This window comes from Idiomarina seosinensis (genome assembly GCF_003987275.1).
In the GTDB taxonomy this organism is placed as follows: domain Bacteria; phylum Pseudomonadota; class Gammaproteobacteria; order Enterobacterales; family Alteromonadaceae; genus Idiomarina; species Idiomarina seosinensis.
In genome coordinates this window covers 1-57,671 of record NZ_PIQF01000003.1, presented here as the reverse complement: position 1 = coordinate 57,671, position 57,671 = coordinate 1, and the positions used below count along the sequence as shown (strand labels likewise).

51 protein-coding genes and 2 rRNA genes (1 of these 53 running past the window's edge) are annotated in these 57,671 nt (G+C 47.5%); 28 read left to right on the top strand and 25 right to left on the bottom strand.

Annotated elements, in window-relative coordinates:
- Window positions 1-755: the 5' portion of a PhoH family protein gene (locus tag CWI81_RS09425; RefSeq protein WP_126785076.1), read on the bottom strand. 649 nt of this gene lie to the left of the window's left edge; 755 of the gene's 1,404 nt are visible here — the first part of the coding sequence; the start codon lies at window positions 753-755; its stop codon lies beyond the left edge, outside the window.
- 134 nt (window positions 756-889) lie between these two features.
- Here CWI81_RS09425 and rapA point away from each other — a divergent pair, with 134 nt between their 5' ends.
- From rapA to CWI81_RS09410, 3 genes are read left to right on the top strand one after another with little or no spacing between them, the layout of a single operon-like run.
- The gene (gene rapA, locus CWI81_RS09420) at window positions 890-3,547 is read left to right on the top strand and encodes an RNA polymerase-associated protein RapA (protein WP_126785075.1); all 2,658 of its coding nucleotides are present in this window, start codon (window positions 890-892) and stop codon (window positions 3,545-3,547) included.
- The gene (locus CWI81_RS09415; RefSeq protein ID WP_126785074.1) at window positions 3,548-4,204 is read left to right on the top strand and encodes a pseudouridine synthase; all 657 of its coding nucleotides are present in this window, start codon (window positions 3,548-3,550) and stop codon (window positions 4,202-4,204) included. It begins immediately after the preceding gene.
- A 39-nt stretch (window positions 4,205-4,243) separates the two neighbouring features.
- Window positions 4,244-5,044, top strand: a complete 801-nt coding sequence (locus CWI81_RS09410; protein WP_126785073.1) for a DUF3530 family protein — start codon at window positions 4,244-4,246, stop codon at window positions 5,042-5,044.
- Here CWI81_RS09410 and djlA read toward each other — a convergent pair.
- Genes djlA through CWI81_RS09395 form a run of 3 tightly spaced genes read right to left on the bottom strand, consistent with a single transcriptional unit; the run spans window position 5,041 to window position 7,554 of the window.
- On the bottom strand, window positions 5,041-5,877 hold the full coding sequence (djlA, locus tag CWI81_RS09405) for a co-chaperone DjlA (protein WP_126785072.1): 837 nt from the start codon (window positions 5,875-5,877) through the stop codon (window positions 5,041-5,043). The genes CWI81_RS09410 and djlA overlap by 4 nt on opposite strands.
- On the bottom strand, window positions 5,864-6,556 hold the full coding sequence (gene murU / locus CWI81_RS09400; protein ID WP_126785071.1) for an N-acetylmuramate alpha-1-phosphate uridylyltransferase MurU: 693 nt from the start codon (window positions 6,554-6,556) through the stop codon (window positions 5,864-5,866). The genes djlA and murU overlap by 14 nt, the downstream gene beginning before the upstream one ends.
- Complete coding sequence (locus CWI81_RS09395; RefSeq protein ID WP_126785070.1) at window positions 6,553-7,554, bottom strand: aminoglycoside phosphotransferase family protein; 1,002 nt, start codon at window positions 7,552-7,554, stop codon at window positions 6,553-6,555. The genes murU and CWI81_RS09395 overlap by 4 nt, the downstream gene beginning before the upstream one ends.
- Window positions 7,555-7,682: 128 nt before the next feature.
- On the opposite strand from CWI81_RS09395, the gene CWI81_RS09390 reads away from it, so the two are divergent.
- Genes CWI81_RS09390 through CWI81_RS09360 form a run of 7 tightly spaced genes read left to right on the top strand, consistent with a single transcriptional unit; the run spans window position 7,683 to window position 16,311 of the window.
- On the top strand, window positions 7,683-9,983 hold the full coding sequence (locus CWI81_RS09390; RefSeq protein ID WP_338067608.1) for an LPS-assembly protein LptD: 2,301 nt from the start codon (window positions 7,683-7,685) through the stop codon (window positions 9,981-9,983).
- An 11-nt stretch (window positions 9,984-9,994) separates the two neighbouring features.
- A complete protein-coding gene (surA, locus tag CWI81_RS09385; protein WP_126785069.1) occupies window positions 9,995-11,293 on the top strand; it encodes a peptidylprolyl isomerase SurA in 1,299 nt (432 codons plus the stop codon).
- A gap of 12 nt (window positions 11,294-11,305) precedes the next feature.
- A complete protein-coding gene (gene pdxA / locus CWI81_RS09380) occupies window positions 11,306-12,295 on the top strand; it encodes a 4-hydroxythreonine-4-phosphate dehydrogenase PdxA (RefSeq protein ID WP_126785068.1) in 990 nt (329 codons plus the stop codon).
- Window positions 12,288-13,088 (top strand): 16S rRNA (adenine(1518)-N(6)/adenine(1519)-N(6))-dimethyltransferase RsmA, encoded by an 801-nt coding sequence (gene rsmA / locus CWI81_RS09375; protein ID WP_126785067.1) that lies wholly within the window; start codon window positions 12,288-12,290, stop codon window positions 13,086-13,088. Before pdxA ends, rsmA begins: the two co-directional genes overlap by 8 nt.
- Before the next feature lie 5 nt (window positions 13,089-13,093).
- Window positions 13,094-13,468: a Co2+/Mg2+ efflux protein ApaG gene (apaG, locus tag CWI81_RS09370; protein WP_126785066.1), complete on the top strand. Its 375-nt coding sequence runs from the start codon at window positions 13,094-13,096 to the stop codon at window positions 13,466-13,468.
- Window positions 13,469-13,470: 2 nt separating this feature from the next.
- Window positions 13,471-14,283: a symmetrical bis(5'-nucleosyl)-tetraphosphatase gene (locus CWI81_RS09365; RefSeq protein WP_126785065.1), complete on the top strand. Its 813-nt coding sequence runs from the start codon at window positions 13,471-13,473 to the stop codon at window positions 14,281-14,283.
- Window positions 14,284-14,310: 27 nt separating this feature from the next.
- Entirely contained in the window at window positions 14,311-16,311 is a 2,001-nt protein-coding gene (locus tag CWI81_RS09360) for a methyl-accepting chemotaxis protein (RefSeq protein WP_126785064.1), read from the top strand.
- A gap of 65 nt (window positions 16,312-16,376) precedes the next feature.
- On the opposite strand, the gene tyrS is transcribed toward CWI81_RS09360, so the two are convergent.
- The gene (gene tyrS / locus CWI81_RS09355; RefSeq protein WP_126785063.1) at window positions 16,377-17,579 is read right to left on the bottom strand and encodes a tyrosine--tRNA ligase; all 1,203 of its coding nucleotides are present in this window, start codon (window positions 17,577-17,579) and stop codon (window positions 16,377-16,379) included.
- Between the two features lie 202 nt (window positions 17,580-17,781).
- On the opposite strand from tyrS, the gene CWI81_RS09350 reads away from it, so the two are divergent.
- The gene (locus CWI81_RS09350) at window positions 17,782-19,098 is read left to right on the top strand and encodes an OapA family protein (RefSeq protein ID WP_126785062.1); all 1,317 of its coding nucleotides are present in this window, start codon (window positions 17,782-17,784) and stop codon (window positions 19,096-19,098) included.
- Complete coding sequence (locus CWI81_RS09345; protein ID WP_126785061.1) at window positions 19,098-20,222, top strand: anhydro-N-acetylmuramic acid kinase; 1,125 nt, start codon at window positions 19,098-19,100, stop codon at window positions 20,220-20,222. The genes CWI81_RS09350 and CWI81_RS09345 overlap by 1 nt, the downstream gene beginning before the upstream one ends.
- Before the next feature lie 5 nt (window positions 20,223-20,227).
- On the opposite strand, the gene pepQ is transcribed toward CWI81_RS09345, so the two are convergent.
- The 3 genes from pepQ to CWI81_RS09330 form a co-directional block, all read right to left on the bottom strand.
- A complete protein-coding gene (gene pepQ / locus CWI81_RS09340) occupies window positions 20,228-21,547 on the bottom strand; it encodes a Xaa-Pro dipeptidase (RefSeq protein ID WP_126785060.1) in 1,320 nt (439 codons plus the stop codon).
- Window positions 21,548-21,619: 72 nt separating this feature from the next.
- Window positions 21,620-21,970, bottom strand: a complete 351-nt coding sequence (gene erpA / locus CWI81_RS09335; RefSeq protein ID WP_126785059.1) for an iron-sulfur cluster insertion protein ErpA — start codon at window positions 21,968-21,970, stop codon at window positions 21,620-21,622.
- A gap of 65 nt (window positions 21,971-22,035) precedes the next feature.
- Complete coding sequence (locus CWI81_RS09330) at window positions 22,036-22,758, bottom strand: DUF6776 family protein (protein WP_126785058.1); 723 nt, start codon at window positions 22,756-22,758, stop codon at window positions 22,036-22,038.
- Between the two features lie 94 nt (window positions 22,759-22,852).
- Here CWI81_RS09330 and CWI81_RS09325 point away from each other — a divergent pair, with 94 nt between their 5' ends.
- The 4 genes from CWI81_RS09325 to hemL all read left to right on the top strand — a co-directional run bounded on the left by CWI81_RS09325 (window position 22,853) and on the right by hemL (window position 27,404).
- Window positions 22,853-24,547 (top strand): chloride channel protein, encoded by a 1,695-nt coding sequence (locus tag CWI81_RS09325; RefSeq protein ID WP_126785057.1) that lies wholly within the window; start codon window positions 22,853-22,855, stop codon window positions 24,545-24,547.
- Between the two features lie 24 nt (window positions 24,548-24,571).
- Entirely contained in the window at window positions 24,572-25,003 is a 432-nt protein-coding gene (gene hemJ, locus CWI81_RS09320) for a protoporphyrinogen oxidase HemJ (RefSeq protein ID WP_126785056.1), read from the top strand.
- A gap of 71 nt (window positions 25,004-25,074) precedes the next feature.
- A complete protein-coding gene (locus tag CWI81_RS09315) occupies window positions 25,075-26,088 on the top strand; it encodes an aspartate carbamoyltransferase (RefSeq protein WP_126785055.1) in 1,014 nt (337 codons plus the stop codon).
- A gap of 26 nt (window positions 26,089-26,114) precedes the next feature.
- Window positions 26,115-27,404 (top strand): glutamate-1-semialdehyde 2,1-aminomutase, encoded by a 1,290-nt coding sequence (gene hemL / locus CWI81_RS09310; RefSeq protein WP_126785054.1) that lies wholly within the window; start codon window positions 26,115-26,117, stop codon window positions 27,402-27,404.
- Here the strand turns inward: hemL and mrcB are convergent.
- Genes mrcB through pepB form a run of 3 tightly spaced genes read right to left on the bottom strand, consistent with a single transcriptional unit; the run spans window position 27,390 to window position 33,452 of the window.
- Window positions 27,390-29,657 carry a penicillin-binding protein 1B gene (gene mrcB / locus CWI81_RS09305; protein ID WP_126785053.1) on the bottom strand — a complete coding sequence of 756 codons (2,268 nt, stop codon included), beginning with the start codon at window positions 29,655-29,657 and terminating at the stop codon, window positions 27,390-27,392. The two genes, hemL and mrcB, sit on opposite strands and share 15 nt — an antisense overlap.
- Window positions 29,654-32,119 (bottom strand): ATP-dependent helicase HrpB, encoded by a 2,466-nt coding sequence (hrpB, locus tag CWI81_RS09300; protein WP_126785052.1) that lies wholly within the window; start codon window positions 32,117-32,119, stop codon window positions 29,654-29,656. The genes mrcB and hrpB overlap by 4 nt, the downstream gene beginning before the upstream one ends.
- Before the next feature lie 37 nt (window positions 32,120-32,156).
- Window positions 32,157-33,452, bottom strand: a complete 1,296-nt coding sequence (pepB, locus tag CWI81_RS09295) for an aminopeptidase PepB (RefSeq protein ID WP_126785051.1) — start codon at window positions 33,450-33,452, stop codon at window positions 32,157-32,159.
- Window positions 33,453-33,509: 57 nt separating this feature from the next.
- Here pepB and sfsA point away from each other — a divergent pair, with 57 nt between their 5' ends.
- The 7 genes from sfsA (at window position 33,510) to panC (ending at window position 39,379) form a co-directional block, all read left to right on the top strand.
- Window positions 33,510-34,223 (top strand): DNA/RNA nuclease SfsA, encoded by a 714-nt coding sequence (gene sfsA / locus CWI81_RS09290; protein ID WP_126785050.1) that lies wholly within the window; start codon window positions 33,510-33,512, stop codon window positions 34,221-34,223.
- A gap of 191 nt (window positions 34,224-34,414) precedes the next feature.
- A complete protein-coding gene (gene dksA / locus CWI81_RS09285; protein WP_126785331.1) occupies window positions 34,415-34,864 on the top strand; it encodes an RNA polymerase-binding protein DksA in 450 nt (149 codons plus the stop codon).
- Complete coding sequence (gluQRS, locus tag CWI81_RS09280) at window positions 34,857-35,729, top strand: tRNA glutamyl-Q(34) synthetase GluQRS (RefSeq protein WP_241970411.1); 873 nt, start codon at window positions 34,857-34,859, stop codon at window positions 35,727-35,729. Before dksA ends, gluQRS begins: the two co-directional genes overlap by 8 nt.
- A gap of 151 nt (window positions 35,730-35,880) precedes the next feature.
- Window positions 35,881-37,218, top strand: a complete 1,338-nt coding sequence (pcnB, locus tag CWI81_RS09275) for a polynucleotide adenylyltransferase PcnB (RefSeq protein WP_126785329.1) — start codon at window positions 35,881-35,883, stop codon at window positions 37,216-37,218.
- Window positions 37,211-37,726 (top strand): 2-amino-4-hydroxy-6-hydroxymethyldihydropteridine diphosphokinase, encoded by a 516-nt coding sequence (folK, locus tag CWI81_RS09270; protein ID WP_126785328.1) that lies wholly within the window; start codon window positions 37,211-37,213, stop codon window positions 37,724-37,726. Before pcnB ends, folK begins: the two co-directional genes overlap by 8 nt.
- Before the next feature lie 3 nt (window positions 37,727-37,729).
- The gene (gene panB / locus CWI81_RS09265) at window positions 37,730-38,524 is read left to right on the top strand and encodes a 3-methyl-2-oxobutanoate hydroxymethyltransferase (protein ID WP_126785049.1); all 795 of its coding nucleotides are present in this window, start codon (window positions 37,730-37,732) and stop codon (window positions 38,522-38,524) included.
- Window positions 38,525-38,533: 9 nt separating this feature from the next.
- The gene (gene panC / locus CWI81_RS09260) at window positions 38,534-39,379 is read left to right on the top strand and encodes a pantoate--beta-alanine ligase (RefSeq protein WP_126785048.1); all 846 of its coding nucleotides are present in this window, start codon (window positions 38,534-38,536) and stop codon (window positions 39,377-39,379) included.
- On the opposite strand, the gene panP is transcribed toward panC, so the two are convergent.
- From panP to mpl, 6 genes are read right to left on the bottom strand one after another with little or no spacing between them, the layout of a single operon-like run.
- Window positions 39,353-41,029: a pyridoxal-dependent aspartate 1-decarboxylase PanP gene (panP, locus tag CWI81_RS09255; RefSeq protein ID WP_126785047.1), complete on the bottom strand. Its 1,677-nt coding sequence runs from the start codon at window positions 41,027-41,029 to the stop codon at window positions 39,353-39,355. The two genes, panC and panP, sit on opposite strands and share 27 nt — an antisense overlap.
- Complete coding sequence (gene trmB, locus CWI81_RS09250) at window positions 41,010-41,723, bottom strand: tRNA (guanine(46)-N(7))-methyltransferase TrmB (protein WP_126785046.1); 714 nt, start codon at window positions 41,721-41,723, stop codon at window positions 41,010-41,012. The genes panP and trmB overlap by 20 nt, the downstream gene beginning before the upstream one ends.
- The gene (locus CWI81_RS09245) at window positions 41,720-42,496 is read right to left on the bottom strand and encodes an ABC transporter permease (RefSeq protein WP_126785045.1); all 777 of its coding nucleotides are present in this window, start codon (window positions 42,494-42,496) and stop codon (window positions 41,720-41,722) included. The genes trmB and CWI81_RS09245 overlap by 4 nt, the downstream gene beginning before the upstream one ends.
- Window positions 42,493-43,425: an ABC transporter ATP-binding protein gene (locus CWI81_RS09240; protein ID WP_126785044.1), complete on the bottom strand. Its 933-nt coding sequence runs from the start codon at window positions 43,423-43,425 to the stop codon at window positions 42,493-42,495. The genes CWI81_RS09245 and CWI81_RS09240 overlap by 4 nt, the downstream gene beginning before the upstream one ends.
- Window positions 43,426-43,429: 4 nt before the next feature.
- Window positions 43,430-44,065 carry a flavin prenyltransferase UbiX gene (locus tag CWI81_RS09235; protein ID WP_126785043.1) on the bottom strand — a complete coding sequence of 212 codons (636 nt, stop codon included), beginning with the start codon at window positions 44,063-44,065 and terminating at the stop codon, window positions 43,430-43,432.
- Window positions 44,062-45,414 (bottom strand): UDP-N-acetylmuramate:L-alanyl-gamma-D-glutamyl-meso-diaminopimelate ligase, encoded by a 1,353-nt coding sequence (gene mpl, locus CWI81_RS09230; protein ID WP_126785042.1) that lies wholly within the window; start codon window positions 45,412-45,414, stop codon window positions 44,062-44,064. Before mpl ends, CWI81_RS09235 begins: the two co-directional genes overlap by 4 nt.
- A gap of 137 nt (window positions 45,415-45,551) precedes the next feature.
- Here mpl and CWI81_RS09225 point away from each other — a divergent pair, with 137 nt between their 5' ends.
- The 5 genes from CWI81_RS09225 to CWI81_RS09205 all read left to right on the top strand — a co-directional run bounded on the left by CWI81_RS09225 (window position 45,552) and on the right by CWI81_RS09205 (window position 49,573).
- The gene (locus tag CWI81_RS09225; RefSeq protein ID WP_126785041.1) at window positions 45,552-46,535 is read left to right on the top strand and encodes a class 1 fructose-bisphosphatase; all 984 of its coding nucleotides are present in this window, start codon (window positions 45,552-45,554) and stop codon (window positions 46,533-46,535) included.
- 92 nt (window positions 46,536-46,627) lie between these two features.
- The gene (ppa, locus tag CWI81_RS09220; RefSeq protein WP_126785040.1) at window positions 46,628-47,155 is read left to right on the top strand and encodes an inorganic diphosphatase; all 528 of its coding nucleotides are present in this window, start codon (window positions 46,628-46,630) and stop codon (window positions 47,153-47,155) included.
- 6 nt (window positions 47,156-47,161) lie between these two features.
- Window positions 47,162-47,866: an ABC transporter ATP-binding protein gene (locus tag CWI81_RS09215; RefSeq protein WP_126785039.1), complete on the top strand. Its 705-nt coding sequence runs from the start codon at window positions 47,162-47,164 to the stop codon at window positions 47,864-47,866.
- Window positions 47,859-49,088: an ABC transporter permease gene (locus CWI81_RS09210; protein ID WP_126785038.1), complete on the top strand. Its 1,230-nt coding sequence runs from the start codon at window positions 47,859-47,861 to the stop codon at window positions 49,086-49,088. Before CWI81_RS09215 ends, CWI81_RS09210 begins: the two co-directional genes overlap by 8 nt.
- On the top strand, window positions 49,085-49,573 hold the full coding sequence (locus tag CWI81_RS09205; RefSeq protein ID WP_126785037.1) for a DUF3299 domain-containing protein: 489 nt from the start codon (window positions 49,085-49,087) through the stop codon (window positions 49,571-49,573). Before CWI81_RS09210 ends, CWI81_RS09205 begins: the two co-directional genes overlap by 4 nt.
- Window positions 49,574-49,583: 10 nt before the next feature.
- On the opposite strand, the gene CWI81_RS09200 is transcribed toward CWI81_RS09205, so the two are convergent.
- From CWI81_RS09200 to CWI81_RS09165, 8 genes are all read right to left on the bottom strand, one after another.
- Window positions 49,584-51,821, bottom strand: coding sequence for a two-component system response regulator (locus tag CWI81_RS09200; protein WP_126785036.1), 2,238 nt, complete (start codon window positions 51,819-51,821; stop codon window positions 49,584-49,586).
- A 77-nt stretch (window positions 51,822-51,898) separates the two neighbouring features.
- Window positions 51,899-52,597: a TIGR04219 family outer membrane beta-barrel protein gene (locus tag CWI81_RS09195; RefSeq protein WP_126785035.1), complete on the bottom strand. Its 699-nt coding sequence runs from the start codon at window positions 52,595-52,597 to the stop codon at window positions 51,899-51,901.
- Between the two features lie 15 nt (window positions 52,598-52,612).
- The gene (locus tag CWI81_RS09190; RefSeq protein WP_126785034.1) at window positions 52,613-53,623 is read right to left on the bottom strand and encodes a DUF2333 family protein; all 1,011 of its coding nucleotides are present in this window, start codon (window positions 53,621-53,623) and stop codon (window positions 52,613-52,615) included.
- The gene (locus CWI81_RS09185) at window positions 53,620-54,051 is read right to left on the bottom strand and encodes a copper chaperone PCu(A)C (RefSeq protein ID WP_126785033.1); all 432 of its coding nucleotides are present in this window, start codon (window positions 54,049-54,051) and stop codon (window positions 53,620-53,622) included. Before CWI81_RS09185 ends, CWI81_RS09190 begins: the two co-directional genes overlap by 4 nt.
- Before the next feature lie 35 nt (window positions 54,052-54,086).
- Window positions 54,087-54,395 (bottom strand): hypothetical protein, encoded by a 309-nt coding sequence (locus CWI81_RS09180; protein WP_126785032.1) that lies wholly within the window; start codon window positions 54,393-54,395, stop codon window positions 54,087-54,089.
- Between the two features lie 176 nt (window positions 54,396-54,571).
- On the bottom strand, window positions 54,572-56,980 hold the full coding sequence (locus CWI81_RS09175; RefSeq protein WP_126785031.1) for a TonB-dependent receptor plug domain-containing protein: 2,409 nt from the start codon (window positions 56,978-56,980) through the stop codon (window positions 54,572-54,574).
- A gap of 351 nt (window positions 56,981-57,331) precedes the next feature.
- Window positions 57,332-57,447: ribosomal RNA gene (gene rrf, locus CWI81_RS09170) — 5S ribosomal RNA — on the bottom strand.
- A gap of 125 nt (window positions 57,448-57,572) precedes the next feature.
- Window positions 57,573-57,671, bottom strand: a 23S ribosomal RNA gene (locus tag CWI81_RS09165); the annotation flags it as partial.

Genomic DNA, 57,671 nt, shown 5'->3' with positions numbered 1-57,671 from the left:
TAGGCCATCATCCGTTCGTAACCCAAATCCTGCAGCGTGACGAATTGTTGATCATAGGCATCCACTCGAGCAGCAAAACTACCAGTTTCGTCAATAACGTATTCATTGAAGAAAACTTGTGGCAGTACCTCCCGAGGCACCGTGTGGTAGGCATCTCGGCCTTCCTGTTGCGTAGAAACTTCGCCGACCTGTTGCCAAAAATCACCTTCGAACTGATAAAAACCCTTGGTTAACAATCGGATATCGTCAATTAACTGGTCAGTGCGGTAATCATCAACATACTGCATGCCGGCGCCTTTCGCCTTCAGCCGCATATTAATGTCTTTAGTTACCAAAACTACCGCTGCCGGGCTGTGCTTTTTCTGAATTTCTAAAGCGGCCTGAATAATGCGGTGGTCGTTCTGTTGTAATGAGAGTACCGAGTCAGTTTGCTCCAGTTCATAGTCCGGGAAAATAGCTAAGCTGCCATTTGCCTGATGGTCGCCGTGCACTCGGGTTAGCGGTACGCCTGCTATAATTTGTTCAGGCGTTGCCTCCTTCAACACTTCCTCAAGCGAACGAATGGCGACCCGGGCTTCTCGGCTGACATCCTTACTGCGGTCTTTGATGTTATCGAGCTCTTCCAGCACGACCATTGGAATAATGACGTTATGTTCATCAAAGTTTAAGAAGGCAAGCGGGTCATGCAGAAGAATGTTGGTATCAAGAATGAAGAATTTACAAGGACTGGCGGATTCCGCAGTTTTTTGGGTCATAGCAGCACCTTTATCATTATTGTTTTTTTACAGCTTAGCCTAAAATTAATGACAGAGTGATGACATTGATTGTTTTTTTTGACGGTGGCAATTACCATTTGCGACCTTTAAGAGGTCAGTCGTAAGGATATAGCGTGAGCGAGTTTAATTTAGGGCAACGTTGGTTAAGCGAAACAGAAACCAGTTTGGGCTTAGGAATAATCACCCAGGTTGACGGGCGCCAGGTAACAGTGTTGTTTCCGAGCAATGAAGAAAGCCGCATCTATGCCAGCACTGATGCCCCACTAGCACGCCTACAATTAAGCGAGGGGCAGCAAGGGCAGCATGCCGACGACTGGTTTTTTACAGTAACCGAGGTTAAACAACAAAACGGCTTACTGATTTACTTTGGTCAACGTCATGATGATGATAGTGAAGTGATGGTGCCTGAATCTCAGCTGTCCCATCATATCGATATCAATCCGGCGTTAACCCGATTGGTAGCCGGCAATGCCGACCGCCATGACTTATATCTGCTACGTAATCAGGCTAGCGAGTTTTATAGTCGCTGGCAGCAAAGCCCCGTCGCTGGCTTATTAGGTGCGCGAGTCGGTTTGCTGCCACATCAATTATACGTTGCACAGACTGTTGCCGAACGTTACCACCCAAGAGTGCTGCTTGCCGATGAAGTTGGTTTAGGCAAGACCATCGAAGCCGGTATGATTTTGCAACGCCGTCTGTTAACCGGCCGCAACCAGCGAGTGTTAGTCGTTGTTCCTGAGAGCTTGCGTAATCAGTGGTTGGTAGAAATGAAACGACGTTTTGCGCTAAGCCTTAGTGTGTTCGACGAGGACCGCGTAGAACAAGCAGCAATGGATGGAGACAATCCTTTTCTATCTGAGCAGCGTGTGATTGTCAGTAACAGCTTTATCCAGCGAGGCGACTGGCAACAAGCGCTTGCGGAAGCTGAGTTCGACCTGCTAATCATCGATGAAGCACATCACATGCAGCCTGAATCTAAAGGTTACAGCAATATAGAGTCATTATGTAAAAACATTTCTGATGTATTATTGCTGACTGCGACGCCCGAACAGGAAGGTACAGAAGGACATTTCCAGCGGTTAAAACTACTCGACCCTGCTCGTTTTAATGATCTTGATAACTTTATCGAAGAACAAAACCACTACCAGCAGTTAGCAGAGCAAGCAGAACATTTAGAGGGTGAAGAGCTCGACAAACTTCTGGACCAGCACGGTACCGGACGCGTTATGTTTCGCAATCGACGCAAACATATCGGTGGTTTCCCTGCCCGTCACCTGCACACCCATGCACTGCCGGAGTATATTCCCGAAGCAGGTGAACCCTGGTGGCTTGAAGATCCGAGGGTTATTTGGTTAATGGACTTTTTAAAAGACACCAAGCCACAAAAGACCTTGCTGATATGTAAAACGGCCGAGCAGGTACTGGATTTGGCCGAAGCATTGCGCGTGCTATCTGGCATGCAAGCGGCGGTTTTCCACGAGCAAATGTCTTTACTGGAACGCGACCGTGCGGCGGAATTTTTCGCCTCTGAAGAAGACGGCAGCCCGATCTTAATGTGCTCTGAGATCGGCAGCGAGGGCCGTAACTTCCAATTTGTACAGCAACTAGTGATGTTCGACTTACCCACTAACCCCGATTTGCTGGAGCAACGGATTGGGCGTTTGGATCGCATCGGGCAACACGGCGATATCCACATTCATGTTCCCTATCTGGAGCATTCTGATGAGGCTCTATTAGTCGACTGGTATCACTATGGCATGAACGCATTTGAGCAATGTAATCCGGTAGGTCGGGCGCTCTACGAAGAGTTTCACCATGAGTTAGAGCAAGCGCTTGATTTTTCAGAGTCGCTCCCAGAAAAGTTACTTGAAGCGACGAAAAGCCGCCACCAACAGCTGCTGGCTGAAGTCGAGTCTGGTCGCGACCGCTTGCAGGAGTTAAACGCATGTCGTCCGCAACAAGCTGAGCAAATTATTCAGCATATCCAAACAGACTCGGACGGCGATAGTTTGTACGACTTTATGGAAGCGTTCTGGGATCGGTTTGGCGTAGATACCGAGGTGTTGGATGAGCACCGATTGTTTGTAAAGCCCAGCGAACACATGCGGGTACCAGCTATTCCGGGGCTTACCGACGAAGGCATGACCATTACGGTTGACCGTGATACGGCTCTTACCTACGAAGATATTGAATTCTTAAGCTGGGATCACCCCCACGTTCAGGCTGCAATAGAGCTGTTAACCACTGAAGATTTCGGCAGTGTTTGTGTGGCTAAACTACAGAATAAAGCTCTGCCGGCGGGCGCCTGGTTCCTGGAACTGGATTACGTTGCCGAGCTTGCCGCTCCGCCCGCTATCGCGGCTCAGGAGTTCTTCCCGCAACAACGGTTCCGCCAGTTATTCGATAGCCAGGGTCGGGACCTGAGCAGTAAAGTGCCACGCGATGCTTTGACCCAGCAAGCCAGCTTCTTAGACAAAAAGACGGCGCGCCAGATCGTGAAGCAACTGCGCAGCACTGCACAATCTTATATACAACAACATCAACCAGCGACTGAGCAGTGGCTTAAGAAAAGCATTGCGAAAGCGAAACAAGAGGCAACTGAGCAACTGCAGAAGCAAAAGCAACGACTCGTCGACTTACAACAGCAAAACCCGTCGGTTCGTGATGCTGAAATTGAGGCCGTCGAACGTCGGCTAGAACTGCTACTAAAAGCATTAGAACAGCCTAGCCTGTCGCTATATGCGATTCGTATTTTAGTGAATCAGCCGTAAATGGCGCTACTGAATTATCAGCCGCCAACAGAACCTTATCTCAGCTTTTTGTACCGGGACGAGCAGCTGTTGGTGGTGGATAAACCAAATGGATTACTTAGCGTGCCAGGTCGGGCTGCTGAACACTATGACTCGGTGTACAGCCGGGTAACACGAGTATTCCCGGATGCTAAGTTGGTGCACCGGTTAGATATGGCAACGTCAGGCATCATTCTATTTGCTCTGGGAAAAGCGGCACAAAGTCACCTGAGTCGTCAGTTTCAACAACGCCAACCCACTAAAATTTATCACGCTCATGTGTTCTCTTCGCTTCCGGCGTTGCAAGGTACTATCGACTTACCCTTAGCTTGCGACTGGCCTAACCGACCACGCCAGCAAGTTGATTTTCAGCGCGGCAAACAAAGCCAGACCTGTTACCGATTGTTACGTCAGGATGAACATTCAAGTTTGGTTGAATTAAAGCCGTACACGGGTCGCTCCCATCAACTGAGGGTTCACATGCAGGCGCTCGGCTGTCCGATCCTGGGTGATAAGTTTTATGCTCATTCAGCCGCCTTTGAAATGGCTCCACGACTTCTGTTGCATGCTCACCGCTTAGAAATAATGCACCCGCTATCTGAGCAATGGTTAACTTTTACCAGTCCCACTCCGTTTTAAAGCACTCAAGGTTACGGCTTAGCGACCGATAACCTCAGTATGAAAAAAAACTTGCTTATTACACTTTGCGCGCTGATGGCGGCGACTTGTTCAGTGGCAGTCGCCTCGCCGCAAGATGATTTACGGCGGTACCTCCCGCCGGAACAGATTAATTGGCTCGAGGCCGAGGGAGACGCGCGCTATTTGGCGCTCTACAAAGAGCCCATGGTAAACTTTGCTAGAGGTAGCATGGTTAGCATACCCGACTGGCGGCGCCACCCGTTACAGTCGCCATTGATCGCTCACACCTACCAGGTGGCTCCGGATTTAGGCTGGCATAGTTGGAGTTTATTACCGCCAGCGGAAGCGATAGAGCCGAATCGACTGCAACAGCCACAAGCAAGTTCTAACTATCCTAAACCGGTCGACACAAGTTATTTTGAACCACACATAAGCGCACTAGCGGATCGACTGACTCGGCTCAATACTGAGTTAGGAGAACAACCCGGATTCAATGTTTGGGTGGTCGAAGGTATGACCGCAGCACTGGCGGTTAAGTTACTGATTCAGCAGCCCGATTTAATGCCGGATGCGCTGGTTGTCATTGATATGTACCTACCACAGGTGCAGCTGAATAAAGGCGTTTCGCGGCAGCTCGCACAACTACAGCTACCCGTGCTGGATATTTATAGTCAAGGTGCTAACTCCTGGGTGCAAAATAGCAAGCAGCAACGCCACCAGTTTAGTCAAAAATATCAACAAATAAACTATCGTCAGCGCCAATTACTCGGCGCAGGGCAGCTGGCGCAGCAAGAGCTTGCCAGCACCCTCAAAGGCTGGTTAAAACATCAGGGGCTTTAACGCATACCGCGCTTGTTTTTGATAGTGTCATAAGCGGCCTGAATGTCTCTTGCACGCTCCTGCGCTTCTTTCATAACCTCTTCCGGCAAGCCCTTGGAGGCAAGTTTATCGGGATGATGCCGAGCCATTAATTTGCGATAGGCCTTTTTGATTTCTGCGTCCGACTGCTGCGCCTTTACGCCCAATATTTGGTAAGCGTCTTCTAACTCATCGGCACTGGTGGTCTTTTGTCGCTGTCCCTCATGTTGGTGTTGGTGTTGGCGTTGGTGAAAGCGGAATGCGGCTTTTTGCATCATCAGCCATTGATCAATCTGAAACCGCGTAAAGCCCAAACTTTTGCCAACGGTAACTAACACCTCGTGCTCTGATTTTTCCAGCACCCCATCGTTAAGCGCCATCGCCATTAGCTGTTCCATGAACAACTGCAGCACGTCGCGGTTACCGTAAAAAGCATCGCGGAAATCTTTCACGGTTTTTTCCAACGGGAATCCGGCTTGCTTGCCTTCGCGGAAGGCATCCTGAGCTTCACTTCGAGCATCACCAGCTAGACGCAGGCGATCCATTAACATGGTTGTTTGTTCGATGTCCTGCTTGGTCACCCGACCCTTAGCCTTAGCCAAGTGGCCCATAACGGCGAACAGGGTGTATAAAAAATTTGCGTCATCAACCGCTTTATCCGCACCAAACAAAAACTGGCCAAATCCCCCTTTACGAGTAAAGTCTTGCGCCATACCCCGGTCAAACCAATGACCGATAAGTGCACCAATAATCGCCCCGGGTATTCTTAAAAATAAATACCCTGCTAATGCGCCGATGACCTTACCCCAAACCATGTGAACCTCTCAATAACTGCTCTAATCTCTCTAGTCGCTGCGGTGTGCCAACATCTGTCCAATGACAATCCAATACCACACTGGCGGCAATTTTTTGTTCTGCAATCGCCGCTTCAAATAGCGGCCTCAATGCACGTTTTTCAACTTTCTTTTCAACAAACCATTGTGGTCTATATAACCCAATACCGGAATACGTGTAAGCTCGTTTTTGTTTGCTTTTCGGCGCCAACCGGCCGGCAACGACAGCAAAGTCTCCAGCAGTATTATGCTCTGGGTTTTCTACCATAATAAGATGAGCGAGTTGTTCGTTTTCTAGCCTTTTGGGTAGTCCTGCAAAATCTATGTCGGTCCAAATGTCACCGTTAATTACCCAAAATGGTTGTTCGCCCAGCATTGGTAAAGCGTTGATAATACCACCTGCGGTTTCCAGGCCCCCTTCTGGCTCTGGCGAATAATGAATCGTCAGACCCCAGCGAGAGCCATCTCCCAGCGTATTTTCTATTTGTTCACCAAGCCAGGCATGATTAATAACAACCTCTCTAATACCTTGCTGAGCGAGTTTCTGCAGGTGATACTCAATCAACGGAGTCCCATTAACCGTTAACAATGGCTTTGGTGTTTTATCCGTTAACGGACGCATACGTTGACCGCGGCCAGCGGCCAGAATCATCGCTTTCATTGCCGCTCCCAGGCCGGTACAACTTTATCCGTTAACCATTGATGATAACGCGCCAGTTCGGGATAGTTAGCACTTACCTTCATCAAGTAGTTCAAAGTGCGTGGAACGTCTCTTAAATACCCGGGTTTGTCGTCCCGATGAGCTAGTCGCGCAAAAATGCCAGCCGCTTTGGTGTGCCGTTGTAACCCCATCCAATCAAACCAATGCTGCCATTGCTCGCTAGAGACACTGGCTGCTAGCTGCTGGTTATCAATGAGTTGGGTGCGTAGCTCTTGCGCTAGCTCTGTCACCAATTCTGCCGACCATTCGATATAGCAATCTCTAAGCAATGAAACGGCGTCGTAGGTTATCGGTCCTGAAACCGCATCCTGAAAATCAATAATGCCTAATTCGTCGTTAGCCAACACCATTAGATTACGCGAGTGGTAATCTCTATGTACACCAACTTGCGGCTGTTGACGCGCATTCTCAATCATCTGCTGACAAAATTCAGTCCATATTTTGTCGTCGCTTGTATCCCAGTCCAGCCTTATATGCTCTTTCAGCAACCAGTCTTTAAATAACTCTAGTTCACGCTCTAACAATGCTTCATCATAATCTGGCAACGGACCAAGCTGAGTTTCTGTTACTGACATGACTTGAGGCAAAACCTGTAGCGCCCTCGAATAAAACTGACGCACATTACGCGGATGTAACTTGCTCAACAACAAAATATGTCCGAAATCCGATTGCAGCATAAATCCTTGCTGCTGATCGACGGCAATAATGGAAGGCACCTGAACACCAGCTTGTTGATAAGCATCAGCCACAGCAATAAACGGCGTCATATCTTCTTTATCCGGCGGACAGTCAACCGCTATTAAACTTTGTCGGCCATCTGACGCTCTAAAGTAGCGGCGGAAACTGGCATCTCCAGAAACGGCTTCAAGCTGCGCCTGGCGAACTCCGGTTTGCGCCTCACACCAAGCTTTTAAATCGAGTTCCCTTAGATCTTCCAACGTTGCCCCCTATACCGCGTCGATGCAAAACAAGCAGTGTATCAAATAGCGAAATCAAGAAAATTGCTATATCATAGCACTCGCGCTAAACAATCTTTAAAACATTATAAAATTTAACGGATTCGCCATTGCCTGTTCGCTACAAAACAACCGTTAAGTCTCTGTTAGGGCTAGCCTTCATTGCCCTGCCGGCGCACGCTGTGCAAACGGCAGAGATAGACACGAATCGGGTTTGCCAACCTGCTGCAGCCAACGCAACCGACTTTAGCTATCCTGAGTTTGAACAATCGCTGGCTCAGGACGAAGTTGCTGTTCGTTCACAGCAGGCTGAGATCTTTAATGATCAACGCGCTAACTTTTTTGGTGATGTTGTTATTCAGCGTAATTCACAATGGCTGATGACAGAGTCTGCCACTGTTGATCAGACAGAACAAACCATAGAGGCGAAAAATGGTGTTCGATTCACCGACGGTTTTATCAACGTTACGGGCGATTCATTTTATTTTGATGGTAATAGCGAAATTGCTGAGCTTCGGCAAACAAACTATCAGATGGCAAGCACCAATGCGCGTGGCACAGCAGGCTTATTGCAAGTGTCTAGTGAACATGTCAGCTTACTAGATTCTAGTTTTACCACATGCCCGACACCTAACCCAGCCTGGCAACTAACCGCCGAGCGGATCGAGATAAATGAAACCAGCGATTACGGTAAAGCCTGGGACGCAAAGCTTAGGTTATTCGATGTGCCTGTATTTTATCTGCCTTACTTTACATTTCCGGTGAACGACAGCAAAAAAACTGGTTTTTTATATCCAACCATCGACTCTTCGTCCAATAATGGCATTGAACTAGAGACTCCTTACTATTTTAATATCGCGCCGAATATGGACGCCACCATTGCTCCGGTTTATACCAGTGAACGCGGAACCATGTTGAAAACCGAATATCGTTACTTATTTCCTGAACATGCGGGGCAGGTGAATATCGAGTATTTGCCCAATGATCGAGCGAGAGAAGATCGTGCTGACCGTTATCTTTGGCACATTAATCACGCCACCCAGTTTAACCAAAACTGGAGTGCCTTTATTGACGCTACGCAAATTAGTGACGACAACTACCTAAATGATTTTGGCAGTGATTTTGCTGGTCGCGCCGATACTCATCTCTACCGGGTGGCGCAAATTGATTACTTATCATCCGGTTGGCACTTTCAGTTACGAAGCGAAGATTATGAATTATTGGGTCAATATCGCAGTCCGTACCGCACACTTCCGCAGCTAAGCCTTAATTACGAGACTGAGCCGGCCCAAGGCTTTAAACTTAACTGGAGTAATGAGTTAACTTATTTTCAAGATCAAGCTCGGTCCAGTAATTATGCCACTCGTGCACATACAGCACCGTCACTAAGTTACTCGTTCGAGCAACCAGCCTATGACGCTGAAGCTGAAATCACTTATCTACTCACGCACTACCTTCAGCAAAATGAAAATAGTCAATTTGCCGACGAGGTAACACGCGCGTTGCCGCGCGCCCGTCTTAGGGGCCGACTTCATCTGGAGCGCTTTTACCAGGCCAGCGGCGACTCATTCCGGCAGACACTGGAACCACAAGTCCAGTATCTTTATGTTCCCTATGAGAACCAGCAGTCAATCGGTATATACGACACCACCTTGATGCAGGACGATTATAATGGTTTATTCCGTCCACAACGTTTTTCTGGGCTGGATCGTATTGCCGAAGCTAACCAAATTACTTATGGTGCCAGCAGCAGTATTTTTGATGAAAAAGAGCGCGAACTATTGCGTATCAGTGTTGGTCAAATTTATTACTTTGACGAGAGCCGCACCACGTTGCTTAGTGAGCGCCTGAATGACCGCGCACAAATAACATCCAGTAACTCGGAATGGGTTGCCGACATCAACTGGGCGTTATCGCCGCAATGGAGTTTGCGCAGTTCGGTGCAGTACGACACGGAACTAAACAGGACTCGTAAGAGTCAGAGCGCGTTAGAGTACCGGCAAAGCGATAGAAAACTGGTGCAGTTTAATCATCGCAAAGCAACCAATATATTGAACACAGATATTGAGCAAGTAGGTACCCAAGCGGTTTGGGAACTCAACAAACAATGGCAAGTAGCAGCCAATGTTTATTATGACTTAAGCCATGACCGTGTTAATGATGCTGTGCTTGGGATGCAATACAGCAATTGTTGCTGGGCGGTACGGGTAAGTGCCTACCGCCGGATTAATCGCAACTTCGAGACAGCAAATAACTTTGCCATACAAAATAATTCAAACCCGACTGAATTTGACAATGGTGTCAGTTTACAGTTTATCATCAGCGGACTTTCCGCCGACAGCGGCAGTTTAATCGAGATGCTTGAAAGTAGTATCTACGGCTATCGCCGACCTTTTTATTTAAGTAACTAGTGGTAGGTATAATGAAACATATTTCGACCCTCTTCTTTGTGGTAACTCTGCTGGTGGCTTCTGGCTTTACCGCATCTATCGCAAACGCTCAGCAGACGCTAGACCGTGTAGCGGTAATTGTAGATGAAGGCGTCATTTTACAAAGTCAAATTGACCAGATGATTCAACAGATAAAGAATGGCAATGACTTTAATAGTTCAAATGCGCCGTCTGACTCGGTGCTTGAAACTCAGGTGACCGAGCGCCTTATTTTACAGGAGTTGCAGTTACAACTTGCTGACAGGATGGGCGTTGAAGTGGGTGAGTCACAACTTGAGCAAGCATTGCAGGAAATGGCATCTGAACGCAACATGACCGTTGAGCAAATGCGCCAAGATGTGCGCGACTCAGGTATTTCATGGGCCACTTTTAGAGAACAGATAAAAACTCAAATTATTACCTCACAGGTCGAGCGTGCGGCAGTGCAGCGTCGTGTCAGCGTGACGCCGCAAGAAATTAACAACTTGGTTGCGCTGATCGACGAAAACGATGAAACGCAAACGGAGTATCGGTTAAGACAGATTCTGGTCGCCAGTTCATCGGACGACACACAGGATGACCGCGAAAAAGCCAAACAACGTGCCAACACAATTCTTGAAATTTTGGAAGAAGGTAACGACTTTGCCAAGCTCGCCATCCGCTCATCCTCTGGCAGTAATGCGTTAGACGGTGGTGACCTTGGATGGATGACCGAAAACACCATGCCTACGCTATTTGCTGACGTTGTTAAAGGTAAAGAAGTTGGCGAGATTGTTGGGCCCATCCGCAGCGGTGTCGGCTTCCACATTTTGCAAGTCGCTGACAAGCGCGGGGAAGAAAAGGTAGAAGTGGAAGAAGTAAAAGCTCGTCATATACTGATTAAACCGTCAGTGATCTTGTCTGATAAACGAGCTCAGGAAATGCTTAACAAGTTCCGTGAACAAGTACTTTCCGGAGAAAAAACGTTTGCCGAACTAGCACAAGAGCACTCGGCTGATCCAGGCTCTGCCTCACGTGGCGGCGAACTTGGCTGGTCTCGCCCGGGCAGTTATGCGGAACAGTTTAAACAAAAAGTGCAAACTCTTGAGCAAGGCGTTATCAGTGAACCGTTCAAGTCGCAGTTCGGTTGGCATGTTGTTGAGGTAACTGATCGCCGCACGATGGATGCAACCGAAGAGAATAAGAAAGAGAAAGCGTATCAAATGCTGTTTTCCAGAAAGTATCGCGAAGAACTTAATACCTGGCAGCAAGAGATTCGCGATCGTGCCTTTATTCGTAAGGTTGAAAATTAAGGTGGTAAGCTAATGTTACCGGTTCTAGCCTTTACTCCGGGCGAGCCGGCGGGTATTGGCCCGGATCTCGCAATTATGATGTCGCAGCAGCATTGGTCTGCTGCGATTGTCGTCTGTGCTGACATTAATTTACTTCGACAGCGCGCTGAGCAACTAGCGCTAACCGTTGAACTGAGACCATACAACGGTCAACGCCCAACCTCGCCGACCCCTAAGGGAGTGCTACTGGTAGAACATATCCCATTAGCCAAAACCGCGACAGCTGGCGTATTAAATGTCGAAAATGGTCCCTATGTGGTGGATACCTTAACCCGGGCCTCAGAAGGTAATTTAAGTGGAGAGTTTGATGCAATTGTGACCGGTCCCGTGCATAAAGGCATCATCAACGATGCGGGCATAGCGTTTTCAGGTCATACCGAATTTTTTGCAAATTTAGCGAATAAAAACGATGTGGTAATGATGCTAGCGACCGAAGGTTTACGCGTCGCCTTAGTGACCACTCACATTCCGCTAGCTTATGTTAATAAAGCCATAACTCCCGACCGGCTGACCAAAATTTTAACTATTTTGCACAACGATTTAGTGTATAAATTTGGTGAGGTTAATCCAAAAATTCTAGTTTGCGGGCTGAATCCCCATGCCGGAGAAAACGGATATTTAGGCCGAGAGGAAATTGAGGTTATCGAACCAGTACTTAATGAATTGCGCAATAAGGGGCTGAATCTGCACGGTCCTCTCCCCGCTGACACACTTTTTCAACCTAAATATCTTGATACCGCAGCCGCAGTTGTCGCCATGTATCATGACCAGGGGCTACCCGTATTAAAATATAAAGGGTTTGGCAATGCAGTGAATATAACACTGGGTCTTCCTTTTATACGTACCTCAGTAGATCATGGTACGGCATTAGATATGGCCGCCACCGGCAACATTAATTCCGGCAGCTGCCAACTCGCCATACAAACAGCTATCGACATGGTAAGAGCATCTCAGAATGAGTAAAACTCACCTCGGCCATCGCGCCAGAAAAAGATTTGGTCAGAACTTTTTACACGACCAAAATATCATTGAACAGATTGTTGATGTTATCAACCCGCAGCCCCAACAAAACTTGGTCGAAATCGGCCCTGGGCTTGCTGCATTAACAGAGCCGGTTGCTGAGCGTTGCCAGTTCTTAAGAGTCATAGAAATTGACCGTGATCTAGCCGACAGGCTTGAGTCACATCCGTTCTTACAGCATCAGCTTGAAGTTATTCGTGGTGATGCCATGGAGATTGATTTTCGCCAGTTCAGAGACTCCGATAAACCACTAAGGGTTTTTGGTAATCTCCCCTATAACATCTCGACGCCTTTAATATTCCATTTACTGGAATACACTTCAGCCATCCAGGATATGCACTTTATGTTGCAAAAGGAGGTCGTCGACCGTTTGGCCGCGGGGCCTGGATCTAAAACTTACGGGCGTATCAGCGTTTCAGTACAGCAAGCCTGCCGAGTTACTCCGGTGTTGTCAGTGCCTGCAGGAGCATTTAATCCGCCGCCTAAAGTAGAGTCATCGGTGGTCCGGCTAGAACCCTACACCGAGAACCCAACACCGGTTAAAGACCGGGCACAGCTGCATGCACTATGCCTAAAAGCCTTTAATCAGCGCCGCAAGACTATTCGGAATAATTTGAAAGGCTTGGTCGACGAACAGCAGCTTGAGCAGCTTGATATTGACCCCGGAGCTCGACCTGAAACACTGTCTGTGGCAGATTATTGTCGTATCTCAGATTGGCTAACAGACAGGAAATAGCGCTGATGACTGACAAAACTATTGAGATTCAGGTTAAGACCCAGTACCTCGCCGCCCAGTCGAGCCCGGATAATAACCAATATGTCTTCTCCTACACGATAACCGTGTTCAACCACTCCAGCACAGTAGTGCAGTTGTTGAGCAGAGAATGGCGTATCGTAGACGCTGAGAATAAGGTCACCCGTGTAGCGGGTGAAGGTGTCGTCGGACAGAAACCAATGATTGCCGCTAATGACTCTTTTAGTTACACCAGCGGTACCGTGATTGCCACACCTATTGGTACTATGCAGGGGCATTACGTGATGATTACCGATGATGGACAGGATTTTAAAGTCGAGATTCCGTCATTTAGACTTGCTATTCCTAATATTATTCACTGATTATGAGCCTTTACGTTGTCGGTGATATCCAGGGCTGTTATCGCGAGTTGATGCTGTTGCTCGATAAAGTAGGGTTTAGTTACCGCTACGATACACTTTGGTGTGTGGGAGACGTTGTCGCTCGTGGTCCCGACTCACTAGAAGCCCTGGAGTTTTTCGAAAACAGTCCGCAGCATGCAGTTCGTACGGTACTTGGTAACCATGATCTTAATCTGCTAGGAATATTACTCGGCGTTCGCGAAGCCAACCCAAAAGATAAACTGGATGGCATTTTACAGTCCAGGCGCAGACTAGACTGGATAGACTGGCTGCGACAGCAGCCCCTGCTACACACAGAAGCACAGCATAACTTGGCGATTTGTCATGCTGGACTATACCCCTGGTGGTCATTAGATCAGGCTAAAAGCGCAGCGGTTGAGTTAGAGCATACCCTTCAAGCAGAGGATTTTGCTATATTTATTGAACAAATGTTTGGTAATAAACCTGACAATTGGAGCTCAAGTCTTACGGGTTTCGACCGATACCGATTTATAGTTAATGCGTTTACGCGAATGCGCTTTTGTCATACATCGGGAGAACTGAACTTTTCCGAAAAAGCGCATCCTGAGCAGCAGGCCGATAAACACTTGCGGCCATGGTTTGAATTTTATCAGCAGCCCACGCGAGTAGCTTTCGGGCACTGGGCTGCGTTGATGGGTGAAACAAATAATCCAGACGCCGTTGGTTTAGACACCGGCTGCGTCTGGGGCAATCATATGACGTTATGGGATGTTGAGAAAAATGTGTGTTATCAACAGTCTGCGGTTAACCGATAGAGCTAATGCTGTACTGAGGGGTTTATCATGAAATTAACAGTAGCCATGCGAGTTATAGGCGGCTTTGCTGTCATTACTTTGCTGTTATTAGTTATTAGTTTAAGTTCACTGTTTAATGTTAATAGCATTGGCTCTTCTGTCGATCGACTGAATGCTAAAGCAGTTCCTGCTCTGGAGAGCGTATCGAGTGTGCAGGTAGATGTGTTACAGCTAGGCGCACTGAAGACTGAAGTGTTTTACACGACCGAGCTGGATGGCGTTAATGCGCACATGCAAGACTTTGATGAAACCCGCACTGATTTCCAACAATCTTTAACGAGTTTGCGGGGGCTTATTGAAGGTGAAGGCTACGGTAATTTAATTGGCCGTCTCGATGAAGATGCCGAGCAATACGTTGCTCTGATTGAACAGCTTTTCTCCCAACAAACACGATATTTAGAGCTTGGTAAAACAGCGTCTTCGCAACTGGACGAGTTAGCGTTCAATATCGACGATGCCTCAATACTGTTGTTGGATGCATCAGATATGACTAGCTCTACGGAAGTTGCTGAGGTAGCCGGAACCATTGAAAAGTCCTTGGCGTCATTAATTACCCTGATGTATGACCTGAGTAACGCTGACGATATTGATACCGCAAAGGTGATACAAAGCGAAATAGACATCAATATTGATGCGTTAAAGCCGCGTTTATTAACACTGGATGAAATTGCCACTGGCGAGGCTGAAGGCTATGTCAGCGACGCTATCAATATGACTCGTAATGCTATTGAGCAGTTACAGGGTTCAGGCTCCTATCCCGACAATGTGGTTCAACAAAAACAAACACGTATCGACGCAAGAACTACCTTAAACACCTCTGAGCAAGAGCTTCAGGGACTGTTAAGCCTGACCAGTGAACTGCAAAAAGGTGTCCGCAACATTGCCGATGAAACTCGTAACAGCGTTGAATCGACCATCAGTAGCTCCAGCTGGATTAATGGCATTATTACGCTTATTTCAATTGCTCTTGCGGTATTTATTTCATGGTATACCGTGCGCAGTATCAGTGTTCCGCTAGGTAAAGTTAACCATATGCTGAACATAATGGCTGACGGCAATCTAACCGAGCGGGTTACCTATCAGTCAGACGATGAGTTTGGCACCTTAGCTGGCAATACCAATAAGTTAACCGAAAATCTGCGCAACCTGGTTGAGGGTATCGCTAATCGCGCAACACAGCTTGCTACCGCGGCAGAACAGAGCTCCAGTGTCTCTGACGAAACAACCAATGCCATCGAAGAACAGCGCAATCAGATTGAACAAGTGGCTACCGCAACTCAGGAAATGAACAGTACTGCCAGCGAAATGGCACAAGGCGCTGAAAAAGCGCTGGGAGAAATACAGCACTCGGACGACGAAGCGAAACGCGTGCGCAGCATTTCAGAAGAGAACCGCAGCACTATTGACGGTCTTGCCCGCGAAATTCAGAGCGCCTCTGAGGTTATTAACCAGCTGTCTGAAAACAGTAAAAATATCGGTGGTATTCTGGATGTTATCCGCGGTATCGCTGACCAAACCAACTTGCTGGCTTTAAACGCTGCGATTGAAGCGGCACGGGCAGGTGAACAGGGCCGTGGTTTTGCTGTTGTTGCTGACGAAGTTCGGACCCTGGCAAGTCGAACACAAGAGTCGACAGAAGAAATTCAACAAATGATCGAAAGCTTGCAGTCGGATTCTGAGCGCGCAGTGCACGTTATGGACAGAGGCCGTCAACAAGCCGAGAAAAGCGTTAAACAAACCGACGAAGCAGCAACTGCTCTGCAGTCGATCACTGACTCGGTGCATCAAGCAGCTGATAGCAGTAATCATATCGCCACAGCAGCTCAGGAACAAAGCCGCACGGCACATGACATCAGCGAGCGACTAGAAGCCATAGTTTCGATTGCTGAGCAAACCGCGTCAGGCTCTAAACAAACAGCTCAAGCATCGAATGAAGTTGCTAAGCTAGCGGACGAACTACAGGACTCTATTAAAAGCTTTACCGTGTAGAAACAGTCCCGCACAAAAAAAAGAGAGCGCAGTGCGCTCTCTTTTTTTATTTATAAACCGCTAAGTTACTTTAAGGTAATGCGGGCAAATCGCCGCTTACCGACCTGATAAACGCCTGAGTCTTCAGCAGTACACATCATTTTCGGGTCGCTCAGCTTATCACCGTCGCGTTTAACCGCAGACTGTTTAATCATGCGTATAGCGTCAGAGGTCGATTTAACCAACTCTGCTTGTTTTAACAGATTTGCGATGGCGATACCTTCGGCATCGACACTAAATTCAAACTCCGGCATTTCATCCGGCATCGCATTTTTTTGGAACCGTTGAACAAAGTCATGCTCTGCTTGCTCGGCCGCTTCTTTATTATGAAAGCGCGTAATAATTTCTTTGGCTAATAGCACTTTAATATCACGCGGGTTGGTACCCTCCGCGACCTGCTGCTTAAATTGCTCAATTTCTGCAATTGGCCGAAAGCTTAACAATTCGAAGTAACGCCACATCAGTTCATCAGAAATGGACATGACTTTGCCGAACATATCACTCGCCGGCTCAGTAATACCGATATAATTATTTAATGACTTGGACATTTTCTGAACACCGTCCAGTCCTTCCAAAAGCGGAACCATTATTACGGTCTGTGGGCGCTGTCCCTCTTCTTTCTGTAGCTCTCTACCCATCAGCAAATTAAAACGCTGGTCAGTGCCCCCAAGCTCAACGTCGGCTTTTAACTCAACAGAGTCCCAACCCTGAACAAGCGGGTACAAAAATTCGTGGATTGCAATTGACTGATTGGCTTTATAGCGTTTTTTGAAATCATCTCTTTCCAGCATACGAGCGACCGTCTGGCGTGCCGCCAGTTTAATCATGTCTGCCGCACCAAACTGGTTCATCCACTCGGAGTTAAAGCGAATTTCAGTTTTTTCTGGATCAAGAATTTTAAATACCTGCTCTTTATAGGTCTCGGCATTGGCCAACACCTCTTTTTCGGTGAGAGGCTTGCGAGTAACGTTTTTACCCGTCGGGTCGCCAATCATTCCGGTAAAGTCGCCGATCAGAAACACGACTTTATGACCATAATCCTGAAAAATTCTTAATTTATTGATCAACACTGTATGCCCCAGATGAAGATCGGGAGCTGTAGGGTCAAAACCAGCCTTGATAACCAACGGTTTTCCCTGCGCTAGCTTATCCGCTAACTCACTCTCAATCAGTACTTCATCGGCGCCACGGGTTATTTCAGCCAGCGCCTCATTAATCTGAGTTGTCATTCAGTGATTCTCCTGCGCGTGTGTAAAAATGAGTGTAAAGATCTAGTTTACGCGATAAAACCGGTAGTTTTAAGCACCTGAAAACTGGTATTCTCATTTTTTTCGTATTATCCTCAAAATAATCATGGAAATGCTCAATAAAAAAATAACAAAAAAGAGCCCATTACCATTAATTAATAATAAGAGTAAAAGTGCGCTAACTATGACGTCAAAAGTTGTTACTCGATTTAAGCAGTTGCTCAGTCAACTGCCTCACTCTCACCGTGTACTGATTAGTGCGATCAGTGCAACGTTGTGCTTATTGCTGATAATACCTTCAGAGCCTGCGACTGCCTCTAAAAACTCACAATCTCCAGAACAACTGATGCCGGGCAAACGCTACCAGCTGGAGCTAGCTGTAAAGTCTGACTCAGCGTCGCAAGAACAAGCCGAAAACAACTTTAATTGGCAAAGTTACAAGATTAAACCCGGTGACAATCTGGCTCGCATATTCGACAAGTTAGGGTTTACCGCGCAACAGCTTTACCGCGTGACAGAGTCAGGCTCCGAGGCACAGTTGCTAAAAAAGGTTCACCCGGGCGACATTCTTCGTCTTGCAACCGACGGCAAAGGCGAGTTGGTGCAGCTTGTTCATGAAGTTAACGACATTGAGACACTGATTATTACTCGCCAAAACGACTCTTTTGTCGCCGAAATCGAAAAACGCGACGTTGAGACTCGCACTGAATTTACCCATGCAGTCATTGATTCAAGTTTTTGGAATGCTGGAATTAATGCCGGCATCACTGACAATCAAATCATGCGCATCGCGGATATTTTTGGTTGGGACATCGACTTTGCGTTAGACCTTCGTAAAGGCGATGAATTTAGCGTTTTATACGAGACAGAATATGTCGACGGTGAATTCGTTGGCTACGGCAAAATCCTGGCGGCTGAATTCGTTAATCGGGGCGATAAGTTTCAGGCCATCTTGCATGACAATGGCAGTTACTACACGCCGAATGGCCGTGCGATGCGGAAAACATTTTTACGCTCGCCGGTTAAATTTACCTACGTAAGCTCTAACTTTAATCCTAACCGTTTACACCCTGTAACGGGTCGAGTACGCCCTCACAATGGCACCGATTATGCAGCCTCCACAGGTACTCCTGTAATGTCTGCAGGCGATGGTAAAGTAGTAGAAGCAGGTTACAGCTCGCTAAATGGCAATTATATCTTTATTCAACACGGTGAGACTTACGTGACTAAATATCTCCACTTAAGTCGCAAACATGTCCGCACCGGCGAACGGGTTAAGCAAGGCCAGCTCATAGGCCGAGTTGGTGCCACTGGCCGAGTTACTGGCGCTCACTTACACTACGAGTTTTTAGTGAATGGCCGACATCGCAATCCACGTACTGTCGAATTACCAAAAGCTAAGTCATTATCAGAATCACAACTACCAGCTTTTCGCCAGCACGCCGATCAACTGGTAGCGGTTCTCAACGACAATAAACGCATATTCCTCGCGATGCGCTAATGACGCAATGCTTTATTGGAGTCATGTCAGGCACCAGCGTCGATGCCATCGACGCTGTTCTATGTGACATTTCCAGCTCGGGCCAAGTCAGCTGTCAGGGCTCACTTACTCAAGTTATCCCATTATCGCTGAAGCAACGATTGCAAGCGGCGATGACAACCGAAGCGGTACCTTTATTAGAATATAAGCAACTAGAAGCCGACTACTCGGCGTTGGTATCCGACACTGTTAATCAGCTCATACAGCAGCACCAGATACAACCTGCCGCTGTTCAGGCAATTGGCTGTCATGGCCAAACGTTGTGGCACTATCCACCCAGTCAGGCAAATCAATACGCGCCATTTTCCCTACAGCTTATTAACGCTACGCAGATAGCAACGGAAACTGGAATAAGTGTGATCAGTGACTTCAGGCAAAAGGATATATTAGCAGGCGGTGAAGGTGCACCGCTGGTGCCCGCCTTTCATTATCATAGCTTTCGACAAATAGCCGGAGCTGGCAAGGTCATTTTAAATTTAGGCGGGATTGCTAATATAACCTGGATCGCAGATCGCGAAGACGAAGTCATTGGCTTTGATACCGGGCCCGCCAATACTTTGCTTGACGCTTGGTATCGTCGCCACTTTGACGCCAATGGTTATGATCATAACGGTGCGTTAGCTGCCTCGGGAACAGTAAATCATCAGCTATTACAAAGATTACTGAAAGCTCCCTACTTTGATTCTAAGCCACCAAAGAGTACCGGCAGAGAGCTGTTTAACTTAGATTGGCTGGAAGCAGCAATTACCCCAGCCGATAGCCCTGAAAACGTTCTTGCGACCTTAGTAGAGCTGACAGCGGTCAGTATTAGTCGGGCCCTACGATTTTTACCACACAGCCCAACCGAGGTGATTGCCTGTGGTGGCGGAGTTCACAATGCAACGTTAATGGCGGCACTACAACGCCAATGGCCAGCCATTCCTCTCACCACAACAGCGCATTATAGGTTAGATCCGCAACTCATCGAAGCCATGGCTTTTGCCTGGTTAGGGTGGTGCTATGAAAATAAAAAACCGGGCAACTTGCCTGCCGTAACTGGGGCTCGTTGTCCGGTTATATTGGGAACTAAAGTATTAGCCGGTTAGCGCTATTATTCTGCACCAAGCTCTTTAAATGCGTCTCGGGTCAAGTTTTCATTGTTGCCTGCTTCACCGACCACAATGCTGTCCTCTATACGCACACCACCATAAGGACGCAACTCGTCCACTTTAGCCCAGTTAATGTCTTTACTGCCCTCGAAGTCCTCGAGTAACTGATCGACAACATAAAGTCCAGGTTCAATTGTAAACACCTGACCCACTTCTATATCCCGCAATAGTCGTAAGAACGGGTGACGCTCACTCCGCGGGTAGCTGTTGCCTTTATCGTCTTGCAGAAAACCACCAACATCGTGCACTTGCAGCCCAATAAAGTGACCCAGTCCATGTGGCATGAAAGCACTTGTGATGCCTTTTTCATAAGCGCTTTGGGCGTCAATATTGATAAACCCGAACTGCTCCAAAATACGCGCTACTTTTAGATGCATTGATACATGCAAATCATAATAGTTAACACCGGGTTTTATCTCAGTCAGTAACTCTTGCTGAGCTATGTCCATAGCTTCGACCAGGTCCGCATAAAAACCAGATTGCTTGGCATAGCTGCGAGTAATATCGGCACAGTAGCCTTGATAAAGCGCTCCCGCGTCAATTAGGAATGAGCGGCTTTGTTTTGGCGGCTGAGTGTCATAAACATCATAATGTAAGATCGCCGAATGCTCATTTAACGCCACGATACTGTTATAAGGCACTTGCGTCTCGCGAAAATCGATGGCCTTTAAGTAATCGCTATAAATTTCAAGTTCGCTTTTGTTCTCAAAAAACGCCTTTTTAGCGGCGACATGCGCTTTTGCGGCTAATCGATTTGCCTGTCTAAGGTTTTCAACTTCCCATTCGGTTTTGATCGCGCGATGAAAGTGCAAATGATCGATCAACTGCTGGGGGTTACGAGCTTTAACATTCCAATCGCTTACCGGCTGAGCAAAGTCCTCACCAATAAACGCAGTTGCAGCAAGCTGATCGCCCAAATCATCGGTTAGCTGGGCTAGATCATCAATCACTTTCAGCTCAACATGCTGCTGCCAGTCTTGCTCGGGAATGTTTGCTTGTGAATGCCAGAAGTCACGCGCTTGAAATAGATAAACTGTTGGCTTACCTGAGCCCTTACGGTAAAACACCGCACTTTTTGGACTTTCTAATACCGGCACCCAGTATTTAAACAAAGGATTTACTTTATAAGGCGCAGGGTTATCATCAAGAAATGCGACACGCGGCTGTCCCGCATAAATTAACGCTGACTCAAATCCAGTATCAGCCAGCGCTTTATCAAAACGTTGTGTAACAGTTTGTAGGTGTTTTTGGTATAAGCTCATAGAACCCCCGTCAGCCTTTAATTTAAAGGGGCATTCTATATGATTTAGAGCGTTAAATCAGTATCAGTTGGATTAAATAGAGAAGCTAGAGCCACAACCACAGGTAGTCGTCGCATTGGGGTTTTCCACAAAAAAGCGTGAACCCTGTAATCCCTCTTCATAATTGACCACGCCGCCAACCAGGTATTGCAAACTCATGGGGTCAACAACCAACATCACCCCTTCTTTCTCAATTTGCATATCACCCGTATTCGCTTTTTCGTCAAACGTGAAGCCATACTGAAATCCAGAGCAACCACCGCCAGTAACAAACACCCGCAGTTTTAGCTCAGGGTTTTCTTCTTCGGCAATTAACTTTTTTACTTGCTTTGCCGCTTGCTCGGTAAATTCGATGGGCATAGCTTGTTCGACAGAAGTCGTCATCAACAATCGCCTTTTTTAATGTTTAGTACTACAAAGTCCAATTTTCTCTTAGTTGAGTATTTTGGTCAAGTATTGCCTTCAGCACGAAGACTATCTTGCCAAAAGAAACTTCTCTCCAACTGCCCTTTTGCGCCTCTTGTCAGAGTGGCAGTTACGTCAATACGCTCGGGAACAACACCTTCGGGCAGAAAAAAGTCGCCTTCGTATAGGGTGAAATAGCGCATCGCAAAATTATGATCGACTTGCTTGATATTCGCTAATTCCAATAAGTCGTAACGTTTCTCTTTACCATCTTTACGACCAACCAACTGGATAGCAATTTCTCCCTCGACTAAGCTGCGCCGCTGTTCTACCTGCAATAATGCCAGCGAGAAATGAAAGTGCCGCTCGGCTTGATTAGCTGATAACGCCAGTGACTCAATGATCACGCCTCCCTGTTGCAGCTCCGGAGCCATAATTTTTTGGTAAAAGGCAACATTCTCTCGCAGACTATAGTTTTCTTCCTGAAGAAGTCCGAGTTGTTGCTGCAGCCCTTGGTTAGATGATTTTTCTATATCCAGCTCAACCTGCAATACATTACGTTGGTATTCCATCCGCTCCAGCTGTTGATAAAGCTGCTGCAGCTGCTGTTGCTGCTCGCTAACCTGAGTTTTTAAGTGGGCCGCATGCCACACCCCGCCGTAATAGGCTAGGTAAATAACGGCTGCGCAAAATACTGTTATTAACAGCACCACAGGCAACCGCCCAAAGCGTTCTTTCCAATAACCTAACTGCAGGAATTTTTTCATGTAAATCAGTTTGTTCCCAATATCGTCCGAGACTGTTATGTTAAACTCTAATTACCAATAATACGACACTACCGCTGACTTTAGGATGACTTAAATGCCCCAGGCTCAGGCACTTAAAAAGAGTTTGCGTAAACAGCTCGCTGCACCGACCACGACCATCGCTATTTGCTTATTGGGCGTGCTTGGCGGTATTGCGGCGGCGTTAGTGATTGTCGTATTTCGTTTTGCGATTGAGCAAGGCGCCTATGTTGTCGGGAACTTCACCCATTGGCAACAGCCTTTGCCGACTTTTACTCGATTTGCGCTCCCGATAGGAGCCGTTGTCGTTATTTTTCTGCTGTTTAGCTTATCGCGCTCACGCCGAGTTCGTATGGGCATCCCGTACGTTGTTCATCGCATGAAACAACATTATGGCATGCTGCCATGGCGTAGCACCGTTAATCAATTTTTTGGCGGTATTATTGCCCTGGTTGCCGGGTTTAGTGTTGGCCGAGAAGGTCCCGCAGTGCACCTGGGCGCTGCCGCCAGCACTTGGGTTGGTTACCACGTCGATACTCCCAAAAATGCCATCCGGACACTAGCCGCATGCGGCATAGCTGCCGCCATCGCTGCCTCTTTTAATACTCCTATTGCTGCTATGGTGCTGGTGATGGAAGTGGTGTTGCGCGAGTATAAAGTGCATATTTTTATTCCGGTAATGCTGGCAGCCGTGGCTGGCTCGTTGATTACCGAGCAAATTTTTGGTCCGGCATCGGAGCTCGCGATGTTACAAGCATCTGAGGTACCGAATATTCAGCTTGGCTGGGTGGTCGCCTTAGGTATTGTGCTTGGCTTTAGTGGCGTTATTTTTAAGCGATTAATGCTGGATGTGATGGAAACAGTAAAGGACATGGGGCTAATTACTCGCTTGCTGTTTGCCGGCTTAATCACCGCCTTTTTGGCAATTATTATACCCACTAGCTTAGGCCCCGGACTCACTGCTATCCAGCAGGTTTTACAACATCAAAATGAATTATCGATATTATTTACCTTGTTGTTCGCCAAATTAATTGCCAGCGCAGTGGCGCTGGGGATGGGGATCCCGGGAGGACTCATCGGTGCCGTATTCGGTATTGGTGCAGTGGTTGCGGCGCTATTCACCAGCATCGTGAACTCATTGCAACTTGATCAATTGTTACAATACGATACCTTCATCCTTCTCGGTATGGCCGGTATTCTGGCAGCCTCCATTCATGCACCAATGGCTGCGTTATTAGCCATTGTCGAATTGTCCCGAAGCGTCGAAATTATTATTCCGGCAATGTTAGTGATTGTGCCAGCTTACCTAATTTCGTCGCAATTATTCAATTCCAAGTCGATATTCATTTCGCAGTTAGATTTACAAGATTTGCCCTATCAAATTCCACCGGTCGCCATTGCGTTACAAAAGACCGGGGTTGAACACGTCATGGAGTCCGACTTTAAGCTGCTGATAGAGCCTACTCAAAACGAGTTGCTGGACGTACTAGAAAATTCGGCCAACCAAACTGTTGTGGTTATGGACATCGACGACGATAATCGGGCCAGTTACCGTTTAGTTACTTATGATATCGGCGCTGGCGACAGTCCGTCGCTTAACTATATGCCTATTACCGGACTCAAGGTGACTTCCACATTAGCTGAGGTCTGGGATGAATTAAGTGGCGCCAGGCGCGGTGCTGTCTATATTTATGATCATGGTCAGAGTGAACCCTGCGGTGTGGTCACCTGGGAAGTGGTTCGAAAAGCATTGCAGCGAGAGCTGTCCTAATAACCGGTTAATAAGAGAGTACCGATGAGTGGGTTAATATGGGTTAAAGCACTACACATTTTCTTTATGGTCGCGTGGTTTGCCGGTATTTTTTATTTGCCGAGACTGTTCGTCTACCATGCAATGAACAACCATTCGGCAGTCGATCAACAGTTTAAAGTGATGGAACGAAAGCTACTGTATTTCGTGACACCCTTTGCCATTTTAACTCTTATTTTTGGTGTTATTCTGATGGTCTCTTATGGCAGCGCCTGGCTAGCAGCCAGCGGCTGGATGCACACTAAATTATTACTGGTTACGATACTTTATCTTTATCATGGCTACTGTTTTAAACTACTTAGCGACTTTAAACACAACCGCAATAAGCGCAGTCACCGCTTTTACCGGGTATTTAATGAACTGCCAGTACTCATTCTGTTAGCCGTAGTTATTTTAGCGGTGGTCAAGCCATACTAGATTCTTTTTGACGGTGAAATTTGCTATAGTGTTGGTCCAGTGACTTTCGGCGACAAAAGGCGCACAACACCATGAATTTCACCGGTTCAAATATTCTCTCCGTTAACCAATTCGACCGCGATAGCATCGACTATATTTTCACTGTGGCCGACAAAATGCAGCCATACGCTCGTCGAAAAAAGCGCACCAAAGTGTTAGAAGGGGCGATCCTTGGCAATTTATTTTTTGAGCCATCAACCCGTACCCGGGTTAGCTTTGGCACTGCCTTTAATTTATTAGGCGGTGAGGTGCGCGAAACCACCGGCATGGAAAGTTCAGCCATTGCGAAAGGCGAGTCGCTTTATGATACGGCACGGGTTCTTAGTAGTTACAGCGATGTCATTGCCATGCGCCATCCAAAAGCGGGTTCCGTAAGTGAGTTTTCTGAAGGCAGCCGGGTACCGGTTATTAACGGCGGCGACGGCGCCAATGAACACCCCACTCAAGCCCTATTAGACTTGTACACGATTCAAAAGGAATTGGCTTATCATGGTCAGGGCATCGATAATATGCATATTTGCATGATCGGAGACCTTAAGTTTGGACGTACTGTACATTCATTATCTAAATTACTGTCGATGTACAACAATGTCCGATTTACCTTAATTTCGCCACGCGAACTCGCCATGCCGAGCAGCGTTTTAGACACATTGGATAAAGCAGGTCATCAATATCAAGTCACCGAGAAGGTAGATGGCATTGTTGCCGCTGATATTGTTTACCAAACTCGTATTCAGCAAGAACGATTTGCGTCCCCCGAAGACGCCGATCAATATCGCGGTAAATTCCGCTTAAACCAAGAGATTTACACGAAGCATTACAAACCCAACACGGTCATTATGCACCCGTTACCTCGAGACTCCCGGTCCGAAGCCAACGAGCTTGATAATGATTTGAATCAAAATCCGAATCTGGCTATTTTCAGGCAAGCCGACAACGGCGTGCTAATTCGGATGGCACTATTTGCTTTAACATTGGGTGTTGTCGATCAAGTAGACCAATATGAATGTCCTGTTAACTGGTACAGTGAGAAAAGCCGGTTATAAATTTAAATTTTTAAGGAAGTCTTAGTATGAGTCGTTCTGAAGAACTGTTTAAAAAAGCCCAACTGAGTATTCCCGGAGGTGTTAATTCTCCGGTGCGCGCTTTCAACGGTGTGGGTGGTAGTCCAATTTTCTTTGAGCGTGCTGAAGGTGCATACATGTTCGATGCTGACGGTAAACGTTACATCGACTATGTCGGCTCGTGGGGACCTATGATACTAGGCCACAACAACTCGCAGGTGCTGGAAGCAACTATTGAGGCTGCTCAGCGTGGTTTAAGCTTTGGTACCCCTACCGAAGTCGAAATAACCATGGCTGAAAAAATCAAAGATATCGTACCGTCTATCGAAAAAGTACGTATGGTCAACTCTGGCACTGAAGCAACGATGACCGCTATCCGCCTGGCACGAGGCTATACCGGCCGGGACAAAATACTTAAGTTTGAAGGTAACTACCACGGCCATGCCGATGCGTTACTGGTTAAGGCCGGCTCTGGTGCACTGACACTTGGCGTTCCCAACTCGCCCGGTATTCCAGAAGATTTTGCCAAGCATACGTTAACCGTTGATTATAATAACATCGACTCTGTTAAGCAGATATTCGAAGAAGTCGGCGATCAAATTGCCTGTATCATTGTTGAGCCAGTGGCTGGAAACATGAACTGTATTCCGCCGGTTCCCGGCTTTTTAGAAGGTCTACGAGATATCTGCGACAACTACGGTTCTGTATTAATTTTTGACGAAGTAATGAGTGGCTTCCGAGCGGCGCCAGGTGGTGCTCAGGAACGTTACGGAGTGATCCCTGATTTAACCACATTGGGTAAAGTCATTGGCGGTGGGATGCCGGTAGGTGCCTTTGGTGGTAAAACGGAAGTAATGGATTATATAGCGCCGAATGGACCTGTCTATCAGGCCGGAACTTTATCTGGAAACCCGGTTGCCATGTCCGCCGGATTGGCTGCTTTAACTCAGTTATCTAAGCCGGGGTTATATGAACAACTTTATGCGCGGGTTGATCAGTTGCTGGACGGGCTACAACAACTTGCCGATGAAGCAGGTGTTCCGTTAACCACCAATCGCGCGGGCTCTATGTTTGGTTTCTTTTTTACAACCGACAAGGAAGTAACCACTTACCAACAGGCAACCCAATGTAATATGGAGCACTTCCGTAGCTTTTACCATTCCATGCTGGAACAAGGTGTTTATTTAGCGCCATCCGCCTTTGAGGGTGGTTTTATGTCTGCGGCTCACACCGAGCAAGACATTAAAGATACCTTGGCTGCGGCCAAAACCGCATTTGCCAAATTAGCCGCCAAATAAACGCTCTAACCAGCTCTTCTGCTCGATTTCGGCATTACAGTTAATGTCGTCTTCGAGCGACAGAGGAGGTGCCGGTAAGCTAACCGCTTGCTGGCAATCCGCAGGAATTCTAACCCCTTTTAAACGATGGAAACTCTGTAGAGTTACCCCATCAACGGGTCGCAACGACATAGGTCTCGGTGGTGCCTGCCGGTATACCTCGCGGGTCACCTGCAACGCGCCGCTACTCCCGGTAAAGCCGGTCGGTTGATTGTCGTCCCGACCTAGCCATGTTGTCACTACGTTGTCACCATCAACACTGACAAACCAACTGTCTTTATAATCGTTCGTTGTTCCTGTTTTCGCAGCAACCGTGGCACCATCCAGAACATCTTGCAAAGCACTGGCTGTGCCTTGCGAAACAACACCGGCCATGCCATATCGGGTCATATAGCTAACTGCCGTGGAATACACCGGTTCAGGCTTGGTGTCTGACGCTTTATAGACAGTTTCACCGCTATGTGTGGTAATACTGGTAATGGCACGCAATGGCTGATATTTGCCATCATTGGCAATAGTGGCAAAAATACGATTTACCGCTAGTGGCGATAACTCAACCGCTCCTAAAGTTAACGACGGATAGCTATTGATAGGGGTAGTGACACCCATGGCTTTCAAATAATTAACCAAGGTTTTAGTTCCAACCCGAAGGCCAATGCGCACTGCTGGTATATTCCGCGACTTCACCAAAGCTTCATATATCAGCATTTCCCCCAAATATTCCTTATCATAATTTTCGGGTTGCCAGGGTTTGCCATGTTCATCTTCCAGCGATACAGGTTCGTCAACCACCCGACTGCCTAGGTGCATTTTATCGGAAACAGTCATCGCAGACGCGTAAATAACGGGTTTAATCAGCGAGCCGATAGGGCGCAAAGCCATTAACGCGCGGTTAAAGCCCAGCGCACTTGGCACCGTTGATCCCACTAGCGCACGGATGCCTCCCTGACGATAATCACTGATGACCATTGCGCCCTGTATTCCTTCCATGTCTTTACCCGGAACACCCGCGGCTAATGCTTTTTGTGCCGTCGATTGCAATTCAACATCCATGGCGGTATATATTTTTAAGCCGACTTCATGCCAATCTGGCGGCAGTACAATTTTACCCAGTTCACGGCGTATTCTGTCGATATAGTGCGGATAACCCTCTTCGACTAACCTGCGACTTTCTCTTACCACTAATGGTGTTTCTACGGCGGCTATATAGTTTGACTTAGCCAGTAAGTCATTCTCGTACATCAGCCGTAAAATAGTATCTCGACGGCTTTTCGCGCGTTCAGGGTAACGCCGTGGGTCATAATACGATGGTCCCTTAACCATAGCGATTAATAACGCCACTTGTGAAGCTGTAAGCTCTTGTACCTGACGGCCAAAATAGTACTGGCTAGCCAGTCCGATACCATGAATTGCATGGCGTCCATCCTGACCAAAATAAACCTCATTCAGGTAAGTCTCTAAAATAGTATTCTTATCAAACCTATAATCGATGACCAGTGCCATCATCGCTTCATGAAATTTACGCCACAGCGTTTGCTCGCGAGTTAAGTAGAGATTTTTTACCAGCTGTTGGGTCAGCGTTGATCCCCCCTGAACCGTTCGCCCCGCTTTAATATTAGCTACGAGCGCCCGCATTACCGACCATGGGGAAACACCGGAGTGGTGGTAAAAGTTTCGATCCTCAACTAAAAGTAGTGTCTCAATCAGTAAATTAGGCACCAGTTCAAGCCCAATCAACAGTCGATCTTCGTTATCCAACGGATTAATACGCCCTACCAGCTGCGGCTCCAGCCGCAATTCTCGTAAGGCTGCACTACTCGACCAGTCTCTAATAGATTGCACCGTGTTACCATCAAAACGTATTTCGACGCGGCGTGACATTTGCGGCCCATCAGCGAACTCAAAAGGCCGCCGGTGTACCATTAAAGTGCTCCCGGCATGAGAGTAATAACCGGTCTCTTCCGTATTAGTGCTACGCTGATAACTTAATCGCTCAAGTTGCCGTATCAACTGCTGCTTAGTCAGCCTTTTACCTGGATATATACTGGTCTCGGAAGCATAAACTAACGCGGGTGCCTGATACCTCTCGGACGCGAAAACCCGGGACAAGCTTGCGTCTAAATACATCAAATAAAATACTAATGCGGTACTAACCACCACGGCGAGTTTTAAAGCTGTTACTAATAGGTATCGTAACCAGGGTTTATTTTTCATCGTAACTGCCGATTAGTTTTGCGAGTCGCCTCTGCGCTCTGCGGTTGTTCAGGCCATGGGTGCTTGGGGTAGCGCCCACGCATTTCTTTTCTCACTTGGGGATACGCATTCTCCCAAAAGCTGGCTAAATCTTCGGTGCGCTGCAACAGGCGTCCGGCCGGCGACAGTAAATCGAGCGTTAACCGCTGTTGCCCCTTCATTAACACAGGCGATGCCGGTTCACCAAAAGCTTCCTGCAATTTTACTTCTGCCCGCGCCTTAATGCCCTGCTCAGTTTCTTTTAACGCCGGATACATTATCACAACCTCTCGACCACTTGGTGCTTGCCAGACTTTAGGACAACATTGTTCGAATAGCTGTTGCTGAGAGTAGTCGAGCAGTTGCTTAAGGGCTGGTAGCGGATTCCAACGCTTCAGCTGATTCAGCGAACTAATCTCAGTCCAATACGGTTCCGCCCATTCTGACAGCTGATCAAGCAGGTTCTCTTCGGTTGGCGCTAGTTGACTAAGCTCACCAGTATGTAAAGACTGGTGATAAAAAAAGTAGTACAGTCGCTGCCAATAGTTAACCGCGTCTGACGACCAGTTTAGGGCCGACAAGCCATTAACTCTAAGCCATTGCTGCAGCGCTTTGTGAATTTGTTGACGGGTTGGCGGCTCAGACGATGGTTGACTACCAACCAGCAGTCTTCCAATGCGCGTCTCGCTTACCGTTTGGGCTTTACCAGGCCGGCTAATATCCACTCGTTGTTCTTTGCTAACAATGACTGCAGGATGTTCAAGTAGTTTGCCCAAAGCCAGCGGAAGCAGGTTCCCCACACGGTTAAACTCGGCCGAGTCGGCTAATCGGATATTAAGTGCTAACACCCACTCAGTGTCAGCTTTGAACTCCGTTTTATACAATCGAGCACCGGATATTAACTGAACCGTTTGCTCGTCAACAAACTGTCCAATACGGTCAGAAAAGCCATACAAGAGCTGCTGAGCTAGCTTCTCATTATTAGCGTCAGTAGCGGCACCTACAGCAAGTTGCTGCGACCAGAAACGATAACGTTGCTGCCAGCGGTGCAAGCTTCGCTGATACTTAAAGTGCTCATTAACGGCCTGTATAAAGTCTACTTGCTGATGCTTTTTCGAGGGCTCTTCGAGAGTCGCCAGGGCTCTGGCAACTGCTGCTCGTAGCGCTTCACTTTTGTGTTGGCTCGCTACCGCAACACAGGCGAGGCGAACGTCCGCCCCAAGGGCAATGACCTTACGGCCGATATCTGTTAGTTGATAGTCTTTATTTAAAACCTGAAGCCGCTGTAAGACAGCTAACGCATGAGCACTATTTGCGGTCGAAGGCGCAGTCAACCAGTTCAGTTGCTCAACCCTACTGCCCCACAAGCTCACTTCAGCCACTACTTGCGTAAGATCTTGTGTCTCTATATCTGCCGCAGCATACTCGTTAAAGCCATGTTCATCGGCTTTACTCCAAAGTCGATAGACGCTTCCCGGCTTCTGCCTGGCAGCCCGGCCGGCTCGTTGCTCAGCAGAGGCAAGAGAAATATAGCGGGTCTGTAATTGGCTGGCCGAATAGTGTGGGCGATAGCGACTCGTACGCTCGCGACCACTGTCGACAACACAGTCTACGCCATCTATGGTCAATGAGGTTTCTGCTACATTGGTAGCGACGATTACTCGCCGCAACGGCTCCGCCGCCAATGCTTGCCGTTGTTCAACCAGGCTTAAGCGGCCATGCAACGAGAGAACCGGATACTGTAGACGCTCCGCCAGAGCATTCACCAGATAGTTAATTTCCCGAATGCCCGGAACAAATACCAGCACGCCCTGCTCGCTTTGCTGACAAGCTTCAACCACAACATCTGTCAGCGACTGCAGCCACAGCTGACGACCACAAGGCCGGTAATGAACCGAGAGCGGAAACTGACGCCCCTCAGTTTTAAGAATATTAACCGGTTCCTCTAAATGTTGCTGCAACCATTGCTGAATGGGTTCAGCCGGCAGCGTAGCAGACATGATCAGTAGCGATAAATCAGGACGTAGCGCTAAGCTTTCCAGTAATAATGCCAAGCTTAGGTCGCTATATAAGTTACGTTCATGGAACTCGTCAAATACAACCGTGCTGATACCCGCTAATTCAGGATCATTTTGCAGCCAACGCACCAAAACTCCCTCGGTGATAATCATTAACCGAGTTGCGGCACTCTTCTTTTGCTCGCCACGAATCATATAGCCGATGGTTTGGCCCACCGGTTCATTAAGCTGTTCAGCTAAGTAGTGTGCGATATTAACTGCTGCCAGTCGGCGGGGTTGCAACATTACAATAGTGCCGCTGGTTTGCAACAGCGCCAGCGGCAACCGAGTGGATTTTCCGGCCCCTGGCGGAGCCTGAATCACAAGCCGGGCAGCAGGAAACTGCCCAACAACTTGGTCAATAATCTGATCGATTGGCAGAGCCATACTACTTGATTACCTCTACCCTTTGGTCAGCACACGCTTAGTCAGTAATAGTCGCAGCAATCGTGCGTACGCCCATTGCTGTTGCACCTACCGGCCACATTGCCGTTGCCGATTTTTGATACGCACCTGCCAAGTCAAAGTGTAACCAGCCTTTCCCATCATTTGGGGCAAACCGCAATAAGAAGCCGGCTGCGTTGCTGGCACCACCGGCACCACCACCTTTTTGGGGGCGGCTATTAGCCGTATCAGCAAACGCCGAAGGACAGTTTTCAGCATGCCAGCTTGCCAATGGTAAACGCCACAATGCTTCGCCCTGCTGGACGGCACAGTTTAGTGCTTTAGTCGCAGCCTGGTCGTCAATACTGAATAAGGCATTGTATTCATTACCAACCGCCATTTGCGCAGCACCAGTCAGTGTCGCCGCGTCAATAACTTGCTTAGCGCCGGCTTCACCCGCCGCTTGCAAGCCGTCAGCAAGAACCAGGCGGCCTTCCGCGTCGGTATTCACTACTTCCACTGTAGTGCCGTTTTTGTAGGTAATCACGTCACCTAATTTGTAGGCTCTACCGTCAATCATGTTTTCTGCACAGCAGAGAAACAGTTTCACGCGTTTATTCAATCCGTTGCGTATCGCTAATGACAAAGCGCCACTCACGGTCGCAGCGCCGCCCATATCGCACTTCATTGACAACATGCCTTCACTCGGCTTAATGCTGTAGCCACCGGAATCGTACGTAATACCTTTGCCAATCAGCGCTGATTCTACTGGCGCATTGGCATCGCCCGTTGGATTATAGTCAACCACCAGCATTGCCGGTATGTGCTGACTTGCACGGCCAACGGTGTAAATGCCCATCCAGCCTGCGTCTTTAAGCTCATCGCCCTTAATGATCTCGTAGGACACATGCTCCGGCGCCAGCTCAGTCAGGTGGTTCGCCACTCGCTCAGCCAGACTTAAAGGGTAAATTTCTTCGGCGGATAAGTTAACCAATTCGCGGGCAAACCGATACACGTCGCTCATATGCTGCAACTGCTCAGTAACTGCCTTATCCCCTTCGTGCCATTGCACTTTATTCGTCGATAACGTTGAGGTGTAACCCAAGGACAATGCCCATTGACGTTCTTTATCCCAGCCATCGCCCATCGGAGCTAACTGTTTAATCCCTTGATTGTCGAGCTGGCGGCCGGCCTTTTGGATGCGTCGCAAATTTTCGGACTCTGATTCTTCAAGCACAATATAGGCGGCTTCATCTTTAAAACACAACACCGCTTTTTCGCTGATATAGTTAACCGGCATTTTATCGGTCAGATAAATCGGTAATGCGCTGGACATAAAATGTCTCTCCTTATAGTTTGTTGCTGCCTTTACTTTAGGTTTATGAGGTTTCTAATGCAATTTAACAAGCCCCTGAAGCAGGGTGTTTTACGCAAACGTTACAAACGCTTTTTGGCAGATATCGATTTTGGTGATGGCCATATTACCACAGTTCACTGCCCGAATACCGGTGCAATGACTGGCTGTGCGGAGCCCGGCTATGAGGCTTGGTGCAGTGACTCAGAAAACCCTAAAAGAAAATACCAGCAAACCTGGGAGCTGGCCCGTGACTTTAATAATCACTGGATAGTGGTCAATACCCAACGCGCTAACACCATAGCCGGAGAAGCGTTACAGCAGCGTACAATATCTACCTTGGCCGACATTACTGACTGGCAAGCAGAGCGAAAGTATGGTGAACAGAACAGCCGTATAGACTGGCTAGGAACTTGTCCCGACGGCAGCCATTGTTTTGTTGAAGTTAAAAGTGTCACCCTGGCAGAAGGTGAATATGGTTACTTTCCTGACGCCGTCAGCACACGCGGCCAAAAACACTTACAAGAGCTCATCCAAATGCGCCAGCAAGGGCATCGTGCTGTACTGTTGTTTTTGGTTATGCATAGTGCCATAGAGCAGGTCAGTCCCGCAGCACACATCGACCCCAAGTATGCACAGTTGTGTCGCGAAGCCGCTAACGCCGGAGTAGAGTTTTATGCGGTTAAAAGTTCGATTTCAGAACAGCAGATAACTGTGGATCGACCTCTGACTGTAAATTTGCCAGGGTCTTGAAATCTATGCATCCCGACCTCATTTAAACCACCAATTCGGAGAACAATAACTCGATTTTTATTTACCTTAAGACGTTGCGGTGGTAGAACGTTTCTGCTATATGTAGCGTCCTTTTTTAAACGTGGCTTTTTTATCGACTCTCAGAGTCAGTATTATCGCGCTGCGATGTTTAATTATTTAGGAGAACCATGATGCCAGAAGGCAAGAAAAAAACGCATGGCATCCTGGCGCTGGCCGGGCTAGAGCCGTATCAGGAGAAGCCGGGCGAAGAGTATATGAGTGACCAACAATTGGCTCACTTTCGTAAAATACTCGAAGAGTGGCGCCGCCAGTTACGTCAAGAAGTTGACCGCACGGTGCACCATATGAAAGACGAAGCTGCTAACTTCCCGGATCCGGTCGACCGCGCCGCGCAAGAGGAAGAATTCAGTATTGAGCTTCGGACTCGTGATCGCGAACGGAAGCTGATCAAGAAAATTGAAAAGACATTGCAGAAAATAGAAGAAGACGACTTCGGTTTCTGCAATTCGTGCGGTATTGAAATAGGCATTCGCCGGTTAGAGGCGCGTCCAACAGCAGACTTATGTGTTGACTGTAAGACGCTAGCTGAAATTAAAGAAAAACAAATGACGGGTGCTTGATAAGTCGCCAATAGCTCAGTCCGGTAATTTATACCGGGGTCGGTTTGCACCGACCCCGTCAGGCCCCTTGCACTTCGGCTCGCTCGTTGCTGCGCTGGGCTCCTACCTTGATGCCAAAGCACACAACGGCGATTGGCTAGTTCGCATTGAAGATGTCGATAAGCCCCGTGCCGTTGAAGGTGCTGATACTGTTATTTTACAACAGCTATCAGACCACGGTTTACACTGGGATCAACCCGTTATCTATCAAAGCCAACGCGACGCCCGTTATAACGACGTTCTGAATCAACTTGCCAACGAATTATATGGCTGCGACTGCAGTCGCAAAGATATTCGTGCACGTGGCAACTGCTACGACGGTTACTGTCGCGAGCGACAACCACGCCCTGGTCCATTCGCTATTCGCTTTACAAACGACCGACCAGTGACGGAATTTATTGATCGTTGGCATGGTGTTGTTCAACCCGACGACAACTGCGTTGCTGAGGACTTCATCGTTAGGCGCCGTGACCAGTTGTTTGCTTATCAACTGGCAGTGGTGGTCGACGACATCGATCAAGGTATTACTGATATTGTTCGCGGTTCCGATTTGATTCAACCGAGCTTCTGGCAACTGACGCTTTGGCAACGGCTTAGCGGAAGGCTGCCGAGGGTGATGCACCTACCGCTGGTGGTCACCGACGATGGCCGCAAACTCAGTAAGCAAAACCACGCTCCTGCCTTAGACAGCAGACAGGCGCTGAAGAACTTAGCTGAAGCGGCTAGAATATTGCAACTTGATGTGCCATTAACCAACAAAGTGCCCGATTTTTTAAAACTGGCGACCGAAAACTGGCGTAAAAAGTGGCGAATCAATGTTAACTGACGATACAATGTACTGGCGATTTATTAACCCTTACAGAGTAACCACTTGATGATTCAGGAGAACTATCATCATTAAGAAATTGACCGAACTTGCGCGCCGCGCATTTTCAAGTAAAACCAGCGAAGCTAAGGCGAGTTCTGTGCTACCACCAATGCAAGTGATTAGCCGTGATCAACATTCCATATCTCGCAAAGATATTAGCCCCAACGCGCTTAAGGTATTATACCGATTACATAATGCAGGGTTTAATGCCTATTTAGTCGGCGGCTGTGTGCGTGATTTGTTACTAGGCTTGCAACCGAAAGATTTTGACGTCACCACCAATGCAACTCCAGAAGAAGTTAAAAAGTTATTTAGAAACTGCCGGCTTATTGGTCGACGCTTTCGCTTAGCCCATATTTTATTCGGTCGCGAGATTATCGAAGTAGCTACCTTCCGGGGTCACCACAATAGCGACGATGAAGACCACAAGAAAATTGCTCAGCAGGATGAGCACGGCCAGCTAGTGCGTGATAATGTTTATGGAACTATCGAAGAAGATGCGGAGCGCCGCGACTTTACCGTTAACGCCCTGTATTACAATATCGCCGACTTTTGCATTTACGATTTTGCCAACGGCCGGCAGGACATAGAGGCAGGTATTCTGCGCCTAATCGGTGACCCGGAGACTCGTTATCGGGAAGATCCGGTACGGATGCTACGTGCGGTTCGCTTTGCCACCAAACTCAATATGTCGATGTCTGATGCCGTGCAAAACCCATTGCAGGACCTTTCCGGGCTACTGAAAAATATTCCGCCTGCCAGATTATTCGATGAGTTTCTTAAGCTGTTTATGGCGGGTAAAGCACAAGCAAACTTCGATCTGCTCTGTCAGCACAACTTATTTCAACAACTGTTTCCAATCCTAAAAAGTTATCTGGATACGCCTGATGCTCCGCCGGTGCGTATGTTACGTAAAGCATTCGCTGATACCGACACTCGCGTGCAAAAAGAGCAACGTGTCACTCCTGCGTACTTAATTGCTGTGCTGTTATGGTGGCCACTGCTGGCACGCCGCGAGCAGCTGCAAAACGAAGGCGGGTTACCACCGATGGATGCCATTAATATTGGCAGCGCAGATGTTGTTCATCGCCAATCACAAACTATGTCCATCCCCAAGCGGTTTAGTTTAACCGCCCGGGATATTTGGCAAATGCAACTGCGCCTTCAAAACACCCGCGGTGCCCGAGCGAAAAAAGCGTTGGAGCAGAATAAGTTTCGCGCAGGTTACGACTTCTTGATGCTGAGAAAAGCCTGTGATGCAGCTTTACCCGGTGAAGAGATAGAACGACTAGCGGACTTTTGGACCAAGGCTCAAAAAGATCCGAAGGTACTTGCTGCTAACAAATCCGATGGCAGTGGTCCAAAGAAGCGAAGCCCACGGCGCCGAAGAGGCGGTAGAAACCGCAAGAGTGCTAGTTCAAATACCAATAACCAGAACGATGGCTAAGGCTTATATCGCGTTAGGGGCTAATCTAGGAGCCCCTAAACAACAGCTTATTAACGCACTGAAAGCCCTTAGCAAAAGCCAGTTCCTAACGCTGCTCGATTATTCCTCTTTATACAGCAGCCGCCCAATGGGGCCACAGGATCAACCTGACTATGTTAATGCTGTTTGTCGCGTTGAATCTGCACTAGCTGCAGCTGAAACACTGCACCTGTTACACAAAATAGAGGATGACTTTGGCCGTCAGCGGTTGCGTCATTGGGGCGAACGGACATTGGATTTAGACCTACTTTTGTTCGACTCGGTTCGATCAGACACAGCAACTTTGCGGCTGCCTCATCCCGGGCTTTATCAACGGGAGTTTGTACTGTTACCGCTGAAAGAAATTGCTCCTGAGCTGCAATTACCCAATGGCTGTACTGTCAGTGAACAAAGCACAAAGGTTACTCAAACCGGTTTGCACATGATATTCTCAAACAATCAGCTGACTAAAGAATTGGCCAAGGAGTAATGCATGGCTGCAATGACTATCGCCAAACTGCAAAAGATGAAGCAGCAAGGCCAGAAGATTTCTTCATTAACCGCTTACGACGCTAGCTTCGCTAAATTAATGACTGAGCAGGGCGTCGACTTTATGCTGGTCGGAGACTCTTTGGGCAATGTGGTACAGGGTTTGAGTTCGACGGTCCCTGTCACCATGGATGACATGGTTTATCATACCCAATTAGTACGCAGAGGCGCCGAACAAGCTTTTGTAATTGCTGACATGCCATTCATGAGTTACGCAACCTCGGAACAGACTTACCGCAACGCTGCTGAATTAATGCAGGCAGGCGCTAACATGGTTAAGCTAGAAGGCGGTCATTGGCTGATCGAAACCATTCAAGGTCTTACTACGCGAGGGGTTCCGGTTTGTGCGCATCTTGGTTTGCTGCCACAATCAGTCAATGTTCTGGGTGGGTACAAAGTACAGGGTAAACAGCAGCAACAGGCTGATGATACTCTGGCTCAGGCTTTGGAACTGGAACAAGCAGGTGCTCAATTATTAGTACTTGAGTGTATCCCGGCAGCACTGGGCAAACGTATTACCGAAGCCTTATCCATACCAACCATTGGCATTGGGGCTGGCCCTGACACTGATGGTCAGATTCTGGTTATGCATGACATGCTCGGGATGAACAGCGATTATTTGCCGAAATTTGCGAAAAACTTTCTGGCCGAAACAGGATCATTATCCGGCGCCTTTAGTAGTTACGTTGAACAAGTTCAGCGAGGTGAATTTCCGGCCGCAGAGCACTGCTATTCATAAGGACGACATATGCGACTGCTGAAAAATCTAACCAGCCTGCGGCAATGGCGTAACCAACAAACACATAGCGTTGCATTGGTCCCTACTATGGGCAACTTGCACGACGGTCATTTGGCGTTAGTTAAAAGAGCCCAACAGCACGCCGATATTGTTGTGGTTAGTATTTTTGTTAACCCAATGCAGTTTGGTGCGAACGAGGATCTGGATAACTACCCACGAACCTTAGAGCAGGACGTTCAGGCGTTAGAATCCTTGGGTGTCAACGCTGTTTTTACCCCTCAGGTTAGCGACGTTTATCCCCGTGGTCTGGACGTGCAGACTCGGGTTGAAGTGCCTGAGGTGGGAGATATTCTTTGTGGAGCCAGCAGACCCGGTCACTTTGTCGGCGTAGCGACTATTGTTTGTAAGCTATTCAACATGGTGCAGCCCGATGTGGCTGTTTTTGGTGAAAAAGATTTTCAGCAGTTGCAAATTATTCGTCTAATGACCTTGGATTTAAGCTTGCCGGTTACGATTATCGGAGAGCCGACTAAACGCGAAAGCAGTGGCCTGGCCCTCAGCTCCCGCAATGGCTATTTAAGCGGACAACAGCGACAGCAGGCAACGGCAATTTACAGCACTCTTCAGGGGATCTCAAAGCAACTGTCTGAGAAACCTAACTTTAATCAAACGGTTAAATGGGCAGAGCAACAGTTGCACGATGCAGGGCTAGTCACTGACTACGTGGCAATTCGTAATGCCGAAGATTTGCAGCCAGCGACGATACAGGATAAACAATGGGTTGCGTTGGTGGCTGCCAAACTGGGTAATACTCGTCTCATCGACAACCTAACGATTGTCAATAACCATGCCTAGCTCGCGCATTTCTGTATGCAGTGCTCCGCGCAGGCTTGTCGCTTTCTCAGCGATCTGACGTTGCTCTTCAATAATTTCCGCCAGCATATCGTTGGTTGTAAGCGGGTTCGCTAAAACGACCCGAAACACCACGCTCGGCTCGTGAAAGTACTGTGCGGGAGTTAACTTAGTTCGCGATACAAACGACTTACCACTCTCCCGCTGTCTTTTTTGAATATATCGTGTCAACGCATTCAAATGCGGAGTTAGCTGTTCTACTTGCTCTGCACTGGCCTGCTTTAATGCCTGCTTTACACGTTTAGGAACAAACCGATAAGTTAATAAACATAATTCTGGTTCAGTGATAACTTCAAAGTCGTCCTGCTCGCTAATTAGTTCCGCAAAATAACGCGCTTTCTCAAGGCTATTATCAATCAGCAGCTGATAGCCGCGGCGGCCAATAACGTGCAGAGCGGAAAACACCATCATCGCCATTCCGGGGCGAGACCCCTCCATAGAGTGGGCACCTAAATCCTTTGAGCCCTGGCGGATAATATACTCCGCGTGGTGCTCTATCGACTTGACTAACGATGGGCTTTTAAACAGCACCATACCTGCTCCCATCGGCACATACATCTGCTTATGCGCGTCGATAGTGACACTGTCCGCCTGTTCTACGCCTTGCAATAATTCTCGGTAGCGGCTAGACAATAGCGTTGCTCCACCCCAGGCTGCGTCAACATGAAAATGCACGCCATAGTCCTGGGCAATAGCTGCCATTTCCGCAAGAGGGTCAACGTGACCAGTTTCAGTAGTGCCCGCAACGCCTACAATAGCCAGTACTTTGCCGCCTTCTTGCTGCACCTGGTCACAAGTTTGCCGTAGTGCATCGATCTTAATACGGTTATTCTCATCGGTAGCAACAGCGACCAGATTGCGACGGCCAATACCTAATACATCAGCGGCTTTTGCTAATGAATAATGACCACGTTCGGAAACAAGTACCACTAATCTTTTATAGTTATAGTGAGCAAGACCAGCTGCGAGACCATCGGCAGCAATACCTGCAAAATCGCCATCCGCTTTTAGTAGTTGGTTTCTGGCAACCCATAGCGCCGTCATGTTAGCGACTGTCCCGCCAGAGCAAAACGCCCCCAATGAATGTTGCGCGCTGTGCATCCAGCGGTTATAAAAGCCAGCATCTTGCTGATAAACCAGGTGGTGCAACATGCCAATGACGTTCCGCTCGAGTGGGGTAAACGCTTTCGATGTTTCGATTTTTACCAGGTTTTGATTTAGCCCGACCATGAGCTTTGCCAGAGGCAATAAAAAATACGGCAAAGCCGAAGTCATATGGCCGATAAATTTTGGCGATGCCGTATGTACCGAGTGAGCAACCAGCTTATTTAATAGGAACTCGGTATGTTCAGAGACAAATTGCGGGTCTTCTGGAATTCCGGCTTGTTCGAAGTCGCGCTCGATTTCCTGCAGCGGCTTTTCACGCGCAACGATATGCTCGCCCAAAAATCCCATAAGGTTTTCAGACAGGTGCTTCTCTATTTTTCCGAGCGTTGAATCAGGCGCCTCTGGTATCGTGAAGATACGATACAAGGCTTCCTGATTTACTTCAGCGACTTGTTTGTCATCGTCGTTAGGTGTTTTCTGATTCAACGTCTGTCTCTCTAACTGTCGCTTTATTTAAGTCGGCGGATAATTGCCAGACCGACTGTCCGCTATCTTTATACTTACGCTCGAAGGGCGTCATCGGCTCCACTTTTTGGGCAGGTATATGAGTAATGCTTGCCTGAAAGCCCGACAAGCTTAATGCTTCTGCAACTTCCAGTAAATAGGTGCTCCAATTAGAGCGTAAGGTTAAGTGTCCGCCCAGATTAACCAAATAAGGCCAAACGGGGCTACCGTGCCAGCGCCGGTTTACATGGGATGCTTTTGGCCATGGGTTGGGATACAGTAAGAAGTGTCGTGTTGGCCGCCAGTCTGCCATTTCCGCTAATCGCCAAAAATCCAGTAAATCAGCACGCACTAAATAGTACTGCTGACCACAGCCGCTTTTTTCGTAGCTGCTGTGTTTTTGCAACCGGTGCGCTGACTTATCCACACCCACCACCAGCGCGTCGGGATAACGGTCGGCCAAAACAGCGGTGCTTTCACCGACGCCACAACAGGAGTCCAGAATCAGTGGTCCGGTCCAATTTTTTACTTTCTCATTAATTTCGTCGAAAGCCGCTTGGTTGTGCGGTTGAATCGGCTTTTTGAACTGACTGTTTAAATGTCGTAGGACAATTTGAGGGACCTCTTCGTGAGGCCCCGTTTGATTCGAGTGAACCGGACGAGCTTGTGACTTCACGAACGAATACCTATACCTTTTTCTAACAAGTAATACGCGCCAGCAAAAAATATTACATTAAATCCAATCAATACCGCCATTGCTGTTGCAATACCTACATCTGACTGGCCTAAAAACCCGTACCGAAACCCGTTAACCATATAGAGAATTGGGTTCACCAACGAGACTTTCTGCCAGATATCAGGAAGTAATGAAACGGAATAAAACACGCCGCCCAGATAGGTCAATGGTGTTAATACAAAGGTTGGTACGATCGATATATCGTCAAACGTTTTGCCGAAGACGCCATTCAGTAACCCACCAAGCGCAAACAAAGTGGATGTGAGAATTACCGTTAGCACCACGTAACCGAAATGAGCTATTTGAATATCCACAAATAAAAACGACACCAAGGTTACAATAACCGCAACGATCATTGCCCGTGCGACACCACCTCCCACATAACCCAGAATAATGGCGCCGGTCGGCACCGGGGAAACTAGCATTTCTTCTATATTTCGCTGGAATTTAGCACTAAAAAAAGAGGACGCGACATTAGAATAGGAGTTAGTAATTACCGACATCATAATTAAGCCAGGTACAATAAACTCCATATAACCGACACCGCTCATGGTACCGATTCGCTCACCGACAATGCTGCCGAAAATTATAAAATAGAGTGTCATAGTAATTGCCGGTGGCACCAGCGTCTGTATCCAGATTCTTAGAAACCGGGTGCACTCTTTTATCCAGATTGTTTTTAACGCAATCATGTTAGACGACATATGTTTCATGCGCTGCGGTCCCCTTTTTCGCGGCCTTTTTCTACCATTGAGACGAACAATTCTTCCAACCGGTTCGCCTTGTTACGCATTGATAAAACGTTGACTCCGGCAGCACTCAATTGCTCAAACACTTTATTAAGACCTGCGTTTTTATCCACTTCGACTTCCAGCGTGTTGTTGTCTTTCCAACGGTGAGCAAATCCTTCAATTTTAGGCTGCGGATGATCTTGTTCTAAATCCAACACAAAAGTTTCTTTACTTAGCTGCGCTAATAACCGCTTGATGGACGTATTCTCAATGATCTGGCCAGCATCGATAATACCGATATTACGACATAGCGTTTCTGCTTCTTCCAGATAATGCGTTGTCAGAATAATGGTAATACCTTCATTATTAATTTTAGTCAGGTATTCCCACATTGAGCGACGCAACTCAATATCGACACCTGCGGTCGGTTCATCCAGAATCAGTAATCTAGGCTCATGCAACAGTGCGCGAGCAATCATAAGCCTGCGCTTCATTCCGCCTGATAAAGAACGAGCGGGTTCATCTCGCTTATCCCACAGGCCCAACTGAGACAGATATTTTTCTGACCTTTCGTGCGCTAGTTTTCGTGGCACGCCATAATAACCAGCTTGATTAACGACGATTTGCCGCACTGTTTCAAACTGATTAAAGTTGAACTCCTGTGGGACAAGTCCAATCTGACGCTTTAAATCGCCTAACTGAGTATCAAGGTCATAGCCAAATACTTTGACGCTACCTCCGGTTTTATTAACCAGCGAGGATATAATACCGATAGTGGTCGACTTGCCTGCTCCATTAGGCCCAAGAAGCGCATAAAAATCACCCTCTTCAACCGTCAGGTCGATACCTTTTAACGCCTCAAAGCCGCCCCGGTATACTTTTTTTAAGTTCTTTATTTCTAATGCTTTCATCGCCTTATTGTGACTCCTTCGCGTATCCCCAGCGGCTCATTAAGTTTTGCTCAAGACCCAAGTGGTCGAGCATTCGGGCGACCATAAAATCTACCAAGTCATCAATCGATTTAGGTTGATGGTAAAAACCAGGTGCCGCCGGCATCACCGTTACCCCGAGTTGACTGAGTTGCAGCATGTTTTGTAAATGTACTGTCGACAGCGGGCTCTCTCGAGGAACGACTATCAACTGTCCGCGCTCCTTAATAACAACATCCGCAGCGCGTTCAATCAACGTGTTACTACTGCCCGTCGCGATCGCTGACAAGGTGCTGGTTGAACATGGGCACACAATCATCCGTTTGGGCGCAGCCGAGCCGGAAGCCACCGGTGAAAACCAGTCTTCTTTGCCAAAAACCTGCAGTTGTTGCTCCGCAACACTGCATCCCTGAGCATTAAAATATTCCGTTAATTGCCGGGCCGCCTGCTCAGGTGCAGCTGATAGTTTAAGGTTTTCTTCTGTCGCCAGCACTACCCGAGCCGCACTTGAAATTAGCAGTAACACTTGTTGCTGCTGTTTCAACAGGCATTGTATCAAACGCAAACCATAAGGGGCACCCGATGCGCCGGTCATAGCAACGGTTACTCTTTGGTCACTCATACTCTGACTCCTTGCTTGAGCTGTTCAATGAGTTTTTGATGGATTCCATCAAAACTACCATTACTCATAATCAGAATTGCATCGCCCGGTTTTAATTCGGGCACTATTTTCTCAATTAGGCCGTTCGCTGAGGTAGCTGTGACGGCAGCAGGAATAGCCTCTGCCACTGACCAACTGATTGACTCAGGCTGCAACACAAAGCTAATGTCCGCCTGTGCCAGCGATTGCGCTAAAGCGTCTCCATGAGAACCAAGCTTCATGGTGTTGGAGCGTGGTTCTAATACCGCGATGATCCGCCCCTCATGGTGAGCCTTCAGGCCAGCCAAAGTCGTTTTAATTGCGGTCGGGTGGTGAGCAAAGTCATCGTAAACTTTAATGCCTTCGATATCAGCTAATAGCTCCATCCGTCGTTTCGGCGATTTAAACTGCTGTAATATGTTAGTACTCGTTTCCAGCTCAATCCCCACATGTCGGGCAGCTAACATAGCCATGACGGCATTGGCAACATTATGCTCTCCCAGTAGATTCCAATTGACCCGATGAGTCTCCCCCGTGGATTTTGGCGTTACCGAAAAACAGCGTCCATCCTGCTGCTCTATCTGATAATCCCAGTCAGCATTAGCTCCTACACGCACTACTTCAGACCAACAACCTTTCGCAATTACCTGATCAATCACGGTATCGTCATCGGGAATTATGATTTGTCCTGAATCAGGCACGACCCTTAATAAGTGGGAAAATTGTTTTTGGATTGCTGCCAGGTCTGAAAATATGTCAGCGTGATCAAATTCCAAATTATTAATAATTAATGTGTCAGGGCTGTAGTGGACAAATTTCGAGCGCTTATCAAAAAACGCGGTATCGTACTCATCAGCCTCAATCACAAAAAAATTAGAGTCAGTCTTGCGGGCACTGACCCCAAAGTTTTCCGGTACACCGCCAATCAAGAAGCCGGGGTTATAGCCTGCTGACTCAAGTATCCAAGCTAACATGCTGGCCGTCGTGGTCTTACCATGAGTACCTGAAACCGCCAGCACCCAATGTTTACGCAATACATTATCGTGTAACCACTGAGCACCTGAAGTATAGGCTAACCGGTCTCTAAGTACTCGTTCCACCTCTGGATTGCCGCGGCTTAATGCATTGCCGACAATGACAAGATCAGGCGTATTATCCAGGTTCTCAGCACGATAACCGGATTGCAAGGTAATACCGAGCGCTTCTAACTGGGTGCTCATAGGTGGGTAGACGTTGGCGTCTGAACCGCTCACTTGATAACCAAGTTGCTTAGCGATAGCGGCAATGCCACCCATAAAAGTGCCACAAATTCCGATGATATGAAGATGCATTAGGGTAATTTGTTGTTTATAAAGAAAGATGTTTTAAAGTGTATCATTGTCGATGTGTTAGAGCAGGATTTTTGCACAAAAATGCGTTATCATTTGCGCCCTGTTAACACTCAGTGATCCAGCACACAGGGGCAATCATGAAACGTTTACTGCCAACTTTACGCGCAGACCAAACCAGCGAATCTCTTATTTCGGTAATTAACACCATTCACATCGCGGCAAAGGAGATCTCTTTTCGCCTTCACCAGGGAGCATTAGCAGGCGTGTTAGGCTCAACCCTGGACGAAAATATTCAGGGCGAAACACAAAAGAAACTGGATGTTGTCGCTAACCAGTTATTAAAAACCTTGCTACTTGAATCTCCTAATGTGCACGCGATTGCCTCGGAAGAAGAGGACTCGATTGTTGTCAGCCCCAATTCCGGACATTACTTAGTGGCCTTTGACCCGCTGGATGGTAGTTCAAATATTGATATTAATGGTTCGGTAGGCACTATCTTCTCCATTCTGCGCAAACCCGAGGGAGAAGAAACGGGCGAATCGATGTTTTTACAGCCAGGGAAAGCTCAGGTTGCTGCTGGTTACATCGTCTATGGTCCGGCGACTATGCTGGTAATGACTACCGGCAAAGCAGTCCGTACTTACACTTTAGATCAAACAGTTGGTGAGTTTTTACTTACCCGTGAAACGGCAGAAATACCAAGGTCTACCCGTGAGTTCGCGATCAACATGTCGAATCAGCGCCACTGGGCACCACCGGTTAAAGAATACGTGGAAGACCTATTAAAGGGCGAAACCGGGCCCCGTAAAAAGAATTTCAATATGCGCTGGAACGCGGCCATGGTCTCTGATGTCCACCGTATAATTACCCGCGGTGGTTTATTTACTTATCCATGGGATGATCGAAATGGCAAAAAGCCGTTTAAGCTGCGCCTTATGTACGAAGCTGCCCCAATGGCATTGCTCATTGAAAAGGCGGGCGGAAAAGCAACCGATGGTTATCAGCGAATTTTAGACATTGTACCAACAGATATTCATCAGCGAGTTGGTGTGGTACTTGGTTCAGCGTCAGAGGTTGATAAGTGCATGGACTACCATGCCAAACACCCAAAACCTTTTTAAATTAGACTAATGCAGGGTTGCGCGTGATCGGCGACAAGCTATAATCGCGCAGACTATTAATCTTTACGTTTTAATTGCTAACAGGAACTATTATGAGCTTAGGAAATGTACCTGCAGGGAGCAACCTGCCAGACGAAGTCAACGTGATTATCGAAATTCCGGCCAATGCCGATCCGATTAAATACGAAGTCGACAAAGATACCGGCGCACTGTGGGTTGACCGCTTTATGGCGACGCCAATGTTCTACCCGTGTAACTATGGTTTCGTTAATCAGACACTATCGTTAGATGGTGACCCTGTCGATGTGCTGGTACCAACCCCTTATCCTTTGCAGGCGGGTTCAGTCATCAAGTGCCGTCCGGTTGGTGTATTAAAGATGAGCGACGAGTCCGGCGAAGATGCAAAAGTTATCGCGGTTCCAGTTAGTAAATTAACGAAAGAATACGATCACGTTAAAGACGTTAACGATCTGCCTGAACTGCTGCGTGCCCAGATCACCCACTTCTTCGAGCGTTACAAAGAGCTGGAAAAAGGCAAGTGGGTAAAAGTTGAAGGATGGGGCGACGTCAATGCTGCTAAAGAAGAACTCACCTCTTCTTTTAAACGCGCTCAAAAATAATTGATTATGGCTACTGCCGTTGAGTTAACCGGGCTGACATTCAGCTGGCCCGGTTCATCACCCACCTTAGATATTAACCACTGGCAGGTTGCACAGGGCGAGTCGGTTCTCCTGCGAGGTGCCAGCGGCAGTGGCAAATCAACGTTACTCTCTTTACTAGCAGGCATTAACACACCCCAAAAAGGTGTGATAAAACTCTTTGAAACAGACCTCAGTCAATTAAGCGCCAGACAGCGCGATAAATTCCGCGCCGATCATATTGGCTATATTTTCCAGCAGTTTAATCTGTTGCCATATTTAACGGCAGTAGAAAATGTATTGCTGGGCGTAAAGTTTTCTAAGCATAGACAGCGCAAGCTCAGCCAAAGCGCCACTAACACAGCTACCGACTATTTATTGCGTCTGGGATTAACCGCCGCGCAGCAACAGCAACCCGCTGCTCAACTGAGTGTTGGGCAACAACAACGAGTCGCCGCCGCCCGCGCTTTAATTGGAGGCCCGGAGTTATTAATTGCCGATGAACCTACCTCGGCTTTAGACGCTGACCGTCGTGATAACTTTATCAAACTGTTACTGGAATTAAGTGCTGCTAATAATACAACGGTGTTGTTCGTTACTCATGATGTGGCCCTAGCGCCGTATTTTAACACCCATGTAGAACTTACCGAGATCAGCAGAGCGATGCCTGACGCGGAGCTTAATAATGCTTAAATTAGCCTTAAAAAGCTTAAACAATCGTCGCGTCAGTGTTTTATTAACTGTTATAGCTATTGCGGTAAGCGTTGCTCTACTACTGGCCGTAGAACGGGTTAAGCAGCAGGTACAGCAGAACTTTGCTAACACAGTATCCGGAACCGATCTGATCATCGGTCCAAGAAGCAGCCAAACTCAACTGCTATTAGCTTCAGTGTTTCATATTGGCAGTATGACCAATACGATGAGCTGGGACAGCTACGAGCAGATAAGCTCCCGTAGTGAGATCGACTGGTCCGTACCTATCTCGTTAGGGGACAGCGTTCAGGGGCTGCCCGTCGTTGCTACAAATGAGCAGTATTTTCAGCACTATCGCTATGCTGATAAGCAATCGTTAGAGCTTACTCATGGAAACTGGTTTGACGCCAGTAAACAGGCTGTTTTAGGGGCAGAGGCAAGTGAGCAACTTGGGCTAGCAATCGGCGACCAGTTAACTATTGCACATGGCTCTGGCGGACTCAGCTTTAGTGAACACGAGCAACACCCTATCAACGTTGTTGGTGTGCTCGCGCGCACAGGCACCCCCGTCGATCAAGCTGTTTTTGTCGACCTAACGACAATCGATCAAGTGCATGGATTAACCGAGGATGACTCTCACGGTCACGACCACGCCCACAACCATCCAACGGAGTCCATTAGTGCAGCCTTACTGGGATTAAAAGTTAAGCCTCTTGCGTTGCGCTTACAGCGTGAAATAAACACTTATGAGCAAGAGCCGCTAACGGCTTTAATGCCAGGCCTCACTTTGCAGCAACTGTGGAAGACCCTGAATATTTTTGAACAGGCACTTAACGGTATTTCAGTGCTCGTTGTACTGATAGGTCTAATCGGTATGCTCACCATTCTGCTGGCGAGTCTGCGCGAGCGACGTCGGGAAATGGCGGTGCTAAGAGCAGTTGGTGCAGGCCCCGGTACAATATTTGGACTGTTAGTTACAGAAGCGTTAGTGGTAACCATTGTCGCTACCTCGACCGGACTCACCTTATTGTATGGCCTACAATGGGCGTTGATGGATGTTATTCATTCAAGAAGTGGCATTTTATTTAGCCTGTACCCTCCGACGGTTGCCGAATGGTGGCGAATGGGGTTAGTGGTTTGTGCAGGTTTTCTGTTAAGTTTAGTACCCGCCTGGCGAGCCTATCGTCAGTCACTATCTGATGGTTTAACGGTGAAAGTATGACGTTTTTACGAAGAGTTATTTTGCCAACACTGGCAATACTGTTATTCAGTACATCGGCGGTTGCCGATGCAGAAAAGGTAGGCTGGAAAGAGCTAATACCGGAGGGCTTTACGCCACCACCGGTTAAGCCGCAATCCTATTATGACGCTAATCCAGAGGAAGATAGACAAACCAATCTGGACGCGCCGGTCGTTGAGGAGCTCAATGGTAAAAAGATCCGGATTCCAGGATATATCGTTCAGCTTGAAGGTAATGCAGATGCGGTTACCGAGTTTTTATTAGTGCCTTACTTTGGCGCTTGTATTCATGTACCGCCACCGCCGCCTAATCAAATTATTCACGTTACCTTTGAAGAAGGCGTTCCCTACGAACATACCTATGATGCGGTTTGGATAGAAGGCGTTATAGAAACGCAGCGAACCGAGGGAGAGATCGCGGTAACTGGATATTCAATGGCTGCCGATTCGGTTGAAGTCTATCAGTAACGAAAACGGACTAGCTGCCCTCTGGAGTTAGGCTGACACAGCCGGAGACCTCTCCGGCTAGCAGCTTCGATAGATCAGCTGCGGGCATTGGCCGGGCAAAGTAGTATCCCTGTCCCTCGGCACATTTAAGCTTTTTAAAGTAGGCTAACTGGTGTTCGTCTTCGATACCTTCGGCAACGACGCCCAACCCCAGGCGATGAGCCATATCGACAATTGTCTCGATAATAATTCGACCACTTTCCTGATTCGAATTATGCACAAAGGTTTTATCGATTTTTAATCGATCTAAAGGCAACTTCTGTAAATAACTGAGCGATGAGAAGCCTACTCCAAAATCATCTATAGCAACTTGTATCCCCTGACGCTTTAAACGATAAAGAATATCGGCAACGAAGTCAGGGTCTTCCATTACGATGCTCTCAGTTATCTCAAGCTCTAATCGTTCCGCACGCACCTGGTGGTTTTTCAGCTGTTGCTCAATAAGCTCTGGAAAATCACGCATCCTAAACTGTGGTACCGACACATTAACCGCTATTCGGAAATTTTGTAGTCCCCGCTCTTCAAACCGTCGGATTTGCTGGCAGGCTTCTTCAATAACCCAGGCGCCAATATCAACAATTAACCCCGAGTATTCGGCTAACGGAATAAATTCTGCGGGGCTAATATAGCTGCCATCAGCCTGAGGCCAGCGCAATAAGGCTTCTACACCAATAATACAGCCAGTATTAATGTCGACTTGAGGTTGATACCATACTTCAAGCTTGCGGGCAGCAAAGTCAGCCCGCAATCTTCTTACCATATGCAAGCGATGTTGAGTCTCTTCTTCCATATAAGGGCGATAATAGTTAAACCGCTCGAAAGAGTTCTTCTTCGCATTTTTTAAAGCAATATAAGCTTGCTTTAAAAGCCCCTTGCCATTCACTTGCTCAGTGTTTTCACCCGATGTGAAGCCACTAGTGATACTCAATGGAATGTAATGTTCACCAGCTCTAAATGGCAATTTAAACAGCTCATTTAAATTGCCTGGGGAGACTAAATTGTCAGGGCCAATAAGGCCGAACACGTCTGCCGCAATACGCGATACAAAAATTTGTACCCCCAGCTGCTCTGTCAATCTGAGCGCCACCGAGCGCAATAACGCATTACCAACATCCTGCCCAAGACCATCATTAACATCCGAAAAATGGTCGATATCGACGATGGCTGCGACTTGGCTTTTACTCGGTCGTTTAGAAAGCTGTTGTAACTTACGGGTAAACTCAGCGCGATTCGGAATGCCGGTTAACGGGTCACGATATGCGGCTGCACGCAACTCTTCAAACAAGTTAGCGTTTTCAAAACCAACCGCAATGTTGGCCAAAAAAACTTCCAGCAACTCATGATCATAGTTTTCGATTGAGTCTTCTGTTTCGATATAAGCAGCAGCTTGATGCTCTTGACCATCAATAAAAAAGACAGTCGCACCCTCTAGCTCAATATGACGCTGCTCTGCCAGACAGCGCCTTACTCCTTCCTCAATTCGATCGGATTCCAACGAGCGCAGGGTTTTATTAATACTATCTGCAAAATGACCTGCTGCCCCCAGCACCACAATGTCGTTGTCCTTATTAGGAGCTCGTGCTCCAACGATCCCTTCGGCACGAAGACCTAGTAGGGACGCTAACTGAGTAACAACGCCCTCGGAAAAGTTTACAATAGAGTGCTTTTCCATAAGGTTAGAGGCGGAATGAATAATTTTTCGCAATCCCCGCCGATTTTCACTAATCGTGCGAAGCTGCTGATAGGAACGCACTGCAGAAAACACAGTGGTCAATAACCGACTGCGAGTCAGTTCGGTTTTGGTTTTGTAATCGTTAATGTCGTAGCTTTTAACAACACTTTCTTCTGGAGCGTAACCAGGCTGACCGGTTCTAAGAACTATTCGAACTTCCTCGTTACCCAGTTCTTCACGGATAGCTTTTGCAACGTTAAGGCCGGCGTCGTCAGTCTCCATAACGACATCCAGCAGCACCATGGCGATATCATCATTATCAGTGAGACTGTCAATGGCTTCCATACCATTGTAGGCATGCAAAAACTCTAGCTTTCGGTTAGCTATAATAACGTCTGACAGCGCCATCTTTGTAACAGCGTGAATCTCCTGATCATCATCGACAATCAGGATTTTCCATACGCCTTCGAGTTGTTCCCCGGGGAGTTCGTCAGGGTCGTCACGCAAAAAGAGTGGCTCGTCGTGGTTACTACTCATTAATTACCAGCCGCCTTAATTTAACTCATAAAGTTAACAATCTAGCTACAACTGGTTCTCACTGCAAGCACAAATCTTTAAAAATGAACGTCTAACGCCAGGAACGGACCGTCAAAATTTAAATCCGAATATAGGTTATCAACGTCATCCAGCTCTACTTTCATTGAGCGGTAGCCAGCACTAATACTAATATCCACGGCAAGGTTGTCGATTAGGCGGTATTCAATAGCAGCTTGCACGTCGTGCAACTCGCTGTCATTAAAACTAATTGCTTTTGCTTCTCCAGTTACCGTCCAATTTGTAAATGGCAGACCAATGCGAGCTGCACCGTAGGCCGTTGGGATAACGCCGGAAAAATCTCTGGATAACAGCGTATCGCCGACCTGAACGCCAGCGGTTCCGTCAAATTGTTTGCCGTTTAGACCAACATCAATAGCCACAATGTCGTTGTCAAAAATTTCGTAATAGAGGGTGTAGTCAGTATTATCAAAGCTACTGTCGTTAGATCCAAAGGGATTTTCTACGTCGAGGCTGTTCTGCCGAATTTTTATGTTTGGCAGGAGTGGGACTGGATGCTCAAGAGCCACATAAAAACTGGTTTGAGTATCGTCGTTATCAACGTAAAACGGCTGGACATTACCGCCGGCACCATAACTTCCGTCGTAATCGGCATTCCAACCTTGTGCGCCAACATAAAGACCCAATATTGTGTCAGCTGTCGCTGTCGCGGGTAGTACTGTAAATATCGATGCGATGGCTACAGTTCTTAGTTTCATAATCCCTCTCTCAAACTAACCTTCAGCCAGCAGGCTGCGGATATCAATTAATGCGGCATTAGCGCGCGATAGATAATTAGCCATGACTAATGAATGGTTGGCTAATAAACCAAATCCCGAGCCATTTAAAATAATCGGACTCCAGACAGGCTGCAGCGACGACTCTAGTTCTTTTATAATCTGCTGCAAGCTAATTAACGCATTTTTACTTTCTAACACGTCTTTAAAATCAATTTCTGCTGCTTTCAAATAATGCAACAGAGCCCAACTCGCTCCGCGTGCCTCGTAGAAAACGTTATCTATCTGCCACCAACTGGTCTTTGTCGTAATCATCGTTGGCGTACGGGTAGATTGCTTTGCAGTAATATCACCTGCTAACGCAATATCCGGTTCTACCCTAGCTACGCTTGAACTTAGACGACGAGACAACGAACCTAGTCGTTTTTCTATTTCTTGCAGCCAACTGCGAAGATTGTCAGAGCGCGCATAAAATTGTGCGGAATGATCGGAGGGATCAACAAGAGCCAGTCGGTATTGCGAGATCTCGCGAATCACCGTCTCATACTCGCTTTCAGCCGTGGGCGCAAACCAACTGGTATGGTCAATATTCATGGCTGGCTGCGCAACGACCAAGTTACTGTTCTCGACCGACTGCGATTGAGACCGGCTAAAGTCATTACGCATTGCCAACAGCATGTCTCGAGTCATTTGGATAACACCAAATTCCCAAGCTGGAATATTGTCGACTAAGCTGGTCGGCGGCAAAATGTCGTTACTCATGTAACCACCACGTTTTTCCAGCATGGTCTCTAGCACCTTGATAACAGAAGTACTGGTAGCAAATCCGTTGACAGGTTCTAGTTGCAGCTCTGAAGACGCTTTTGTCATCTCGTTTTTTACCGAGAATGGAGCAGGTTCGTCACTTAATATCCACCCTAAAAACCATAGCAGGATCAGAGCAAGTAGAGCACCGCCAACCACCCATTTCCAATGAGCGGCCGCTTTCTTTGTTGTTTGAAAGCTCATTGCGACTTCCTTACATCGATTGATACATCTTGCGAGTTACCATCGCTAAATTTGAAGGTTAGTGTGATTTGTTCGCCGCTAGTTAGCGGCTGTTGCAGGTTAAACAGCATAATGTGGTAGCCACCAGGCTTCATGGTTAATGACTCCCCTGGCGCTATTTCTAGCTCTGGAACATGAATCATTTTCATCATACCCTGCTCATGTACATGTTCGTGCAACTCTGTCTTGTCGCTAACATTGCTGGTTATTCCGGTGATCGTTTTCGCCTTTGATGCTTGGTTATTCATGCTCACATAGGCTGCACCATTGGCAGCCCCGGGAATTGATGCCCGGGCCCAAGAAGAAGTGACCTGCAGATCAGCGGCAAACACCGTCACTGAAAACAGAGTTGTTAGCGCCGCAATACAATAACCGATACAGCTTTTCATCCATCATGTCCCGTTGTTCTAATAGTTCCCCCATACTACACGGTTTTTCCCGTATTTCTAAAGACAAAATACAATATTAGAACGCACAGTAGTAACGGCCAGAATAATCCTATGCCGGTGAATATCAGTGCAATTAGTGCAGCACCCAGGCCCAAAAAAACACTGCCAAAAATTGTCATCACCAGGAAGAAGACAAGACCTATCACTGCCAGACTAAGCGCTAATGAAATTACAAACTCAATGACTGAGCCGATAGCAAGCCCCAGTGTCGAAAGGATCTCGGGGGCAAACAAAAGCCCGATAACTGCGATAATGGTAATAGCAATCCATTGATTACGTGACATAACTGCCTCTCATTGACTGAATAATAACTCCTACTATCTATTCAAAATTGATGCCAAATATTTATGCTTTTAATTCAATTACTTAGTGAGTTCACAATTTAGGGTGTTGGTCTATTTTACGAATCAAATAAAAAAACCGCCACAATGTGGCGGTTTTAGCTTAACCGTTTAGACCGTTAGAAACGGTATTCAACTTCGGTAAAGAAGTAGCCACCATTAAAGCCAATCGGTGAGTTCGTTAGGGGATAAACGAAAATCCCATTGAACTGATTGCCTTCTGACCGCCTATCCGGATATTCACTAAACAGATTCTGTGCGCCCAGCTTAACTGTTAACGCGTCGTTCCACTGATAACTGACCGTTACATCAGTAATCCAGTCAGGCCCATAGGTTTCCGTCCCACTACTATAGTAAATATCATAGGTCCCAAAGTAACTAAACTGCAAGTTTGTTGACCACTTACCCGTTTGATGAGTTAGCCCTAATGAGCCCGAGTGCTTAGGCACCGACTCAGTCATCCGAACCTGTTCATTTTCATCAAACAAGACATCGTCGAGGCCGTCTAATAGAGACGGTAAATTAATCGCATCAATTTCAGTGTCGTTATAGCCGTAAGCCAGTTGAGTTTTAAGGTCGCCATAGCCGCCAAGTTCAAAGTCCTTGCTCACCACAACGTCAATACCCTTAGTGGTGGTGTCTACTGCATTAACAAAGAACCTTGCGTTTTCAGCACTTGTATTCGCTAGGGCATCAGCGACCGCAGGCGAATCGGACGGTGTAACATCACCCGACAAGATAATGCGATCCTGAATTTCTATTTGAAATGCATCCACGGTTACTGCGAGTCCGTTAAATCCATTCCATACAACACCAAAACTTAAACTATCAGACTCTTCCGGCTGTAAATTGCCGATACCTAGCGCCTCGGTCACCGGGCTAACATTATTAAATGTACCAGACTGTTCAGGTTCAGGACCGTTACCACGATCGACAAATAGTGTTGATATGTTAGTAAAGTATAGTTGTTGCACGCTAGGTGCACGGAAACCTGTGTTTGCTGTACCGCGGACTGCTAGCCGGTCTGTAACATCATACCGGCCTGAGAGTTTCCAGCTGGTGTTGGTACCGAAATCAGAGTAATCTTCGTGCCGAACCGCGGCGCCCCACATAAAATCAGTAGTTAACTGGTTTTCTGCCTCTAGGTATACACCCACATTATCTCTCGACTCATCAACCGCAGACTCTGGCGCGAAGCCGGTAAAACCCTGACTTCCGCCGGGACGATCTTGGTAGCCACCGTTAATATAGGATTCTTCCTGGCCTGCAATAACCTCGTAACTGTTTTCACGATAACTGATACCCATCGCTATTGAGAGGTCAGAATTGTTAGCAAACGGAATAAACCGTTGTGCATCCAACGTTACATTGGATTCAGTGTTCTGCAGCGTTCCTGCCTCAAACGAAGTTGGTGTTAAATCGGGGCCTAATGACGCGTTCAATGAGTTTTTAACGTTGTATTGAAACTCACTAAAACCGTAGCCTGCGCTGAGATCAAAGGTCCATTCGCCTAACATCCACTCGAAACCCGCATAACCTGAGTAGTCTTTTACATCAGGTGCCAGGATAGGTAAAAAACCATCCGGATAAATCTCGGTTAGTGTATTAGACTGTAAGGCTCGCCGATAAAAAGCACCGGATTCGGAAGTTCGGTCACTGACACCGCCAAACGCATAAAACGTTGAAGATTCACCGACGCCAACTTCTAAATTGGCGAATAGTGAAACGTTCTCATAGTCAGCATCACCAACATGAAAGCTTTGACGATCAAAGGTTTCTTCGCGTGGATCTGGTTCACCATTAGGAAGTGATGGATATTGTTGCCTTGGGTCTGGGCCTGCTCGGTTAGTTCGGTTTTTACTATGAATTTCGCCTGATAGCGTAAATGCACCATCATCACCAACGGCAAAGCCATTACTTCCTGATAGCTTCCATTGTTCGCCATCACCTTTATGGGTTTGACCCAGCTGAAAATTCGCCATTCCACCTTGTGCGTTATCCTTTAGCACAATGTTAATAACGCCAGCGATAGCATCTGATCCATAAAGCGCTGCGGCACCATCACGCAACACTTCGATCCTCTTGATAGCTGCAATAGGGATGGCGTTCAAATCCACGTTAGAACTACCTCGACCAGTGGTCCCATTTAAGTGAACTAGAGCCGAACTGTGTCGACGCTTCCCATTGATCAGTACTAAGGTGTGGTCGGGTGACAATCCCCGCAATGACGCAGGGCGAACCGCGTCGGTTCCATCAGTAATCGAAGAGGACGGGAAGTTAAAGCTAGGAACTGCGTATTGCAATGCCTTAGCAGTCTCGGTAATTCCGGTCGACGCTAGATCTTCACCAGAAATAATGTCAACCGGCGCTGAGCCATCAGTCGCCGTGCGCATCGAGAGCCTTGAGCCAACTACTTGTAACACTTCTTCAACTTCCGCTTCGGGCTGGTTTTGTTGTTGCGCCGCAGCAGGAATAGCTGCCATAGATCCAGCAATGATTGCCAGAGTGATCGGATTTAACTTCTTCATCGCCTGCTCTCCCTTTATGATTATTTGTTCAATATAGCAGGCGTACGAAAAAGCAGTTAAAACGGTTAGCACTGATGTAGATAAAAAAAGAATATACGCCAGTATATGAAAGCGCCTACGGATCCGTCCATCGGCGTTGCCGACAACCTCCTGCCCTTCGGCGAGCCGAAGGCTACCCACGATTTGAAGAGGGTCCCGGTATCCATGGACATCCGAGCATTTAACACCAACCGGTGTTCAAAAATCGATATGTTGGGGCTCCGGGATATTATTCAAATCGTGGGTACCCGTTGGTTTAACGACGGGCATAAAAAAAGCCCCGGGCGTTAGCTCGGGGCTTCTTAATTTGAAGTCTGGCGGTGTCCTACTCTCACATGGGGAGACCCCACACTACCATCGGCGCTGGTATGTTTCACTACTGGGTTCGGGATGGAGCCAGGTGGTGCCATACCGCTATGGCCGCCAGACAAAAACTGTCACAACATGGGGAAACTGATTGTTAATGCCACTCGCTTTGTCGCGCTTAGCGCAACCTATGTCTTTGTAGAGCGTTCAAACTTGTCTTAACAATTCCAAACACCTTGGGTGTTGTATGGTTAAGCCTCACGGGCAATTAGTACGGGTTAGCTCAACGCATTACTACGCTTCCACACCCCGCCTATCAACGTTGTAGTCTTCAACAACCCTTTAG

What these genes read in the sequence shown, in the direction of transcription:
- CWI81_RS09415 (WP_126785074.1), top strand. Translation starts at nt 3,548, where the DNA reads ATGGCGCTACTGAATTATCAGCCGCCAACAGAACCTTATCTCAGCTTT.
- CWI81_RS09410 (WP_126785073.1), top strand. Translation starts at nt 4,244, where the DNA reads ATGAAAAAAAACTTGCTTATTACACTTTGCGCGCTGATGGCGGCGACT.
- djlA (WP_126785072.1), bottom strand. Translation starts at nt 5,877, where the DNA reads ATGGTTTGGGGTAAGGTCATCGGCGCATTAGCAGGGTATTTATTTTTA.
- murU (WP_126785071.1), bottom strand. Translation starts at nt 6,556, where the DNA reads ATGAAAGCGATGATTCTGGCCGCTGGCCGCGGTCAACGTATGCGTCCG.
- surA (WP_126785069.1), top strand. Translation starts at nt 9,995, where the DNA reads ATGAAACATATTTCGACCCTCTTCTTTGTGGTAACTCTGCTGGTGGCT.
- pdxA (WP_126785068.1), top strand. Translation starts at nt 11,306, where the DNA reads ATGTTACCGGTTCTAGCCTTTACTCCGGGCGAGCCGGCGGGTATTGGC.
- rsmA (WP_126785067.1), top strand. Translation starts at nt 12,288, where the DNA reads ATGAGTAAAACTCACCTCGGCCATCGCGCCAGAAAAAGATTTGGTCAG.
- apaG (WP_126785066.1), top strand. Translation starts at nt 13,094, where the DNA reads ATGACTGACAAAACTATTGAGATTCAGGTTAAGACCCAGTACCTCGCC.
- CWI81_RS09365 (WP_126785065.1), top strand. Translation starts at nt 13,471, where the DNA reads ATGAGCCTTTACGTTGTCGGTGATATCCAGGGCTGTTATCGCGAGTTG.
- CWI81_RS09360 (WP_126785064.1), top strand. Translation starts at nt 14,311, where the DNA reads ATGAAATTAACAGTAGCCATGCGAGTTATAGGCGGCTTTGCTGTCATT.
- tyrS (WP_126785063.1), bottom strand. Translation starts at nt 17,579, where the DNA reads ATGACAACTCAGATTAATGAGGCGCTGGCTGAAATAACCCGTGGCGCC.
- CWI81_RS09350 (WP_126785062.1), top strand. Translation starts at nt 17,782, where the DNA reads ATGACGTCAAAAGTTGTTACTCGATTTAAGCAGTTGCTCAGTCAACTG.
- CWI81_RS09345 (WP_126785061.1), top strand. Translation starts at nt 19,098, where the DNA reads ATGACGCAATGCTTTATTGGAGTCATGTCAGGCACCAGCGTCGATGCC.
- pepQ (WP_126785060.1), bottom strand. Translation starts at nt 21,547, where the DNA reads ATGAGCTTATACCAAAAACACCTACAAACTGTTACACAACGTTTTGAT.
- erpA (WP_126785059.1), bottom strand. Translation starts at nt 21,970, where the DNA reads ATGACGACTTCTGTCGAACAAGCTATGCCCATCGAATTTACCGAGCAA.
- CWI81_RS09330 (WP_126785058.1), bottom strand. Translation starts at nt 22,758, where the DNA reads ATGAAAAAATTCCTGCAGTTAGGTTATTGGAAAGAACGCTTTGGGCGG.
- CWI81_RS09325 (WP_126785057.1), top strand. Translation starts at nt 22,853, where the DNA reads ATGCCCCAGGCTCAGGCACTTAAAAAGAGTTTGCGTAAACAGCTCGCT.
- hemJ (WP_126785056.1), top strand. Translation starts at nt 24,572, where the DNA reads ATGAGTGGGTTAATATGGGTTAAAGCACTACACATTTTCTTTATGGTC.
- CWI81_RS09315 (WP_126785055.1), top strand. Translation starts at nt 25,075, where the DNA reads ATGAATTTCACCGGTTCAAATATTCTCTCCGTTAACCAATTCGACCGC.
- hemL (WP_126785054.1), top strand. Translation starts at nt 26,115, where the DNA reads ATGAGTCGTTCTGAAGAACTGTTTAAAAAAGCCCAACTGAGTATTCCC.
- mrcB (WP_126785053.1), bottom strand. Translation starts at nt 29,657, where the DNA reads ATGAAAAATAAACCCTGGTTACGATACCTATTAGTAACAGCTTTAAAA.
- hrpB (WP_126785052.1), bottom strand. Translation starts at nt 32,119, where the DNA reads ATGGCTCTGCCAATCGATCAGATTATTGACCAAGTTGTTGGGCAGTTT.
- pepB (WP_126785051.1), bottom strand. Translation starts at nt 33,452, where the DNA reads ATGTCCAGCGCATTACCGATTTATCTGACCGATAAAATGCCGGTTAAC.
- sfsA (WP_126785050.1), top strand. Translation starts at nt 33,510, where the DNA reads ATGCAATTTAACAAGCCCCTGAAGCAGGGTGTTTTACGCAAACGTTAC.
- dksA (WP_126785331.1), top strand. Translation starts at nt 34,415, where the DNA reads ATGCCAGAAGGCAAGAAAAAAACGCATGGCATCCTGGCGCTGGCCGGG.
- pcnB (WP_126785329.1), top strand. Translation starts at nt 35,881, where the DNA reads ATGCAAGTGATTAGCCGTGATCAACATTCCATATCTCGCAAAGATATT.
- folK (WP_126785328.1), top strand. Translation starts at nt 37,211, where the DNA reads ATGGCTAAGGCTTATATCGCGTTAGGGGCTAATCTAGGAGCCCCTAAA.
- panB (WP_126785049.1), top strand. Translation starts at nt 37,730, where the DNA reads ATGGCTGCAATGACTATCGCCAAACTGCAAAAGATGAAGCAGCAAGGC.
- panC (WP_126785048.1), top strand. Translation starts at nt 38,534, where the DNA reads ATGCGACTGCTGAAAAATCTAACCAGCCTGCGGCAATGGCGTAACCAA.
- CWI81_RS09245 (WP_126785045.1), bottom strand. Translation starts at nt 42,496, where the DNA reads ATGAAACATATGTCGTCTAACATGATTGCGTTAAAAACAATCTGGATA.
- CWI81_RS09240 (WP_126785044.1), bottom strand. Translation starts at nt 43,425, where the DNA reads ATGAAAGCATTAGAAATAAAGAACTTAAAAAAAGTATACCGGGGCGGC.
- CWI81_RS09235 (WP_126785043.1), bottom strand. Translation starts at nt 44,065, where the DNA reads ATGAGTGACCAAAGAGTAACCGTTGCTATGACCGGCGCATCGGGTGCC.
- mpl (WP_126785042.1), bottom strand. Translation starts at nt 45,414, where the DNA reads ATGCATCTTCATATCATCGGAATTTGTGGCACTTTTATGGGTGGCATT.
- CWI81_RS09225 (WP_126785041.1), top strand. Translation starts at nt 45,552, where the DNA reads ATGAAACGTTTACTGCCAACTTTACGCGCAGACCAAACCAGCGAATCT.
- ppa (WP_126785040.1), top strand. Translation starts at nt 46,628, where the DNA reads ATGAGCTTAGGAAATGTACCTGCAGGGAGCAACCTGCCAGACGAAGTC.
- CWI81_RS09215 (WP_126785039.1), top strand. Translation starts at nt 47,162, where the DNA reads ATGGCTACTGCCGTTGAGTTAACCGGGCTGACATTCAGCTGGCCCGGT.
- CWI81_RS09210 (WP_126785038.1), top strand. Translation starts at nt 47,859, where the DNA reads ATGCTTAAATTAGCCTTAAAAAGCTTAAACAATCGTCGCGTCAGTGTT.
- CWI81_RS09205 (WP_126785037.1), top strand. Translation starts at nt 49,085, where the DNA reads ATGACGTTTTTACGAAGAGTTATTTTGCCAACACTGGCAATACTGTTA.
- CWI81_RS09200 (WP_126785036.1), bottom strand. Translation starts at nt 51,821, where the DNA reads ATGAGTAGTAACCACGACGAGCCACTCTTTTTGCGTGACGACCCTGAC.
- CWI81_RS09195 (WP_126785035.1), bottom strand. Translation starts at nt 52,597, where the DNA reads ATGAAACTAAGAACTGTAGCCATCGCATCGATATTTACAGTACTACCC.
- CWI81_RS09190 (WP_126785034.1), bottom strand. Translation starts at nt 53,623, where the DNA reads ATGAGCTTTCAAACAACAAAGAAAGCGGCCGCTCATTGGAAATGGGTG.
- CWI81_RS09185 (WP_126785033.1), bottom strand. Translation starts at nt 54,051, where the DNA reads ATGAAAAGCTGTATCGGTTATTGTATTGCGGCGCTAACAACTCTGTTT.
- CWI81_RS09180 (WP_126785032.1), bottom strand. Translation starts at nt 54,395, where the DNA reads ATGTCACGTAATCAATGGATTGCTATTACCATTATCGCAGTTATCGGG.
- CWI81_RS09175 (WP_126785031.1), bottom strand. Translation starts at nt 56,980, where the DNA reads ATGAAGAAGTTAAATCCGATCACTCTGGCAATCATTGCTGGATCTATG.